This window comes from Candidatus Pelagibacter sp., assembly GCF_052049815.1.
GTDB lineage: Bacteria > Pseudomonadota > Alphaproteobacteria > Pelagibacterales > Pelagibacteraceae > Pelagibacter.
On the sequence record NZ_JBNGZG010000008.1, the window covers coordinates 1 to 57671 of the forward strand.

Here is a 57671-nt window from a genome sequence, read left to right on the forward strand (position 1 = left end):
GAAAAATAATATTGTTCCATTTTTAGTTTTCTTCTTTTTAATATTTATTTTTTTTGTTTTTTACAAAAGTCTTAATCAAACAAATATTTATACGCCAAACGTAAATTTGAATAAAAACATTCCAGAATTTGAGGCAAAAATTTTTAAATCAAATGAAAATTTTTCAAGTAAAGATTTTATGCTTAATGAATATTATTTAATTAATATATGGGCATCATGGTGTGCACCATGTCAATTAGAGCATAAATATTTGTTAGAATTAAATGATATCAATTCACTTAAAATGATTGGAATAAATTATAAAGATCTAAAATTAAATGCTGAAAATTTTCTTGATGATTTAGGCAACCCTTATGATTTAATTCTTAATGATGACAATGGAAAATTATCAATAAATTGGGGTGCTTATGGAGTACCAGAAACTTTTATAGTTTTTAATAATAAGATTGTTAAAAAATATACAGGACCAATAAATGAAATCAATGTTCAGGAAATTAAAAAAATTTTAAGCCAATGAAAAAAATTTTAATTTTTTTATTATTAATAAATATTTCAACTGCACATGGGGAAATACAAAACGATAAGCTAAAAATTGAGATCACAAAAAATCTTAGATGTTTAATTTGTCAGGGACAGTCTGTTTATGATTCTGACTCTGAATTTGCTAATAGCCTGAAGTTAGTTGTTGAAGACAAATTGAAAGAAGGAATGGAAGAAGAGGAAATCTACATTTTTTTAAAAAAAAAATATGGAAACTGGATATTGTATGATCCTGAATTAACAAAAAATACATATATCTTGTGGATTTTACCTTTATTGTTATTTTTTATAGGTGGTGTCATAATATTTAAAAAATTGAAAACTAGAAATTTATGAGCATATTAGCTGTGATGAAAAAAAAAGTAATGACAATTTCTATCTGTGCGTGCTTTGGTTTAATTAATATTGTTAGCGCAGACGATAGTAAAATTGAGACCGATTCAACTAAGTTAAATTTCTATACCGGAATGTTTGATTTTAGTGATGATGGAAAGAAGTCAGAATTATTTGGTGTTCAACATCAAAACGAGGATTTAAATAGAGATACATTTTTAGGAAATTTATCTCCAATTACTGGCGCAATGATGACAGCAGATAGTGCTAGTTATTTTTATACAGGAGTTCAGGCCCAGTACAATCTCGGCAATTTAAATTTTAATCCCAGTTTTGCTCCTGGTTATTATAATGAAGGAGATGGCAAAGATTTAGGACATGCGCTAGAATTTAAAACTGAATTACAATTATCTATGAACTTACCAAAAGAAAGTTTTGTGGGTTTTTCATATAATCATCTATCTAATGCAAGTTTAGGAGACAAAAATCCAGGTGCAAATAGTTATATGTTTAATTTTCTTAAAAAATTTTAGTTTAAGAAATGAATTTAAAAGATTGTCACAATTTTACAGATTTTAGAAAATTAGCAAAAAAAAATCTTCCATCACCAATTTTTCATTACATAGATGGTGGCTCAGACGATGAAGTAACTTTAAGAAGGAATACTGATGCATTTAACGACTGTGATTTAGTACCAAATGTTTTGGCTAGTGTTGGAAAGCCAGATTTATCTACAACTGTTTTTGGAAAAAAAATTGATATGCCAATATTTTTATCACCGACAGCTATGCAAAGATTATACCACCATGAGGGAGATAAAGCTTCTGCGAGAGCTGCAGAAAAATTTGGGACTTTTTATAGTATGTCAACAATGGCAAACACAACAATAGAAGAAATTGCAAATGTATCTAGCGGTCCAAAGTTATTTCAATTGTATGTACATAAAGATACTGGAATTACAGATGATCTTATCGAGAGATGTAAGAGAGCAAATTTTGATGGAATGTGTTTAACTGTTGATACATTAGTAGCAGGTAATAGAGAGAAAGATCATAGAACAGGTTTTACAACACCTCCCAAACTTACATTGCAGAGTTTAATGAGTTTTGCAATGCACCCTAAATGGGTTTTTAATTATTTAACTCATGAAAAATTTTCATTAGCAAATGTTGCAACAAAAACAGATAAGGGAACAAATATTGCTAAGTCTGTGATTGAATATATCAATGAACAATATGATCCAGCAATGAGCTGGAAAGATGCTGAATACTGTGTGAAAAAATGGGGTAAGCCTTTTGCACTTAAGGGAGTTATGTCAGTTGAAGATGCTAAAAGAGCAATAGACATTGGATGCACAGCAATCATGATTTCTAATCATGGTGGAAGACAACTTGATGGATCAAGATCTCCCTTTGATCAAGTAAAAGAAATATCAGATGCAGTAGGAGATAAGTTAGAAATCATATTAGATGGTGGAATTAGGCGTGGCACTCATGTGTTAAAAGCACTTGCAGCTGGGGCAAAAGCGTGTAGTTTTGGTCGGATGTTTTTATTTGCCTTGGGAGCAGCTGGTCAGCCAGGAGTAGAAAAGTTACTTCAAAATATGCACGATGAAATAAATAGAAATATGGTTTTAATGGGTTGTAAAAATTTGAGTGAATTAAATAGAACAAAAATAATATATAGGAGATAAATTATGAAATTAGCTGAAAGTTTAAATAGATTAGGCACTGAAACTGCATTTAGCGTTTTGGCCAGAGCAAAAAAACTTGAAGCACAAGGCAAACCCATGATCCATTTAGGGTTAGGGCAACCTGATTTTAAAACTCCTAAGCATATTGTTGAAGCTGCAAAAAAAGCTTTAGATGATGGTCATCATGGATACGTATTATCAAACGGTATTTTAGAGTGTCGTCAATCCGTAACAAGAAAAATTAAGAGTCTTTATAATCAAGACATAGATCCAGAAAGAATAATTATCATGCCCGGTGGAAAACCTACTATGCATTATGCAATCCAATGTTTTGGTGAACCAGGTGTTGAGATTATTCATCCAACTCCAGCGTTTCCTATTTATGAGTCGATGATTAATTATACTGGATCTACTGCTGTTCCTTATGATTTAACTGAAGACAAAGATTTAAAATTTAGTGCAGATAAAATTCTTTCATTAATCACTGACAAAACAAGATTGTTGATTTTAATTAACCCAAATAATCCTACTGGAAGTTTCGTAGAAAAGTCAGAAATTGATAAGTTAGCAGAGGGATTAAAGAAGCATCCACATGTAACAATTCTTAGTGATGAAATTTACAGCAGACAAATTTTTGATGGTAAAGAAATGCCAACTTTTTTTAATTACCCAGAATTAAGAGATAGACTAATTGTCCTAGAAGGATGGAGTAAAGCTTATTCAATGACAGGTTGGAGATTAGGATGGAGTTTTTGGCCTGAGCATTTAGTTGAACATGTTAATAAACTTTTAATAAACAGTGTTTCTTGTGTAAATGCTGCTGCCCAGTTTGCTGGTATTGCTGCATTAGATGGTCCAGATGACTCAATTCATCACATGATGGAAAAATTTACTCAAAGAAGAAAACTAATTCACGAAGGTTTAAACAGTCTTCCAGGTGTCGAGTGTAGTTTGCCTGGCGGTGCTTTTTATGCATTTCCTAAGGTAATTGGAACAGGTATGAATGGTGAGGAATTTTGTCATAAAGCAATGCATGAAGCAGGTGTAGCAATAGTACCAGGAACTGCTTTTGGTAAAACTTCGGGCGATTATGTCAGATTTAGTTTTGCTGCATCACAAGATAATATTTCTCAAGCAATTGATAATATTAAAAAAATGCTTGGATAAATAAATGGAGTTAGCTTTACCAAAAATTGATCAAAAAACGATAGATAACAAAAGTTCTATTGTTAAAAATTTATGTAAGCTGACAAATCCAGAAAATGTTTTAAGTCATGCAGATGAAATCAAACCATACGAGACGGATGCGCTAGCTGCATACACTCAAACACCTTTAGCAGTTGTGCTACCTGAAAATACTAATGAAGTAAGTGAAATCTTAAAATATTGTCATAAAGAAAATATTAAAGTAATTCCAAGAGGTGCTGGCACAGGATTATCTGGAGGAGCATTACCATTACAAGATGCAGTAATTCTTGGTTTGGGAAAATTTAATAAAATTTTAAATATAGATTTTCCAAATAAATGTGTCGTTACACAACCAGGTGTAACAAATTTAGGAATAACGCATGCTGTTCAACACAAAGGCTTCTATTATGCACCAGATCCTTCTAGTCAATTAGCTTGCTCTATTGGAGGTAATGTTGCTGAAAATTCAGGTGGAGTACACTCACTTAAATATGGAACAACTACAAATAACATTCTTGGTGTTGAAATGGTAATGATGGATGGAACCATCTGTAGATTTGGTGGAAAAGCATTAGATCAAGAAGGTTATGATTTGATGGGATTAATTTGTGGATCCGAGGGTTTATTAGGAGTTGTTACAGAGGTAACAGTAAAGATATTAAAAAAACCACAAGTAGTTAAAGCTGCATTGATTGGTTTTCCTTCAATTAAAGAAGGTGGTGATGCAGCATCAGAAATAATTTCAAGCGGAATTGTTCCGGCAGGTATGGAAATTATGGATAGAGCATTAATTGAAGCAACTGACAACTTTAGTAAAGCAGGATATCCAAGAGATGCAGAACTACTTTTAATTGTAGAGCTTGATGGAACAGAGTCTGAAGTAAATGAGTTATTAAAAAAAGTAAGTGAAATTTCTAAGAAAAATAATTGCTCAAGTTTAAAACTTAGTAAAAATGAACAAGAAAGATTAAAATTTTGGACTGGTAGAAAAGCAGCGTTTCCAGCATGTGGAGCAATGGCTCCAGACTATTATTGTATGGATGGAGTTATACCAAGAGGAAAACTTGCAGAAGCTCTTCTCGAAATAAAAAAACTTTCTGAAAAATATGATTTACCCGTTGCAAACTGTTTTCATGCAGGCGATGGAAACTTACACCCATTAATTATGTTTGATGGCAGTGACAAAAAACAGTTAAGAAAAACAGAGGAATTTGGAGCTGAAATTTTAAAAACTTGCGTAAAATTAGGTGGAGTTATTACTGGAGAACATGGAGTTGGAATAGAAAAAAGAGAACTAATGTGTGAAATGTTTAATAATATAGATATTCAGCAACAACTCGATATTAAAAAATCTTTAGATGAAAAAAATTTATTAAACCCTGGAAAGGTTTATCCAATTCTAAGAAAATGTGCAGAGGAAGGAAGGGTTCATGTCCACACAAGTAAGAACAAATTCCCAGATCTTCCAAGATTCTAATAATACCTATTTTCCAAATGATGAGAATGAAGTTTCTATTCTTGTAAAGGATATTTTTGATAAAAATTCTTCAGCAGAATTAATAGGATCAAATTCAAAAAAGTTTATTGGAAACAAAACACAAGCAGCGAATAAAATTTCATTATCAAAACTATCTGGAATTATCGAATATTATCCAGAAGAACTGTATATCAAAGTTAAAGCAAACACTTTGATAGAAGATATTGAAAGAGAATTAGAGAAAAATGAACAAGAATTAGCATTTGAATTAATTGATTTTGGATTTATTGAAAATGGTAAATCAAATAAAGGGACAATTGGTGGTTATCTTGCCTGTAATTATGCTGGTTCAAGAAGATTTAAAGTAGGAAGTGTTAGAGATCATGTACTTGGTTTTAGAGGAGTGAATGGAAAAGGAGAAATAATTAAATCAGGTGGAACAGTAGTGAAAAATGTTACGGGTTATGATTTATCAAAGCTAGTTGCTGGATCGTTCGGCACTTTGGTTGCTCTTACAGAAATAACCCTTAAGGTTTTACCAAAAAAAAAGATATCAAATACAATTGTTATTGATGTTGATGATCCAAGCAAAGTTTATGATATATTTGATAAAATATCAGATTCTAGTAGCGAAGTTTCTGGTGCCATTTTTATTCCAAGTGAACCAGAAGATACAGATATTGAAAAAAATAAGAATGAAGTTTTTAAATTTAATGATTTAGAAGTTAAGAATTCATTTTTAGCGTTGAGAGTTGAAGGAGATAAAATTTCAGTAGGAGAAAAAATAAAAAGTATAAGTGAAGAGTTAGAATTAGATAAATTTAAAAGTGTAATTTTAGAAAGTTATCAATCAGCTCCATTTTGGAAAAAAGTTAATAACTTAGAATTATTTTCTAAAACAAAAAATAATCTTATACGTTTAGTTATAGAACCTGCGTCAGGTATTGAAATGATGAAACATTTGGGAAGCAAGTTTAAATATTATATTGATTGGTGTGGTGCTTTATTTTGGATTGAGGTTCCATCAAAAAAAAATAACAAAATTAAAGAGATGAAAGAATTAGCTATAAAACTTGGCGGATATTTTACTATTATTAAGCCAGCTCAAGATTATGATTATGAAGAAACTATTTTTACAATAGATAAAACAAGATTGATCATTTCAGAAAAAATAAAACAAAGTTTTGATCCTAAGAGGGTATTTAATCCAGGCAAGATGTATAGAGGAGTATAATGCAAACAAATTTTACAGAACCACAATTAAAAGACTCTGATAATAAATCTACAGAAAAAATATTTAAAAAATGTGTTCACTGCGGAATGTGTAATGCAACATGACCTACACATCAATTGTTAGGTGATGAATTAGATGGTCCAAGAGGTAGAATTTATTTGATTAAAGACATGCTTGAAAATAATAAGCAACCCAATGAGAAAGTGGTTAAGCATATTGATAGATGTCTATCTTGTTACAGTTGCATGACTACATGTCCAGCAGGTGTTAATTATATGCACGTAATAGATCATGGAAAAAAATATATTGAAAAAAATTACAAAAGACCTTTGTTTGATAGACTTATAAGATATTTCTTATCTATTACTCTTCCAAATGTAAAAATTTTTAAATTATCAAGTTATGGTGTGAAACTTATCAAGCCATTTAAATTTTTATTTATGACTCTTATTAAAGATATGATTGAGTTAATGCCAACATCATTTCCAAAAAAAACTTTACCGGTTCAAGAAATTTATAAAGCGAAAGGAAAAAATAAAATTGCTAGAGTTGCTTTATTAACCGGTTGTGTGCAAAAAGAAATTTCTCCACAAATTAACGAAGCAACAATAAGATTATTAAACAGACACGGGGTTGAGGTTATTGTGCCAAAACAAATACATTGCTGTGGTTCGTTAAATCATCATTTGGGCAAAGAAGATGATGCGCATCAAGACTTTAAAAATAATATAAATACTTGGTATGAAGAACACAAGAGAGGCAATTTAGATGCAATTTTATCTAATACTTCAGGGTGTGGAACAACTATGAAAGATTATGGATTTATTTTTAGAGATGATAAAGAATTAAGCAAAAAAGCAAAATTAATATCATCGCTAACCAAAGATGTTTCTGAGTATCTTTTCGAAAGTTTAAAACTTGATATTATAATTAAAGATAAAAAATATAAAGTTGCCTATCATTCTGCTTGCTCAATGCAACATGGTCAAAAAGTTCATGCTCAACCAATTTCATTACTAGAAAAGACTAATAATGAGATTATGGAAATTCCAGAGGGTCATATTTGTTGTGGGTCAGCTGGAACATATAATATTTTACAATCAAAAATTGCCAAACAACTATTAAAGAAAAAAGTTAATAATATAGAGAGTTTAAATCCAGATTTTATTTCAACAGGAAATATAGGTTGTATTACACAAATATCTCATGGTACTAAAGTTCCAATTTTGCATACAATTGAAGTTTTAGATTGGTATACAGGTGGTCCAAAACCAGAGGTTTTAAAATAGGAGAGCTATGAAAAAAATTTTAGTTACAAGAAAATTAATTAGAGAAAGCGAAGATAAAGCTGCAAAATTATTTGATGCAAAATTTAATACTAACGACGAACTATATTCACAATCAAAAATAATTGAAATGAGTGAAGGTTGTGATGGAATTCTGTCATCATTAACTGAAAAGATGGATGCTGATACAATAAATAAACTTCCAGACTCAATAAAAATAATTTCAAATTTTGCAGTTGGTTTTGGAAACATAGATTTAGAAGCTGCTAAAAAAAGAGGAATAGCTGTAACAAATACTCCAGAGGTTTTATCTGATGCAACAGCTGAAATTGGAATATTACTTATTTTAGGAGCATGCAGAAGAGCTTCCGAAGGAATAGAATCTGCTAGAGAAGGTGGCTGGAAATGGTCTGCAGATTATTTAATTGGTAAACAGCTTACAGGTACACGTTTAGGAATTTTAGGCATGGGTCGAATAGGTCAAAAAATTGCAAACATTGCAAGGTCTTTAGGTATGGTGATTCATTACCATAATAGATCAAAGTTGAGTGAGGATAAAGAGCAAGGCGCTGTTTACCACGACAATATCAAGAGTTTGTTTTCTGTATCTGATGTTCTTTCTATTTGTTGTCCAGCTACTAAAGAAACTGAAAATATGATTAATAAAGAAACAGTAGAATATTTTCCAAAAGGTGCAGTTATTACTAACGTTGCAAGAGGTGATATAGTAGATGATGAGGCATTAATTGATGCTTTAAATAGAAGAAAAATTTATGCAGCAGGTTTAGATGTTTATAAAAACGAACCCAATTTAAATCCAGGATATAATAAAATTAAATCTGTATTTATTTTACCTCATCTAGGAAGTGCCACTAAGGATACAAGAATAGCAATGGGTAACTTAGCGATAGACAACCTTGATGAATTTTTCAAGACAGGAAATTGCAAAAATAAAGTAAATTAAACTGGAATGCCAAAACCAGTTTTAACAAAATCAAAAGCTATAATAATTTTTTTAGTTTTTGCTCTTGGTTATTTCATTTCTACGTTACTTAGAGCAATTAATGCAACAATTTCACCAGAATTAGTCTCAGAGTTTAATTTATCTGCAGGAGATTTAGGATTATTAAGTGGAGCATATTTTTTAGGTTTCGCTAGTGTTCAAATTCCATTAGGATACTTATTAGACTCTAAAGGTCCTAAAAAAATTGTTTCTTATTTTTTATTATTAACAATAGTAGGAATAATATTATTTGCTAATGCAAAAAACTTTCAAATATTGTTGTTATCAAGACTATTAATTGGGATCGGAGTAGGAGCATGTTTGATGGGCCCACTGACTGCCTATCGAGTTTGGTTTCAAGACGAGACACAACAAAGATCAAATTCGTGGATGTTGATGGTAGGGGCAATCGGTATGTTATCTTCTAGTTTACCTGTACAGTATTTATTACCAAGTATTGGATGGAGAGGTGTTTTTACAAATTTAGCAATAATAACATTTATTTGTATTGTTTTGATCGTTTTATTTATTCCAAAATGGGAAAATTCAAATTTTGATCAAAACTCAAAGCAAGGGAAGTTGAGTGATATTTGGAATAACGATTTTTTCAAGAGCTTGGTTCCTATGGGCTTTTTTAATTATGGTAGTCTTTTTGCTATTCAAACATTATGGGCTGGACCATGGTTAACAAGAGTTTCAGGATATACACCTGAGGAAAGTGCTAGGGGTTTATTTTTACTTTATTCTAGTTTGTTATTTTCTTTTTTACTTTGGGGTTATTACATACCAAGGTTTTCTAAAAATATTTCTGATGCAGTAAAACTTTTAAGATGGGGAGCTCCATTAAATTTAATTGTTTTAGTTGTAATAATTTTATTAGGTTCTAAAGCAGGAGCAATTCATTGGGCAATTTTTGGTATTAGTTCAATATTTTTATCTTTAACTCAGCCAGCTGTTGGAATGGCATTTCCATTAAATAATGCTGGTAAGGCATTAACATCATTTAATTTGCTTCTTTTTGTTGGAGCTTTTGTTTTACAATGGGTAATAGGTTTGATTATTGATTTAGGTATGAAAATAAATATTTCTGAGGAAAATTCATTTAAAATTGCAATGTCGTTTGTATTATTGACATCGTTTTTTTCTTATCTGTTCTTTTTGTTTAAAAGCAAAAATTAATTCAAGTGTTTATAAACAGTTGTTCTAGATATACCTAGCCTTCTAGCAGTTTTAGATATACTTTGAGTTTGTGCAAAAGTAGATTTTATTAATATGCATTTTTCTCTTTTCATCTTTGCATCTTTGCAATCTTCACAAGCATATGTTTTTATATTTTGAATGATCTGTTTTTTATTCTCACCATTATAATTCTGATTTTTGACAACAAATACTGATGAACCTAAATAGTCAGTAACTTTAATAATTTTATTGTTCAGTATATTGCTAGCTATCGATGAAAATGACTCCGTAAAGATATTATTAAAATCTTGATTCCTAATATCCATTAAACCATGTAACATAATTTTCGCATTAGAGTTTGATCCTACTATTATTCCGTCACCATTAATTGCTAACAAGCCTACGCTGGTAGTGGATAAGTATTCTTGTCTTGGATGGAAATTTAGAATTAATTCACTTTTAAATTGCTCAATAAATAATTTTGTTTCAATACTTCTTGTTGCAAGATTTACTAATGCCAAAGTATGTTGTTCTCTTGACCTTGCATCAGTTGATGCATCAATTATTCCAACTGTTTTTCCTTCATGATTGATTATGGGACTTGCAAAGCATGAAATTTTTTCATGATTAGTAAAAAAATGTTCTTTGCCAGAAACTATAGTTGGTTTCTGTAACGCAACTGCTAGACCAAGACCATTTGTTCCACAAACTTTTTCTGACCATATAGATCCAGGTATTACTGCTTTTCCTACATCCCCATCTAAACATGTTTTGTCGTAAATTGTATCTAAAACTAAGCCTTCATTATCAGAGAAGGCTACCATAAAATTCGTGCCAGCAACTTGAGAATATAAAAGTTCTAATTCTGGAATAATAATTTTTCTTATGCTCTCTTTTTTTTGTCTAATTTCTTCTAATTCTTGAAATGATATTACACTTCTCTTTGGTCGTTTAAATGGATCTAAACCGTTAGAAATACATCTTGCCCAGCTGTCTGAAATTTCAGAGTTCATGTTAGCGGTTAACATTTCTCTTTTTTTTAAGATTGTCTTAAACTCTTTTTCTACCGTTGATAAATTTGGCATGCCCAACATTAAATTTTTTTAATAATTTAAACAACCAACCGTAGGTTGTATATGTTAATTTTCTGAACATCTTTCAATCAGTTTGACTCCTTTAAATTCTCTAAATTTAATAGTCTTCCTACTAGAGGGAGATAAAATATATGAAAGCTCAAGTTTTACATAAATATGACCCAGAGATGAAAGAACAGACCTGGGTAACTAATAAAGAAATGCCTGATCCAAAAATTGAAAAGGCTTCTGATGTAATTGTAAAAATTGGTGCTGCAGGTGTTTGCAGAACTGATCTACATATTATTGAAGGAGTTTGGAAACATATTCAAGATCCTGATGGCGAATTATTACCATGTGTAATGGGTCATGAAAATGCAGGTTGGGTTGAAGATGTTGGTAAAGACGTTACTGATTTTAAAAAAGGTGATCCAGTGATTCTTCACCCATTAATATCGGGAACAGATGGCACATGTTTAGACTGCAGAAGAGGTAATGATATGCATGCTGCTGGAGGTGCATTTCCAGGTTTAAGTATTAAAGAAGGTGGATATTCTGAATTATTAAAAACAAGTGTTAGAAATTTAATCAAACTTCCAAAAGTTTTAGCACCAAAAGATGTTGCGCCTTTTTCAGATGCTGGCTTAACTGCTTACAGAGTAGTAAAGAAAGCTACAAGACATTTGTTGCCAGGTCAAAGCTGTACGATAATTGGAGCTGGTGGTTTAGGACATATTGCAATTCAATGTTTAAAAGCAATGTGTGCTGCAGATATTATTATTGTAGAAAAATCTGAAAAAGCATTGAAACATGCAATGGAACTTGGTGGCGATCACGGAGTTTTAATTGATGGTAATGAAATCGAAAAAGTAAAAGAACTTACAAAAGGAAAAGGTTCTGAAGCTGTAATCGATTTTGTTGGTGAAAAAGGATCTACAGCCATGGGAATTCAAATGACTTCTAATGGTGGTTTTTATTACATTGTTGGATATGGGGAAGAAATTAAATCTCTAGCAGTTGATTTAATTATTTCTGAGAAAACAATTGTAGGTAATTTAGTAGGAACGTGGTCTGAGTTATATGAATTGATGGAATTAGCTGACAGAGGAAAAGTTAAGCTTTCTATGCAAGAATATAAATTAGATGATGCTAACAAAGCACTTCATGACTTAAACGAAGGTAAAGTTAAAGGTCGTGCAGTCTTAGTTCCATAATAATAAAAAGGAGAAGAGATGAAGACAATAAAAACATTCGCAACAGCTCTTTTATCAGGATTAATGGTATTCAGTCCTGTTGCGTACGCTGATAAGTGGAGTGATCAATTTCCACATATCAAAGCGACTGGAGATATTCCTGGAATGTGTTCTTACGAAGAAATGTCTAAAAAGGACTACAGTGGGAAAACTCTAAAAATCAATACACACGCAATTCCAGTAATGGGAGAGCCAACAGCTCTACATGCTGAACAGTTTGAAAAATTAACTGGTGCTAAAGTTGAAGTTACACATACACCTGCAGGTGATTTGTACTCTAAAGCAATGGTTCCATTTCAAGCTGGACAAGCACCTTACGATATTGTGTTTGGATTTTCTAATTTCATTAATGATTGGAAAAGATACTTAGCACCAGTACCCAAAAAGTACATGAATTCACCTGAGATGAAAGATGTAACTAAATCTCATATGGGTGTGTCTTCATGGGATGGTACAATGTATCAATATCCAGTTGATGGTGACAGACACTATTTAAAATATAGAAAAGATGTCATCGATAATCCTGAAATGCAGAAAAAATATAAAGCTGACACTGGTAAAGAACTAAGAGTACCTAGAACTTGGAAAGAGTATGGTGAAATGGCTAAATATTTCAATGATTGGGATTGGGATGGAGACGGTGAAAAAGAATATGGTTCAGCTGAAGTTATGAAAAAAGATGACTTAATGTTTGCCGCTTTTTTCAGCAGATCAGTTGCATATGCTAAAAACCCTAGAACTCCAGGTGGTTTCTTTTTTGATTTAGAAACTATGAAACCAAATATCAATAATCCAGGATTTGTTGAAGCATTAACTGATTGGGTTGAAGCTACTAAATACGTTCCTCCAGGAGGAACTAACTTTGGTCTAGGTGATGAAATTGGATCATTTGGTGGTGGACAAACTTTATTTAGTTTTTCATGGGATGATGCTTTCATCGCTGCAATGCAAGATGATAGTCCTATTAAAAATAAAGTAGGTGCGGCTCCACTTCCAGGTTCAGACAGAGTTTGGAACAGAGTTTCTAATAGCTGGGAAAACCAATTTAACCAAGCTCCATACATCGTTTGGGGTTGGGCAGTAGGTGTTGCGAAGAAAAGCAAAGTAAAAGATATGGCTTTTGATTATCTATGCTTCTTTTCTAATGGTGCAAACCACCAAGCTGATTTAGCAATTGGTAGATTTGGTGTTAACCCATTTAAGAACTCAGACTTTGACCCTAACATTTATATTAATAGCATGGGTTGGGATTCAGAGATCGCTAACAGTTACACTAAAACACTTTTAGATATGGAAAAAAGTAACAACAGAGTTTTCCCTCTAAGAGTTCCAGGTGTATTTGAATTTACAAGTGCTGTAGCTACAGGAACTTCAAAAGCTCTTGCAGGACAATTGTCTCCTCAAGCTGCATTAGATGAAGTTGCTAAAGAGTGGGAAGCAATTGTAAGCAGAGTAGGTAAAAAAGCAGTACAAAAAGCCTATGCTGTTGGTGTCAAAATGGAAGACAACGAACTATAGTTAACTAACTTTATGTGGCCATTAAAATTAATGGCCACATTAAACAAAAATTATATAATCCAATTTTACACATGAACTTTAAGCATAAATACTTTTTTTTGTTTCCTGGTTTATTTGTGCTTATAGGAATTTTAATTTTTCCAATAATATTTGTAGTAAGGTTAAGTTTATCAGGATGGAATAGTTATAATCCTGGATTAGATTTTATTGGTTTAGAAAATTATATAAGATTATTTACAGATGATCCTAGATTTTGGGAATCATTTTTTAGATTAAGTTTTTTATCAGTAACAACTGTAATTCTTCAATATGTGATTGGTTTTGCTTTAGCACATATGGTTTGGAAAGATATAAAATTTAAAAGATTTTTTAGAGTTTTGTTTTTAATTCCGATGATGACCACACCAGTCATCATGACTGTAATATGGAGAACTTTCTTTCACGAGTCGCTTGGACCAGTAAATGATATTTTGTCTAATTTTGGTGTATCACCTAAATGGCTTACAGATCCAGTTATCGCAAAGTTTACGGTAATCATCGTTGAAGTTTGGCAGTGGACTCCATTTATGTTTTTATTATTGTTAGCAGGATTATTATCACTACCAAAAGAACCTTTTTTAGCTGCTGCTATTGACGGTGCTAGTCCAGTGAGAAAATTAATTTATGTAACATTTCCTTTAATGGCTCCAATATCAATAGGCGCAATTATTATTAGATTAATTGAAGCGTCTAAAATTATGGATACAGTTTATGTTTTAACTTCAGGTGGTCCTGGAACTTCAACAGAGACTTCAAGCTTTTATATTTTCATTAAAGGATTAAGGGAATTTCAAATGGGTTATGCAGCTTCAATGTCATTTACATATTTGATTATAATGATCATAAGCTTAACAATCATTGCTAAAGTTTTAACAAAACTGCTATTAAAAGAATAAACGATGAATAAACTTTATATATTTTTAAAATATTTCTTTATAGTTTTTTGGACAATATTTGTAGTAGCACCATTTCTTTGGGCGTTAACAACATCATTTAAAGATTTTCAATCTGTTAATGCGGGAGTAACTTATATTCCTTGGGTTGACTTTGAACCAAATTTAGAAGGTTGGAAAGTTTTAATAAAATCTCCAGCTAAAGGAGGTGTGGACATTGTAGAACCATATTTCAATAGTTTGTTCGTTACATGTACAGCAAGTTTAATTAGTATTATTCTTGGAACTTTGTCAGCTTATGCATTATCAAGATATACATTTAAAGCTGGGTTTGTAAAAAATAATGACATTACATTCTTCTTTATATCTCAAAGAATTATGCCTCCTATTGTTTTATCGATCCCATTCTTTTTATTTTTAAGTTCCATAGATTTGCTTGATAGTCTTTCAGGATTAATTGTTGTTTACATAGTCTTATTAATGCCAATAGCTGTCTGGATCATGGTTGATTTCTTTAATAAGGTTCCAAAAGAAATAGATGAAACTGCATTAATAGATGGATGTAATCCTTATCAAGCATTTTTAAAAGTAGTTCTACCAAATTCAATACCAGGCTTAATAGTTGCTGGTATGTTTTGTATTATTTTTGGTTGGATTGATTTTTTCTTTGCATTTATTTTAACATTTACAGAAGTTCAGTTATTACCAGTTAAAATTGTGGCTTTAAATTCATCAGTAACTCCTTGGTGGAGTTTATCTGCATCAGCATTAGTATCTGTTGCACCTTTAATCATCGTTGCATTTATAGTTGAAAGGTATTTGTCAAAAGGAAATTTATCAGGAGCTATTAAATAATGGATCTGGTTGCTAAAAATTTATCCTATAAACCAACAGATCAGTTTCATTTAAATGATGTATCTTTTAATTTTAAAAATGGAAATCTTTATACAATTTTAGGCAGAACTTTATCCGGTAAAACAACATTACTTAAAACGATAGCTGGTCTACTAACACCAGATAGTGGAGAAATAGATTTTGATGGAAAAGATTTTCTTAAAACGCCTGTATGGGAAAGAAATGTAGCTATGGTTTACCAGCAGTTTATAAATTATCCTCATTTAAATGTTTTTGAAAATGTTGCATTTCCTTTGAAACAAAGAAAAATGGAAACAAATGTAATAAATGAAAAGGTTACAGATGCTCTTAAATCTGTAGGACTGTCTGGTTATGAGAATAGAAAAATTCAAGAACTTTCGGGAGGACAACAACAGAGAGTTTCACTAGCTAGATCATTAGTAAAGAATGCAAAAATTTTATTATTAGACGAACCGCTAGTAAATTTAGATTACAAATTAAGAGAACAATTAAGAGAAGAATTCAAAAACCTATTTTCAAAGGGATTATCAGATGAAACTATTCTGATTTATTCTACAACAGACCCAAGAGAAACTATGGAGTTAAATGGAGAGGTGATTGTATTAGATGAAGGAAAAGTTTTGCAAGTAGGTCCAGCAAAAGAAATTTTTGAAAATCCTAACTCTTTAAAGGTGGCTGAAATTTCAAATGATCCGCCTATGAATATTATTGATGCTGAAATTTTAGAAAGTGAAGTAGGTTTTGAGGGTATATCAATTAGTGCGCCAAAACATTTTAATAATATAAATAATAAAAGTTTTAAAATTGGGCTTAGATCTTCAGATATTATATTAAACGAAAAAGGATATGAGTTTGAAGTTGAGTTAGCTGAAATAAGTGGTTCGGAAACTCTTCTTCATTTAAAAAAAGGTAACACAAAACTAATCATGTCGATTGAAGAAGTAATGAATTTTAAAATTCATGACAAAGTAAAAATAAATTTTAAAATTGAAAAAGCTTATGCGTTTAATTCAAACGGAGATTTAGCTTCTTCACCATTTAGGAGTAAAAATGGCTAAAATAGATTTAAGTAATATTTCTCACTCTTATAATCCAAACGATCCTAATCCGATTTACGCATTAAATCCTTTTTCAATGACGTGGGAAGATGGAAATAGATATGCAATTTTAGGACCATCTGGATGTGGTAAAACAACTATGCTCAATATTGTTTCTGGTCTTGTACGTCCATCAGCAGGAAAAATATTATTTGATAACAAAGATGTTACAGATTTAAAAACAGAAGACAGAAATATAGCACAAGTATTTCAGTTCCCAGTTATTTACAGCACGATGACAGTTTTTGAAAATTTGGCATTTCCTTTAAAATGCAGAGATTTTGCAAAATCTAAAATAGATGAAAGAGTAAACTCAGTTGCAGAAACTTTGAATTTAAATTCTTATTTAGATTTACCAGCAAGAAAATTAACAGCTGATCAAAAACAATTAATATCTTTAGGTAGAGGCCTTGTGCGAGAGGATGTTGCTGCAGTTTTGATGGATGAACCTTTAACAGTAATTGATCCTGATTTGAAATTTAGATTAAGAAGAAATTTAAAAGAGATTAATGAACAGTACAAAACAACTTTAGTTTATGTAACTCATGATCAAAATGAGGCTATGACTTTTGCAGATAATATAATTGTAATGAGCGAAGGTGAGGTTGTACAAACAGGTTCCCCTAAAGATTTATTTGAAAGACCAAACACTACTTTTGTAGGTTATTTTATTGGATCACCTGCAATGAATTTATTCGAGTCGGAGGTTGCATCAGAAACTGAGGTAAAAGTAGGTGATATAAAAATAAAAACAAATACAAATTTATCAAAAGTAAAAAACAAAAATATAAAATTAGGAATTAGATCAGAATTTATTGATTTAGCAGACAAAGAAGGAAATAATACTGTTAAGGCTAAAGTACAAAAGGTTGAAGATTTTGGTAATTTTAAATTACTTACCGCCACAATGAAAAATTTTACAATAAAATCTAAAATTGAAAGAGAAAAACCTATTTCAAATGATGAGGTAAATCTTTATATTCCAGCAGAAAAATGTTGTGTATATGAAGATGAAAAACTTATTTAGAATAATTATTATCATCAAAAGTTTTTTATTTTTATCATTTTCTTTAAATGCTAATGCTCATGAATTTTGGCTAGAACCTGAAAATTTTAATACAGGCTCTGATAGTTCAATCATTCATATAAAAATTGGTACAGAATTCATAGGAACAGAGTTTGGTTTTAAAAAAAAATTTAAAGACAAATTGTATAAAGAAAACAATAAAGAAGGCAGGATAAATCTTGAACAGAAAGATGGTAGTTTTCCAGCTTTTACTTTTAATATTTCTAAAGAATTTAATATTTTTACTTATGTTAATAATTTTACACTTCTTAAATACCGAAGTTTAAAGGGTTTTGAGAATTTTTTAGAAGAGCAAAATCTAACTGCGATTATCAAAAACTATGACCAAAATAAAATTCCAACCGAACATTATAAAAGATTTGCAAAGACAATCTTAAATTTTGATAATTCAAGTTTTTTTGTTGAAAAGCCTACTTTAGATTTTGAAATAATCCTTTTGGGCAAAGTTGATAAAAACTTACTAAAGTTTGGTGTTTTTCATAATGGTAAGTTAGTAAAAAATTGGCCTGTTGAAATATTCAGCAAAAATAAAAACGGCGAAATTTTAACTGAACAATTAAAAACAGATAATGAAGGAAAGTTTAATTTAACTACATTTAAAGAGAGAGTTTATTTAATTAATTCAGTTTTAGTTTTTAAAGCAAAAGATAAGCCCGAATTAAATTTATCTTCCGATTGGATAAGCTATTGGGCAAGTTTAACATTTCAAAATAATTAAAATACACCTTAAAGTTGAATAAAGTTACAATTACCTACTATTGCACACCTATTTTAAATTGATTCTAAAGTCGTATTTTGGTTAGATGCCCGCTGGTTAATTAACTAAAAATAACAAGGAGAAATATGATTAAAGAAAAAAAATCATTGAAGAATTCAACTTCTTCAAGACGTAAGTTCTTTAAGACTGCTGCTAAAGCTGGTGCTGTAGCTGCAGCAACAGTTGCTATGCCAAACATCGCAACTGCTGGTTCTCACGCTAAAGTATTAAAGATGCAAGCTGCATGGCCATCAGGTGCAAACATCTTTTTTGAAATGGCAGGGGACTACTGTAACATGGTTAAAGAAATGTCAGGTGGATCTTTACAGATCGATCTACAACCAGTTGGTGCAGTTGTAAAAACTTCTGAAATCGGACAAGCTGTAAGTTCAGGTGTAGTAGATATGGGTCACTGGGTGACTGCATACTGGTACGGAAAGAATGCAGCAGCTTCTTTATTCGGAACAGGTCCATCATACGGAATGTCATCTCAAGAAGTAATGGGATGGATGGAGTACGGTGGAGGTAGAAAACTGTACGATGAAACTTTAGCAAAAGTAGGTTTCGATTACATCGGTTTCTTCCATATGCCAATGCCTGCTCAGCCTTTTGGTTGGTTCAAAAAGAACGTAACTAAAGTATCTGATGTAAAAGGTATGAAGTACAGAACAGTTGGTCTTGCAACTAACGTTCTTACAGCAATGGGAATGGTAGTTAGACAATTACCAGGTGGTGAAATCCAACCAGCAATGAAAACTGGTTTGATTGAAGCTGCTGAGTTTAACAACCCAACTTCAGACTCTCAGTTTGGTATGCAAGACGTTTCTAAGCATTATCACTTAGGAAGTTTCCACCAATCACAAGAGATGTTTGAAATACCGGTTAACAAAAAAACATACAACAGTTTATCACCTGCACACCAAGCAATATTGAAAAATGCTGCTTACGCTGCAAACAGTGATAACTACTTTAAAGCTCTTGTAAGATACTCAGCTGACTTAGCTAAGTTAATGAACGAGCACAAAGTAAATGTTTACCAAACATCGGACGAGATCCTAGCTGAGCAATTAAAAGGCTGGGATAAAGTAATTGGTGATTTCAATAAGAAAGACCCATTCTTTAAGAAGATCGTTGATTCACAAAAAGCTTACGCTAAGAGAGTAATGAAATACTTACTAATGAATCAGCCGAATTACAAACTTGCGTACGAAAATGAGTTTGGTCCAATTGGAAAAGTTAAGCTGTAGTTAGTTTAATTTAAAATGATTTAAAGGGGGGCTTTTGCCCCCCTTTTTTATTTGATTATTAGTTACAATACATTATTAATTGTCCTTTATGATGAGATCCTACATTAAATTTGCTGACCGATTGAGTGTTTCAATGGGTAAAGCTTTTTCTTGGTGTATTGTGATTTTAATGGGTGGAACTTGTTACGAAGTATTTATGGCTTATGCTTTAAATGCACCCACATTATGGAATTTTGATTTCAGTCTTCAAATGTACGGAGCAATATTTATGATGGCTGGAGCTTACACACTTTGTACAGAAGCGCATGTAAGAGGAGATGTGATTTACAGATTATTTTCACAAAGAACACAAGCATGGATAGATATTGTTTTATACTTTATTTTCTTTTTTCCAGGTGTTCTGGCTCTAGCATTTTATGGTTACGAATACGCTGCTTTAGCTTGGAAAATAAAAGAAACAAGCTGGAATAGCCCAGCACAAATACAAATTTATATGGCAAAATCTTTAATACCTTTGTCTGGCGCTCTTTTATCTATTCAAGGAGTAAGCGAAGTGTTTAGATGCATAATCTGTATTCAAACAGGTTCATGGCCAGAAAGAAATGCCCAGGGTGATGCTGAAGAAACAGAAAAAATTTTAATGAGAACTTCTCAGGAAGGAAACAAAGAAGATGTTATTTAGTTTAACAAATCCAGAGATTGCAATCATGATGATGGGACTGTTTTTATTTGCAGTTCTATTGGGTTTTCCTATTGCTTTTACACTAATGGCTATGGGTCTTGGATTTGGATATTACGCTTATTTTGATCCAACTAAAATGGAACATTTATTTGATAATAGAATATTCCAACTTTTTGTTCAAAACACATACACTGTTATGGATAACAACGTTTTAACAGCGGTCCCCTTATTTTTATTTATGGGTTATCTTGTTGAACGTGCAGGTATTGTAGCAAAATTATTTTTTGCAATCAGATTAGCGTCACACAGGTTACCTGCTTCTATGGCAGTGGCAGCATTAATTACATGTGCTCTGTTTTCAACAGCCACAGGTATTATAGGTGCTGTAGTAACTTTAATGGGATTATTAGCTTGGCCGGCAATGGTTAAAGCTGGTTATGACAAAAAATTTGCATCAGGTATAATTTGCTCTGGTGGATGTCTTGGTATTTTAATTCCACCAAGCATTATGTTAATAGTTTATTCGGTAATTGCTCAATTGTCTCCATTAAGATTATTTGCAGCCGCTATTTTCCCAGGTTTAATGTTAGCTGGGCTTTATATAATATATGCAATCACTAGAGCTTATTTTAATCCTTCAATAGATCCAAAACCAAAAGCTGAGGAAATACCGCCAACAGCAGTAATTATGAAAGAAGTTTTGGTTTCTTTCTTACCATTGTTTTCATTAATCATATTAGTTTTAGGAACTATCTTAGCAGGTATTGCAACTCCTGCAGAAGCAGCAGCGGTAGGTGCATTTGGTTCATTAGTTCTTTCTTATTTCTATAAAACTTTAAAATGGAAAAATTTCAAAGAGTCTGTATTTTTAACAGCAAAAACAACAGCTATGATTATGTGGCTGTTTATTGGATCTTGGACTTTTGCATCAGTATTTTCTTATTTGGGAGGTCATGAAGTTTTTGAACATTTCTTTAAATCTCTTAACTTACAGCCTTGGCAATTCTTAATTATTACTCAGTTGATTATATTTTTATTAGGATGGCCTCTAGAGTGGACAGAAATTTTAATTATTTTTGTGCCTATATTTTTACCATTAGTAGAATTTTTTGGAGTAAATCCATATTTCTTTGCAATGTTAATTGCGTTGAATCTTCAAACTTCATTTTTAACACCACCCATGGCAATGTCAGCATATTACTTAAAGGGTGTGCAGGCAAAAAATGTTGAATTGATGGATATATTTAGAGGAATTATGCCTTTCTTAGCAATTGTTATTTTTGCTATGGTGTTAATGTATATTTTCCCAGGTATTGCTTTATGGTTACCAGAAACTTTATTTGCAAATTAATTCTAAATTAAATGTCAGAGATCATTTCTTTAAGCTTAGAGCAGTTAGCTACTAAAATAAAAGATGCCCAGTTATCATCAGTAGATGTTTGTAAGGCTTTCATAGAAAGAATTGAAAAATATGAGAAAGATATAAAAGCCTGGGCTCATTTTGACAAAAAAGTTTTATTAGAAAAAGCTGAAGAAGCCGATGAACATAGAAGATCAGGAAAACCTTTAGGATCTCTTCACGGAGTACCAGTTGCTGTAAAAGATATTGTTGGAACAATTGATATGCCTACAGAGTGTGGAACAGTTATTAGAAAAGGTAAGTCTTATTCTCAAAATGCTGAAATAATTGATATGTTACATTCAGCAGGTGCATTAGTAATGGGAAAAACTGCAACATCAGAACTTGCTTTTTTAGGACCACCAGCGACAACCAATCCTCATGATAATTCAAGGACACCAGGAGGTTCTTCAAGTGGCTCGGCTGCAGCCGTTGCTTCTTTTATGGCGCCAGTTTCAATTGGATCTCAAACAGGTGGTTCAATAATTAGACCAGCCTCTTATTGTGGTGTCGTTGGTTACAAACCAACTTATGGTTTAATTTCACGTAATGGTGTACTGAGAACTTCTTATAATCTTGACCATATGGGAGTATTTGGAAGATCTGTAGAAGATGTTGCCATGCTTGCAAAGGTACTAATTAAAAAAGACAAATATGATCCTGCAACAATTCATTATTCTGCAGATAATTTTGTAGAGGAGACAAAAAAAGGACCGTTGTTTGAACCAAAATTTATTTTTTATAAAACTGAATATTGGAAATTGATTGATAAAAAATCTAAAGGTGCATTTGAATATTTTATTAAATCATTTCCAAAAAATATTGAGGTGTTTGATACTCCTTCTTATTTTAAAGATATCCATAAATATCATCAAATAATACACGAAACAGACTTAGCAAATAATTTTTCTGTTTATTATAAAAAGTATAAAAAGAAACTTTCAAAATATATGCAAGATGCAATAGCAAATGGAAATAAACATTCTGCTAAAGAATACGCTGAAGCTATAGATTTTATGAAGAGAAGTTATGAGTCTTACCAAGAAGTATTTGAAGATTATCATGGAGTCTTGTCACCATCTAGTCCAGGTGTTGCACCCAAAGGACTTAAGAGTACTGGGACAGCTGAGTTTAATAAAGTTTGGTCTTACATGGGCACACCATGTATATCTCTTCCTTTACTTGAGGGAGAAAATAACTTACCATTAGGAGTTCAAATAATTGGTGATAAATATGATGATCACCGATTTTTAGGAGTAGCAAACTGGTTAGAAAAGGAGTGTAAAGAATAATTATGAATAAAATAACAACCATAATTGGATTATCTTTTGCAATATTTTTTTTAATTGGATTAGCAACTACGCTTACTAGATCAATGATGATTGGTTTTATAGATGTTTTGCCAGTTTATATTCTGATGGGTGTTGCCATCATTATGATGGTTTACGAAGCTTTTTTTGATAAAAAATAAACCTCTATAAATTGAAAGACAGAAACAAAAATTTATTTGGTTATTCCTTACTTTTAATACAACCTATTTTTATGGCGAGTAATCTTGTTGTTGCAAGAGGTGGGGTTGAGTATGTGCCTCCTTTGTCACTCGCTTTTTGGAGATGGGTAACTGTATTTTTAATATTACTTCCATTTACATTTTCAGCTTTAGCTAAAAACATAGAGATTATCAAAAAAGAGTATAAACAGTTATTTTTTTTAGGCGCTATGGGATGTGGTGTGTGTGGTGCATTTCCATTTTTAGCAGGTGAAACTACCACAATAACAAATATGGGGATTATTTATACTTCATCACCAGTTTTTATATTTATAATTTCTTATTTCTTTTTTAATGAAAAAATAAATTTGACAAAATTTGTTGGGCTTGTTTCATGTTTAATCGGTGTGTTTGCTATCATCATAAAAGGTGATGTTAATCTCTTATTAAGTTTGAAATTTACCGTTGGTGATCTTTGGATGTTAGGTGCTGCAATAGGATGGGCGCTTTATTCTATATACTTATTTTATTGGAGAACAGATTTAGCGATCTTTCAAAGATTCACTCTTGTAGCTTTTTTTGGCGCTTTGAGTTTAATGCCATTTTACTTAATTGAGCAATTTATTTTTGAACCTACCTCATTTAATTCTGATTTTTTTGCCTGGGTAATTTTTGCTGCTATATCACCAGGGATTATTGCATTTACTTTGTACACAATGGCTCAAAAAAGATTAGGTGCTTCTATAACTGGTTTTACGTTATATATTTTTACAGTTTATGGTGCTGTTTATGGATATTTTTTATTTAACGAACAATTTGAATTTTATCATTTGATTGGAACTATATTAGTATTTTTTGGAGTATTTTTAGCAAAAAGAAAAAATGAAAAAAAAAATTAAGGATATTTTCTTGTATTTTTTAATTGCGATACCAACAGTATATATTTTGCTTCTACTTTTTCTTTATTTTTATCAAAGAAATTTATTATATCACCCTAATGAAAATAATTATTTTGGCGATAATTTAAAAATAGAAGTAGATAGAATTAAAATAAAAACTTCAGATAATTTGGATCTTAATGCTTGGTATTATGAAAAAGACAAAAACAAATTTAAAACTTTATTATTTTTTCATGGAAATGCTGGGTTATTAGAAAACAGAATTTACAAATTGAATGCACTAGATAAGTTGAATTTAAATATTCTAATAATTGCATGGAGAGGTTTTAGTGGAAATCAAGGAAAACCAAATGAAAAGGGTTTATATGAAGATGGCAAAAGTGCAATTGATTGGTTATTAAATAATGGAGTTAAAGAAAGAAATATAATCCTTTATGGAGAGTCTTTAGGAACTGGTATTGCAACTCATCTTGCACAAAAAAGGGATTTTGCAGGTGTAATTCTAGAAACACCATTTACTTCTATGATAGATGCAGCTAAAACATTTTATCCATATGTTCCAGTAAACATTTTACTTAAAGATAGATATGAAAATAAAAGTAAAATAGTGAATATAAATTCACCGATATTAATTATGCATGGAGAAATAGACAATATAGTTCCATTTCATATGGGAAAAAAATTATTTGAAATAGCTAACGAGCCAAAAACATTTTATTCAACTAAAACAGACAATCATATGATGGAGTATGATGATAAATTAATAAATGAGTTAGATATTTTTATAAAAAGCTTAAATTAATTTATTTAATATTTGTAAATACTTCAGCAAATTTTTCAGAATCAAATATTTGTAGGTCATCCTCTTTTTCACCTAATCCTAAAGCAATTATTGGAAGTTTAAACTTTTTGGATACTGCTATTAGTATCCCACCTTTTGCAGTACCATCTAACTTTGTCATTATCAAACCTGTAACTGGAATAATTTTATTAAATTCCTCCACTTGATTTATTACATTTTGTCCTGAAGTTGCATCTAGAACAAGGATAACCTCATGTGGAGCATCACTTTCCACTTTTTTAACTACATTTGCAATTTTTTTGTATTCTTCCATTAAGTTCTTTTTGTTTTGAAGTCTTCCTGCAGTATCAATAATTATTTGATTAAAATTATTATTTTTTGCTTGCTCAACCGCCTTATAAGCAACTGAAGCAGGATCGGATCCCTGAGAAGATTTTACTATTTCAACATTGATCTTTTTTGCCCAATTATCTAATTGTTCTATTGCGGCAGCTCTAAAAGTATCTGATGCTGCTAATATTACCTTATTATCTTTTTCTTTAAAAATTTTGCTTATTTTTCCAATTGTAGTTGTTTTGCCTACACCATTAACACCTGAGATTAAAATTACATTTAAGTGATCTTTTTTTTCAAAAAAGTTTTGTTTTTCCAAAGGTTGCATCAAGTTGATAATGTATTCTTTTAAAATTAAATTGATTTCAGATGTTACTTCTTTACTAGGATCTATCTTTTTTTTTGAAATTATTTCTTTAATTTCTGATGCTGCAACGGTTCCGACATCAGATGAAATTAAATAGTCTTCAACTTGACTAAGTGTTTCGTCATTAATTTCTTTTTTAATAACTATTTCTTTTAGTCCAGATGAAAAAGCTTCTGCACTTTTTTTAAAACCACTTTTAAACTTTTCAAATATACCCATTAAATTTTAATATTTATTTCTTTAATATCTGAGACAGGACCTTTCATGTGAATACTTTCTTTATCATCAATAAGAATAGATAGTTTTCCACTTGCAAATTCAATATCTGTATTGTTTCCAGTTAATTGATTTATTTTACCAGCATAAGCGGTTGCACAAGCTGCCGTACCACAAGCTTTAGTGAGACCTGCTCCTCTTTCCCAAACATTAACTTTTATATGATCTTTATTAATTTTTTGAGCAATAGTAACATTACATTTTTCTGGAAATAGTTCAGAGTTTTCAATTATTGGACCAATCTTTTTAATTTCAAATTTTGAAATATCTTCAACAAAAAAAATTACATGTGGATTTCCAACATTAACCGCAGTACCGCCTATGAAATCATTTCCATTTTTATCTGATATTTTTATCTGCAAGTTTTTGCTGTTCATATCTTTTGACAAGGGAATTTCATTCCATTTAAGTTTAGGTATACCTATTTCAGTACTCACAAGTCGATCTCCCAAAATTTTTGAAACTAATTCACCTGAAGATGTTGTTAGAACAATTGTTTCTTTTTTATTTTCTTTATTCAAAAATTCAGCAATACATCTTGTCCCGTTACCACAAGCTCCAGAAATACTTCCATCTGAATTATAGAAAATTAGTGATGCATCGGTGTTTTGATTTTTTTTTAAAATAATAAGTTGATCACAGCCAATATAATCACGATCACAAATTTTAGTTATTTGATCATTAGAAAGTTCAATTTCCTCAGATCTAGCGTCTATAATTACAAAATCATTACCTAAACCATCCATTTTGTAAGCTTTAATGTTCATATATCTTATTTAACTTATTTATTGACTTTTTGAACCTCTATTATAATTTGCAGCAGTTTCCGCAAAAACGTTAAATTTGCGGTGTCTTTGGAAACAAAGAGATCGACACTAGTCAGCGAGGGTTCGCCCACTAGTGCGATTACTGCTGTGCGTTATAAATATGTTTGAAAACTTAACAAATAAATTTGAAGAAATTTTTTCTTCACTTAAAAAAGCTCCTTCACTTGATGAGAAACAAGTAGATGAAGGATTAAGAAGTATTAGGCAAGCCTTATTAGAGGCTGATGTTTCTTTAGAAGTTGCAAAACAATTTGTAGAAACCGTCAAACCTAAAGCACTAGGTCAAGAAATTATAAGATCTACATCTCCTGGAGATATGGTTGTTAAGATTGTTTATGACGAATTGGTAAGCTTTCTTGGAGACAGTAACCAAGATTTAAATTTAAGCGCGGTTCCACCAGTGCCTATGATGTTAGTTGGTCTACAAGGATCAGGTAAAACAACGACTACAGCAAAATTAGCAAAATTTATTGAGTTAAATAAGAAGAAAAAAGTAATGATGGTCAGTTTAGATATCTACAGACCAGCTGCTCAAGAACAATTGAAAACTCTTGGAGAACAAAACAATATATTAACTTTACCAATAATTGAGGGTCAACAACCAGCTGATATTTGCAGAAGAGCTATTAGTGCAGCAAGCCTTAATGGGGCAGAAGTTATTTTATTTGATACTGCTGGAAGAACTCAAATAGATCTTCAAATGATGAGTGAGATAAAACAAGTCTCTTGTATTATAAATCCAACTGAAACTATTTTAGTTGCAGATTCACTAACTGGTCAAGTTGCAGCCTCAGTGGCAAAAGAATTTAAGAATACAGTAAATCTTTCTGGAATAATATTGACTAGAGCTGATGGTGATGCAAGAGGTGGTGCTGCTGTTAGTATGAAATTCGTTTCTCAGGTTCCAATAAAGTTTTTAGGTATTGGAGAAAAGATAGATAATTTTGAAGCATTTCATCCTGATCGTATAGCAAATAGAATTTTAGGCATGGGAGATATTGTTTCTCTTGTAGAGAAAGCTGCTCAAGATTTAGGTGAAGAAAATATCAAAAAGGCTGAAGAAAATTTAAAAAAAGGCCAATTCTCAATGGAAGATTATTTATCACAATTAAGACAAATGAAAAAAATGGGAGGTATTGAAGGAATAATGTCTTTTATGCCTGGAGTATCTAAAATGAAATCACAAATGGATGCTGCTGGTGTAGATGAAAGTATTATAACTAAAAATGAAGCTATAATTTTGTCTATGACAAAAAAAGAAAGAGAGAATCCAAAAATTATCAATGGTTCTCGAACTGTCAGAATTGCTAATGGTTCTGGAACTGATCCTGCCACTATCAATAAATTGCTTAAGCAATTTAAAATGATGTCTGAAATGATGAAAAAGATGTCTAAAGGAAATCTGAAAGGAATGTCTGATAAAGGTATTCCACCAGAACTATTTAATCAATTAAAACAATAAAGGAGAATAAATGTTAAAACTTAGATTATCTAGAGGCGGAACTAAAAAAAGACCTGTCTACAAAGTTGTTGTTGCAGACAGTCGTTTCGCAAGAGATGGAAGATTTATTGAAAAAGTAGGATTTTTTAATCCTCTTCTTCCAAAAGAAAAAAAAGAAAGAATTGGTTTAGAGGCCGAAAGAATTAAGTATTGGCTTGGACAAGGTGCTCAACCAACTACTAGAGTTGCAAGAATTTTAGGTGAAAATGAGTTAATGCCTATGCCTGCAAATGGAAATAATCCTCAAAAAGCTGTTCCAAAGAAAGAAAGAAAAAAAGAAGGTGAGTCATCAGAAGCTCCTAAAGCAGACGCAGCTCCAGCAGCAGAAGCTCCTAAAGCAGACGCAGCTCCAGCAGCAGAAGCTCCAAAAGAAGAAGCTCCTAAAGCAGACGCAGCTCCAGCAGCAGAAGCTCCAAAAGAAGAAGCTCCTAAAGCAGACGCAGCTCCAGCAGAGGAAAAAAAATAAACAGTTAGTATTTTATGTTGAGAGCTCAAATATTTACTCTTTACCCAGAGTTTTTTCCAGGCCCTTTATCAAAAGGACTTTATGGAAAAGCAATGTCGAAAAAACTTTGGGATCTTAAAGTTGTGAACATTAGAGATTATGCTACTGACAAACATAAAACTGTTGATGATACTCCTTATGGAGGAGGATCTGGAATGTTGATGAAGCCAGATGTTCTTGCAAAATCAATAGATGAAAACGTTGTTAAAAATGAAAGAATATTTTATCTTTCACCTAAAGGTAAATTATTTGATCAAAACTTTGCTAAAGATCTTTCAAAGGAACAATCAATTTCTTTAATATGTGGACATTTTGAAGGTGTAGATGAGAGGATACTTTCAACAAGAAAAATTGAAGAAATAAGTCTTGGAGATTTTGTTTTATCTGGTGGCGAGACAGCAGCGTATGTAGTTTTAGATAGTATTTTAAGATTATTGCCTGGCGTTCTTGGAAATGATCAATCTACTAATGATGAGAGTTTTGAAAATGGGCTTCTCGAGTATCCGCAGTATACAAAACCACCAATTTGGGAGGAAAAATTAGTACCAGATGTCTTATTATCTGGAGATCACGCTAAAATTAAAGACTGGCGTTTATCTCAATCTGAGGCTATAACACGCGTCCGAAGACCAGATTTGTGGAAAAAATATAACAAGAAAAATTAGACCGAGTATTAGAAAATGAAAACGATTGAAGAAATAAATCAAAGCAAAGTTAAACAAATTCTTTCAGAAAAGAAAATCCCAGCTTTTTACCCAGGTGATGTTGTAAAAGTAGGTGTGAGAATAACTGAAGGTAAAAAAGAAAGAATTCAGTATTTCGAAGGTGTTTGTATTGCAAAAAAAAGTAGAGACATTAATTCTTCATTCACTGTAAGAAAAATATCTTTTGGTGAAGGAGTAGAAAGAACATTTCCATTATATGGTCCAGTAATTGATTCAATAAAAGTAATTAGATCAGGTAAAGTAAGAAGAGCAAAACTATATTATCTAAGAGACAGAACTGGTAAATCAGCAAGAATTGCGGAAAAGATAAGAAAAAATATAGGTATAGATGTTGATACAAAACCAGAAACAGTTACTGAAGAAAATGTTGCTACTCCAGCAGTAGAGCCAGAAGCTCCTATAAAAGAAGCAACTGAAACTGTAAAGGCAGAAACTCCAGCTAAGTCAGAAGCAAAAGAAGCAAGCCCAGCACCTGAAGCAAAAACAGAAAGCACAGAAGAAAAAAAATAATTTTTTCTAAATGGCCTTAACACTTTACGATAAGATTTGGAAAGATCATCTAGTTGATATTCAAGATGATGGAACTGCTTTATTATTTGTTGATAGACATTTAGTTCATGAAGTTACAAGCCCACAAGCTTTTGAAGGCTTAAGAAATTCAAATAGAAAAGTAAGACATCCAGCTTTAACATTAGCTGTTGCAGATCACAATGTTCCTACAACTGATAGGACAAAAGGAATAGCAGACGAAGATTCAAAAATTCAAGTCGAGACATTAGAAAAAAATTGTAAAGAATTTGGAGTACAACTATTTGGTATGGATGATAAGAGACAAGGTATTGTTCATATAATAGGTCCTGAACAAGGTTTTACTCAACCAGGCACTGTAATTGTTTGTGGAGATAGTCATACAGCAACACACGGTGCATTTGGTGCATTAGCTTTTGGTATCGGAACTTCAGAAGTAGAGCATGTTTTAGCAACACAAACCTTAGTTCAAAAAAAAGCAAAAAATTTTAGAATTAATGTAAATGGAAAATTACCTTTAGGAGTAACTTCTAAAGATGTAATTTTACAAATTATTGGAAAAATAGGTACAGCAGGTGGGACAGGCTGTGTAGTTGAGTATGCGGGTAATTTAATAAGTTCTTTGAGTGTTGAGCAAAGAATGACGATTTGCAATATGACTATCGAAGGTGGTGCCAGAGCTGGCTTAATTGCACCAGACCAAAAAATATTTGATTATTTAAATGGAAAACCAATGTCACCAACTGGAGAGAATTGGAATAAAGCAGTTGAGAACTGGGAAAAATTGAAATCTGATGATGGAGCATCTTTTGATAAAGAAATCAATCTTGATGCAAATGAAATTAAACCAATGATCACATGGGGAACTTCACCACAAGACGTCATTACAATAGACGGAAAAATTCCAAACCCAAGCAACGAAAAAGATGAAGATAAGAAAAACTCGATTGAAAGAGCTTTAAAGTACATGGGATTAAAACCAGATATGTCTGCAATAGATATTAAAATAGATAAAGTTTTTATTGGAAGTTGTACGAATGGAAGGATTGAGGATTTAAGAGAAGCAGCAAAAATTTTAAAAGATAAGAAAAAAGCAAGTCATGTTCATGCAATGGTGGTTCCGGGATCTGGATTGGTAAAAGAGCAAGCAGAACAAGAGGGATTGGATAAAATTTTTATAAACTCAGGATTTGAATGGAGAGAACCTGGTTGTTCAATGTGTTTAGCTATGAATGCAGATAAATTAAAACCTGAAGAAAGATGTGCGTCTACTTCAAATAGAAATTTTGAAGGCAGACAAGGCAGAGGAGGAAGAACACATTTAGTTAGTCCAGGCATGGCAGCTGCTGCTGCGATTTCAGGAAATCTTGAAGATGTTAGAAAGTTTGAAAACTAATGCAAAAATTTAATAAATTAAAAAGCATTCCTGCATATTTACCAATTGTAAATATTGATACAGATATGATTATTCCAAAACAGTTCCTAAAGACAATTAAAAGGACAGGACTTGGTAAAAACTTATTTTTTGAAATGAGATATGATGAAAATGGAGAAAAGATAAATGATTTTATCTTAAATAAAGATCCTCATGATAATTCAAAAATATTAATAGCTGGTAAAAACTTTGGATGTGGTTCTTCTAGAGAGCACGCTCCATGGGCATTATTAGATTTTGGAATTACTTGTGTAATTAGTTCAAGCTTTGCTGATATCTTTTATAACAATTGTTTTAAAAACGGAATTCTTCCAATAATTGTAGAGGAAGAAAAAATTAAAGAATTATCAGAGTATTCAAATAGAAAAGAAGAAATTTCGATTAATCTTGAAGAGGAAAAAATAATTTATGGTAACAGTGAGATCAAATTCGAAATTGACCCGTTTAAAAAGAAATGTCTATTAGAAGGTTTGGATGATATTGCTCTATCTTTAAAAAAATCTGAAAAAATAGAATCTTTTGAAAAAAATTTAAAAAATCAAAAACCTTGGATCTTTAATGATTAAAGTTAAAAAAAGAAAAATTCTTCTGCTTGCTGGAGATGGAATTGGCCCTGAAGTTACTGGAGAAGTAAAAAAAATTATAAATTGGTTTAATTCAAAAAAGTCACTTGATTTTGAAATAGATGAAGATTTAGCAGGAGGTTGTTCTTATGATAAACATGGTACTCCCTTGACTGATGAAGTTTTTTATAAAGCTCAAGAAAGTGCTGTAGTTATGTTAGGAGCTGTGGGTGGACCAAAATGGGATAATGTAGAGTTTTCAAAAAAACCCGAAAGAGCATTATTAAAATTAAGAAAAGAATTGAAGCTATTTGCAAACTTAAGACCAGCAATATGTTTCAAACAATTAGTTGATGCATCAACTTTAAAACCAGAAATAGTTTCAGGCTTAGATATCATGATTGTAAGAGAACTTACAGGTGGGATTTACTTTGGAGAACCAAGAGGAATTAAACCAATAGAAAATGGAGAGAGAAAAGGAATTAATACTCACACTTACACAAGTAGCGAAATCACAAGAGTTGCAAGAATTGCCTTCGATCTAGCAAGGAAGAGATCAAATAAAGTTACATCTTGCGAAAAATCAAATGTGATGGAAGCAGGACAACTTTGGAAAGAAGAAGTTCAAACTTTACATGATAATGAATATAAAGATGTTGAGCTTAGTCATATGCTTGCAGATAATTGTGCGATGCAATTACTTAGATACCCAAAACAATTTGATGTAATTGTCACTGATAATTTATTTGGTGATATGCTTTCAGATCAAGCATCAATGTTAACAGGTTCTTTAGGATTATTACCATCAGCATCATTAGGTGCAAAAAATAAAGATGGAGAAATGAGAGCTATGTACGAACCAATTCATGGTTCAGCGCCTGATATTGCTGGAAAAGGAATAGCAAACCCAATTGCAACAATACTAAGTTTTGCAATGGCATTAAGATATTCACTAGACCTAGATAAAGAAGCAGATTCCCTAGAAAATGCAGTTCAAGAAGTACTAAATGACGGATTGAGAACTAAAGATATTTTATCTGAAGGAACTAAGGAAGTTTCTACTTCTCAAATGGGTGACGCGATAATTTCGAAATTGAATTAATTACTTATTTCACTTAAACTTTCTATATGCCAAGTTATACAGCACCAGTTGAAGATATGATGTTTCTTTATGAAAAATTAAGAAACAATAAAAATTATAATGAACTTGAAAAATATAAAGAAGTTAGTTCAGATTTAGTTAGAGATATTTTGGAAGAGGCAGCAAAAATCAACCAAAATATAATTTTACCACTTGCAAAAGCAGGCGATGAAAATCCAACTGTATTAGAAAATGGAGTAGTTAGAACACCTCCTGGATATAAAGAAGCTTATCAAAAATATATAGAAGATGGTTGGACGTCGCTTTCTTGTGATCCAAAATATGGAGGCCAAGGAATGCCAAAAACGGTGAGCGCCTTTTTTGATGAAATGTTATCTTCAGCAAGTTTATCATTTAAACTTTATAGTGAATTAAGTATTGGAGCTTACAATTGTATAAATCATCATGCGTCTGATGAAATGAAAAATAAATATTTACCAAAAATTGTTGAGGGTAAATGGAGTGGGACTATGTGTTTGACAGAACCAGTTTGTGGAACTGATCTTGGTCTTTTAAAAACAAAAGCTGTAGAACAAGATAATGGCACTTATAAAATAAGTGGACAAAAAATTTTTATTACATCAGGAGATCATGACTTAACTGAAAATATAATTCATTTAGTTTTAGCAAGAGTTAGTGATTCACCAGCAGGAACAAAAGGAATAAGTTTATTTTTAGTACCAAAATTTATTGTTAAAGAAGATGGTTCGGTTGGTCAAAGAAATGGAATTTCAACAGGATCTATTGAAAGTAAAATGGGGATTAAAGGCTCTGCTACATGTGTATTAAATTTTGATGAAGCCGAAGGCTATATGATTGGACAGAAGGACAAAGGTTTAAATGCAATGTTTACTATGATGAATTTAGAAAGAATTGTAGTTGGTATCCAAGGATTAGGTATATCTGAGATTGCTTATCAAAATTCGTTAGCATATGCGAAAGAAAGAAAACAAGGAAAAACAAATAATACAAAATCAACAAATGGTGCAGACTTCATTATTGAACATGCTGATATCAGGAGATCTTTATTGAATATGAAATCGATAATCGAGGGAGAGAGAGCTTTATGTTTTTGGTTATCCCAACAAACAGAAGTAAGTTTGTATCACGAAGATAAGAGTATTAAACAAAAAGCCTTAAATTATGTTTCACTTATGACACCAGTTGTAAAATCTTTATTTACCGATTTAGGAATGGAAATAACAAATGATGCAATGCAGATATTTGGTGGATATGGCTATACAAAAGACCAGGGTATCGAGCAACTTTACAGAGACAATAGGATTACTCCAATTTACGAAGGAACAAATTCTGTTCAGGCAGCTGATTTAGTTTTTAGAAAATTAGTAAATAAAAATGGAGATATTATTGATGACTACCTTAAAATGATTGAGGAAGAATGTTCATCATCAGATACAAAAATTAAACCTTTTGTTGAAGATTTAAAAAATTCTCTGACTGATCTTAAAGAATTTACTTCTTGGATAAAAGATAAAATAAAAAATCAAAAAGATGATGCTAGTGCAGCTTGTAATGATTATTTAAAAGCTTTAGGTTATGTTTCAGTTGCATTCGCTTGGATTAAAGTTCTTGAGGTTTCTTTTAGAGACTACGATGAAAATAAGAAATTTCATGAAGAAAAAATTCAAACAGCTCAGTTTTATTTTAATAGAGTTTTACCAAGAGCCGAAAGTCACTTTAAAAGCGTCAAGACTGGAAGTGATTATATAATGAAATTCAACTTTAATTAATATGAACAATTACGAACAAAATTTAAATAAAAATGATGCAAATTTTGTTCCCTTAACTCCTCTGACTTTTTTAGAAAGAGCAAAAGATATTTACCCAAATTATGAAGCCTTGGTTTACGAAAACAGAAGTTATACTTGGAGTGATCTTTATAGAAGGTGCACTAAATTTGCGAGTGCTCTAGAAAAAATAGGTATTGGATTAGGAGATACCGTTTCCGTAATGGCTATGAATACCCCTGAAATTTTTGAAGCTCATTACTCTGTTCCAATGACGGGTGCAATATTAAATACAATAAACGTTAGATTAGATGCTAAGACTGTACAATATATACTTGAGCACAGTGAAGCAAAAGTATTTATTGTAGATAGGCAATTTCATTCTGTAATTTCAAAAGTAATGGAACAATTAAAAAATAAGCCGATAATAATTGATATCCAAGATGATTTTGCAGATCAAAGTTTATTAAAGAAAATTGGGGAACATGAATATGAGGATTTTTTAAATACAGGGGATGACAATTACATTTGGAAAAGACCAAAAGATGAATGGCAAGCTATTTCTTTAAATTACACTTCAGGTACGACCGGAAATCCAAAAGGTGTAGTATATCATCATAGAGGATCATATTTAATGTCAACAGGAAGTGCTGTTGCTTGGAATATGCCAAACAGACTAAGTTTTTTAACAATAGTTCCAATGTTTCATTGTAATGGTTGGGGATATCCGTGGACGATTCCAATGCTAAATGGAAAAACAGTTTGTCTGAGAAACATAGATGTAAAAAAAATCTTTGAATTGATTATAAAACATAAGGTTACTCATTTTGGAGGAGCACCAATAGTGTTAAACATGATAACAGGTGCATCAGAAAAAGATCGAAAAAAATTAGAACACAAAGTTTATGTACTTACAGCTGGAGCTCCACCTCCAAGTATAATATTTAAGAAAATGGAGGCATTGGGTTTTGAGGTGATGCATGTTTATGGTCTTACAGAAACATATGGTCATGTTTCACAATGTGCCTGGAATGATGAGTGGAATTCACTAGACGAAGATAAAAAAAATGAAATTAAAGCAAGACAAGGTGTTAGATACCCAAATACAGAAGATATTAAAGTGATGAATCCAGAAAATATGGAACCAGTGCCACAAGATGGAAAAACTATGGGTGAAATTATGATTAGAGGAAATGTTGTGATGAAGGGATATTTCAAAGATAAAGCAGCCACTGATAAAGCAATGAATGGAGGCTGGTTTCACTCTGGAGATTTGGCTGTAGCTCATCCTGATGGATATATAAAAATTCAAGACAGATCTAAGGATATAATAATTTCAGGAGGTGAAAACATATCATCAATTGAAATTGAAAATACTTTATCTAAGCATCCGGCAGTATCAATTGCAGCAGTTGTTGCAAAGCCTGATGAAAAGTGGGGCGAAGTTCCAGCTGCCTTTATAGAAAAAGTTAAAGATAAAGATGTAACTGATAAAGAATTAATGGATTTTTGTAGAGAAACATTAGCTGGATTTAAAATTCCTAAATACATAGAATTTTGTGAATTGCCAAAAACATCGACTGGAAAAATTCAGAAATTTGAACTGAGAAAAAAATTTTAGGTTAATTCTTGATTTTTGAAATAGAAAATAAAAAAATACATGTATCAGATGCAGGTCAAGGAATAGATCCTAGCAAAGAAACAATTGTTTTTTTACATGGAAGTGGCTTATCACATATAGTCTGGTCATTATCTGAACAATTTTTTTCAAATAAAAATTTTAATGTTTTATCAATTGATCTTCCTGGTCACGGAAATTCTGAAGGGCCATGCTTAAAAACAATAGAAGAAATTGCTGAATGGTTAGAAACTTTTTTTTCAACATTGAAATTAGAAAAAATTAATCTTATTGGACACTCTCAAGGATGCCTAGATATTTTAGAATATGCTTCAAAATATTCTGAGAGATTAAATAAAATTATTTTTGTTGGTGGTTCTTACAAAATGCCTGTTCATCCTGACTTAATCAATCTTGCAGAAAGTGGAGACTCTGATGCTGTTAAGTTAATGATGAAATGGGGATATGAAGGCTCAAAAAAATTTATTGGTGGAAACCCAGTAGAAAGAATAATTCAATCTCCAAGAGATATAAGTGAAATATTGGCTGTAGATTTAAATGCCTGCAATAATTATTCAAATGGATTGAATGCTGCAAAAAAAATTCAAAACCCAACTTTGTTGATTTTTGGTAAATTAGATAAAATGGTAAATCTAGAAAATGGACATAAGTTTGCTGACCATATTAAAAATAGCTCTACACATGTCATAGAAAATTGTGGTCATATGATTATGATTGAAAAAGCCTTTGAAATGAGAGACAAGATCCTAGAATTTTTAAATTAATGAAAAATTACCTAATTGCAAAATCAAGAAGACTTAGAAGCACTCCTTATACTTCTAGAATAGAAAAACAAGGAGTTACAGCTTATACAGTTTATAATCATATGCTATTACCTGCAGCTTTTGGTTCATTGGAAGAATCATGTGATCATTTAAAAAAAGATGTTCAAGTTTGGGATGTTGCAGCTGAAAGACAAGTTGAAATAGTTGGAAAAGATGCAGCAAAACTAGTTCAGCTAATGACTTGTAGAGATTTGTCTAAATCTAAAATTGGTCGTTGTTATTATTGTCCTATAATCGATGAAAATGGGAAAATGGTTAATGATCCCGTAATACTAAAACTTGATGAAAATAGGTTTTGGATATCAATAGCAGACTCCGATGTAATATTTTTTGCAAAAGGTCTTGCTCATGGACATAAATTTGATGTCAACATTTTTGAACCCAATGTAGATATTATTGCAGTACAAGGTCCAAAATCTTTTGCTTTAATGGAAAAGATTTTTGGGAAGAAAATTTTAGATTTAAAATTTTTTGGATTTGATTTTTATGATTTTCAAGGAACGAAACATTTAATAGCAAGATCAGGCTGGTCAAAACAAGGTGGTTTTGAAATATATGTAGAAAACACTTCTTCTGGAGTTCAACTGTATGACAAACTATTTGAGCAGGGAAAAGATTTAAATGTAAAAGCTGGTTGTCCAAATTTAATTGAAAGAATTGAAAGTGGATTATTATCCTATGGAAATGACTTTGATAACAATGACAACCCTTATGAGTGTGGTTTTGAAAAGTACGTAAATCTAGATAACAATATTGAGTTCTTAGGAAAAGAAAAATTAAAGGATATTAAATCAAAAGGAATTGAAAGAAAATTAATGGGTGTAATCTTAGATTTAGAAAAACTTTCAATAACTAAATCACTTGATATTTATGAGAAAGAAAAAAAAATTGGAGATTTAAGGTCTGCATGTTTTTCACCTTATTTCAAAAAAGTAATAGGTATAGCTATGATTAGCGAACCCTTTTGCAAGGCATCACAAACTGTTTACCTTAATATTGATGGTAAAAAAGTTTCTGGAAAAGTTTGTGATTTGCCATTCATCTAGTATAAACCTCAATTATTATGAATATTGCAATTGTAGGAGCTACGGGTAATGTTGGAAGAAAAGTACTTGAGGTGCTTGAGAGAAAAAACTTACCTTTTTCAGAAATCTATTTAGTTGCTTCTCCTAGAAGTGCTGGTTCAAAAATTAACTTCAAAGGTAAAGATATAGTTGTTGAAAATTTAGAAACTTTTGATTTCTCAAAAGCTAAAATAACTTTTTTTGCTGCCGGTGGTAAAATCTCAGAAACTTATGCACCAAAAGCTGCTGAACATAGTTTTGTAATTGATAACTCAAGCTATTTTAGAATGGATCCAGACGTTCCTTTAATAGTGCCCCAAGTAAATGCAGATGATTTAAAAAATATAAAAAAAAATATTATAGCTAATCCAAATTGCTCTACAGCACAATTGGTTTTACCTTTAAAACCAATTCATGACTTATTTAAGATAAAAAGAATAGTTGTTGCAACTTACCAATCTGTATCTGGCGGTGGCAAAGGACCGATGGATGAATTAATTGAACAAACAAAACTATCTTTAGAAAATAAAGAAATTAATTCTAAAAATTTCACAAAACAAATTTCATTTAATCTTATTCCTCATATTGATGTATTTTCTGATGATGGCTACACAAAAGAAGAACTAAAGATGACTAATGAAACTAAAAAAATATTAGATCCTAATATTGAATTATCTGCAACATGTGTGAGAGTGCCAGTATTAGTTTCACATTCTGAAGCAGTAAATTTAGAATTGGAAAAAGATTTTACTATTGATCAAATTAAAGAATGTTTAGAAAATATGGAAGGTTGCAAAGTTATAGATGAAAGAAAAGATGGAGGATATTCAACACCTCTTGAAGCAGCAGGAAAAGACGAAACTTTTATTTCTAGAATTCGTGAAGATAAAACAAAAAAGAATTGCTTAAATATGTGGGTTGTGTCAGACAATTTATTAAGAGGAGCGGCCTTAAATGCAGTGGAAATTGCTGAGACATTAATTAAAAATAATTTTTATGGAAAATAAAAGACCTCTATCTCCCCATATTCAAATTTATAGATGGCATATATCTTCATTGGTTTCTATTTCACATAGAATAACTGGCATCATAAATATCATAGCAATAACATTAATTTGTTTTTTAGCATGTGTTTTAATGTTAGGTGAAGAAAGTTTCAAAATTATTGAAATATTTTTTAATTCTTTTTTTGGAAAATTTATTATCTTAGGAATTACTTGGTCATTCAGTTTTCAAATATTAAGTGAGATAAGACATCTTGTTATGGATTTAGGTTATGGTTTTGAGCTTAAAACTACGAAAATCACAGGTCTTGTGGTGATTGTTGGTTCAGTAATTTTAACAATTTTATTTTATTTAATTGGAAAGAATTTTTTTTAATGATTAGTGCTACAAAAAGATGGTTATTTTTAAAAATCAGTGGAGCACTTTTAGTTCCATTAATGATTTGGTTTATTTTAAATTTTGTAGCAATTTATAATCAAGGTTATTTTGAATTAGTTAATTTTTTTTCAAAAGGAATTTCAGGTTTTATTTTTAGTATTTTCATAATTATAGCTTTTTTCTTCTCAGCTATAAGTATTAGTGAGGTTTTTGAAGACTATATTGGAGATGAAAAAATAAAAAATGTCGCAAACAAGCTTTTATATTTGTCAGCTGTGGTAATTCCTTTAATTACAATTATATTAATAAATAACATATGAGTTCATACGAAATTAAAGATCATCAATATGATGTAGTTGTTTTAGGAGCTGGAGGTTCAGGCCTAAGAGCTGCAGTAGGCCTAAGCGAGGCAGGCCTTAAAACTGCATGTATTTCAAAAGTGTTTCCAACAAGAAGTCATACTTCAGCAGCGCAAGGGGGTATTTCTGCTGCACTAGGAAATATGGGTGAAGATGACTGGAGATGGCATATGTATGATACTGTAAAAGGCGCTGATTGGTTAGGTGATCAAGATAGTATTGAATACTTATGTAAGGAGGCTCCAAAAGCTGTGATTGAGTTAGAAAAGTATGGAGTGCCATTTAGTAGAACAGAGGACGGCAAAATCTATCAAAGACCATTTGGTGGAATGACAAAAAATTATGGTAATGGAATTGTTCAAAGAACATGTGCGGCTGCTGATAGAACAGGACACGCAATTTTGCACACACTATATGGACAAGCACTTAAACATAAAACTGAATTTTTTATTGAATATTTTGCATTAGACCTATTGATGAAAGATGGACAATGCAAAGGACTTATTGCATGGAACTTAAATGACGGAACTATTCATAGATTTAGAGCTCATACAGTAATTATTGCAACAGGTGGATATGGAAAAGTTTATTATTCTGCAACATCAGCTCACACATGTACAGGAGATGGAAATGCAATGGTGTTAAGAGCAGGTCTACCACTTCAAGATATGGAGTTTGTACAATTTCATCCAACAGGTATTTATGGGCATGGAACGTTAATAACAGAAGGTGCAAGAGGTGAAGGAGGTTACCTTACAAATTCTAAAGGTGAAAGATTTATGGAGCGATATGCTCCTAAAGCAAAAGATCTTGCTTCAAGAGATGTTGTAAGTAGATCGATGTCTATCGAAATTAACGAGGGAAGAGGTGTTGGTAAAGATCAAGATCATGTTCACTTAAATTTAAGTCATTTAGATAAAGATATTATAGAAAGTAGACTGCCAGGAATTACTGATGCTGCAAGACTATTTGCAGATGTTGATGTAACTAAGGAACCAATCCCAGTGGTACCAACAGTTCATTATAATATGGGTGGAATACCAACAAACTATAAGGGCGAAGTACTAACTGTTAATGGCTCAGAGAAAACAGTTCCAGGTTTGATGGCAATTGGTGAAGCGGCATGTGTTTCAGTTCACGGTGCTAACAGATTAGGGTCAAACTCTTTAATTGATTTGGTTGTTTTTGGAAGAGCAGCAGCAAAGAGAGCAGCTGAAATAGTTAAGCCAGGCGCACCTCATGAAGAAATTCCAGAGTCAGAAACACAAAAGTGTTTGGATAGATTTGATAAATTAAGAAATGCAGATGGAGATACAGGTACTGCAGAACTAAGATTGGCAATGCAAAAAACAATGCAGTCTAAATGTGCAGTATTTAGAACTGAAAAGAATTTAAAAGAGGGTGTTGATGAAATAAGAAAAACTTATGATGGCTTGGGATCCATCTCAGTAAAAGATAAATCATTAGTATTTAATACAGATTTAGTTGAAACACTTGAGTTTGATAATTTAATTAGACAAGCGGTCACAACAGTTGACTCAGCCTATAATAGAAAAGAGAGCAGAGGTGCTCATGCAAGAGAAGATTACCCTAAAAGAGATGACGAAAAATTTATGCAGCACACACTGATTTGGTGTGATGGTAAAGATACAAAAATTACATATAGACCAGTTCATAAAACAACTTTAACAAATGAAGTACAATATTTTCCACCACAGGAAAGAGTATATTAATGGTCCAGATTAATTTACCAGAAAACTCAAAGGTAAAAAAAGGTAAATATTTTAAAGATAAAACCGGTTCTAAAAATCTAAGGAAAGTAAATGTTTATAGATGGGATCCCTCAACTGGAGAGAATCCTAGAGTAGACACTTATGAGGTCGATATGGATAACTGTCCTTCAAAGGTTTTAGATGTTTTAAATAAGATTAAAAATGAAATTGATCCAACATTGGCTTACAGAAGATCATGTGCTCATGGCGTTTGTGGTTCTTGTGCAATGAATATGGGTGGAAAAAATGGTTTAGCATGCACAACACCTCATGCAGAAATTGATGGTGATATTGATATTTATCCTTTGCCACACCTTAAAGTTAAGAGAGACTTAATTGGTGATTTAGATGATCTTTATAAACAATATCAGTCTATAGAACCGTGGTTACAATCTAATTCAAAATCTGAGACAAAAGAAATTTTTCAATCTCAAAAAGATAGAGAAAAACTCGATGGTGCTTATGAATGTATTATGTGTGCATGTTGTTCTACCTCATGCCCTAGTTATTGGTGGAATGGAGATAAATACTTAGGACCCGCAGTATTACTTCAGGCATACAGGTGGATAGTTGATAGTAGAGATGAAGAAAGAGAGAAAAGACTTAAAAAAGTTGCAGATGAATTAAAATTATATAGATGCCACACAATATTAAACTGTACCAACGCTTGTCCAAAAGGTTTAAATCCAGCTAAGGCTATTGCTGAAATTAAGAAAATGCTAGCTACGGCTAACATATAAGTAATAGACTAATAAAGTTTTTTGCTCTAAAAGATCGTATTCATGAAAATTATTGAACATTTCGTTGGCGGTAAGCTGACCTCTGGTAAATCAGATAGAAAAGGGAAAGTTTTTAATCCTGCAACTGGTGAACAAGAAAAAGAAGTAGTATTAGCATCAAAAGCAGATCTAGATGATGCAGTTAATATTGCTCAAAAAGCATTTGAATCTTGGTCATTAAAACCAGCACTTCAAAGAGCAAGAATAATTTTTAAATTTAAAGAATTAATTGAAAAAAATTCAGATGAACTTGCTGAACTAATTGTTGCTGAACATGGAAAAGTTTATGAGGATGCAAAGGGATCTCTAACAAGAGGATTAGAGGTAGTTGAATTTGCATGTGGAATACCTCATTTACTCAAGGGTGAATTTTCAGAAAATGTTGGAACTAATGTAGACAGTTACTCAATGCGCCAACCTCTTGGCGTAGTTGCTGGTATCACTCCCTTTAATTTTCCAGCAATGGTCCCAATGTGGATGTTTCCAATAGCTATAGCATGTGGAAATACCTTTATATTAAAACCATCAGAAAAAGATCCATCTTGTTCAATAAGGTTAGCAGAATTATTTAAAGAAGCTGGATTGCCTGATGGAGTTTTAAATGTTGTACATGGTGATAAAGAGTCTGTAGATGCAATTTTAACTAACCCAGATATTAAGGCTGTGAGTTTTGTTGGATCTACGCCAATTGCAAAATATATCTATGAAAATTCTGCTAAAAATGAAAAAAGAGTTCAAGCACTTGGAGGTGCAAAAAATCATTTAGTAGTGATGCCAGATTGTGATCTTGATGGAGCTGTTAATGGATTAATGGGAGCTGCATATGGTTCAGCTGGTGAAAGATGTATGGCCCAATCTGTTGCTGTAGCAGTTGGAGATATTGGAGATGAACTTGTATCAAGACTTTCAAAAAAAGCAGAAGCTTTAAAAGTTGGTCCTGGAATGGATAAAACATCTGAAATGGGACCTTTAGTTACAAAAGAACATTTAGCAAAAGTAAAAAGTTATGTTGATCTTGGAGTTGAAGAAGGTGCAAAACTTGTTGTAGATGGTAGAGATTTAAAACTTCAAGGCTATGAAAATGGGTTCTTTATAGGTGGTTGTTTATTTGATCACGTTGATAAAAATATGAGAATTTATAAAGAGGAAATATTTGGTCCAGTATTATCAGTGGTGAGAGTTAAAACTTTTGAGGAAGCAACTCAATTGATAAATGATCATGAATATGGAAATGGCGTTAGTATTTACACAAGAGATGGAGATGCAGGAAGAACATTTGCAAGTAAGATTCAAGTAGGAATGGTTGGTATCAATGTTCCAATTCCTGTACCAATGGCATTTCATAGTTTTGGTGGATGGAAAAGATCTTTATTCGGTGATAGTGCGATGCATGGAATGGAAGGTGTAAAATTTTATACAAAATTAAAGACAGTCACATCAAGATGGCCATCAGGAATTAGGTCAAATGCAGAATTTATAATGCCAACAATGAAATAAAAGGAAGTAGAAATAATGAAAAAAATATCTTTAATAGGAGCAGGACAAATTGGTGGAACTCTAGCACACTTAATTGGAATAAAAGAATTAGTTGATGAAGTTGTTTTATTTGATGTTGCAAGTGGTATAGCCAAAGGCAAAGCTCTAGACATTGCACAATCATCAGCTGTAGACGGTTTCAATGTGAAATTGTCAGGAACAGATGACTATAAAGATATTAAAGACTCTGATGTAGTAATTATAACTGCTGGTGTTCCAAGAAAACCAGGAATGAGCAGAGATGATTTATTAGGAATTAATTTAAAAATAATAAAACAAGTAGCTGAGGGAGTTAAGAATAATGCTCCAAATGCATTTGTTATTTGTATTACAAATCCATTAGACGTGATGGTAATGGCATTTCAAAAATTTTCAGGTCTTCCAGCAAATAAAGTAGTTGGTATGGCTGGAATTTTAGATAGCTCAAGATTTAAATTATTTCTTTCATTAGAATTTAATGTTCCAGTAAGAGAGATAGAAGCAATGGTAATGGGTGGCCATGGAGACACAATGGTGCCTCTTCCTAGATTTACAAAAATTTCAGGAAAACCATTATTGGATTTAGTCAAAGAAGGAAAAATTTCTGAAGAGAGAGTTGAAAGTATTAATCAAAGAACTAGAGATGGTGGCGCTGAAATAGTGAAATTTTTAGAAAAAGGATCTGCTTTTTATGCTCCTGCTGCATCTGGAGTTCAGATGGCCGAAGCCTATTTGAACGATCAAAAGAAACTTTTGCCGTGCGCAGTACATCTGAATGGTGAATACGGAGTGAGTAATGTTTATGCAGGTGTACCAGTTATTATTGGAAAAAATGGGGTAGAAAAAATAGAAGAAATTGATTTAGACGAAAAAGAAAAAAAAGAATTTATGCATTCTGTAGATGCTGTGAAAAAATTATGGGAAGCTGCTTCAGCAATTGATGGTGATCTAGCGAAATAATGAATATTCACGAGCATCAAGCAAAACAAATCTTGGAAAAATATGGAGCACCAGTTCCAAAAGGTGTTTTTGGTTTAAGTGTTAATGAAGCTGTAGAGAAAGCAAAAAATCTTGAAACAAAAAAATACGTATTAAAAGCACAAATTCATGCTGGTGGTAGAGGTAAAGCAGGCGGTGTTAAAATATTAGATAACCTACAAGAGCTTGAAAAAGCTGCCAATGAATTATTTGGAAAAACATTGGTTACACATCAAACTGGTCCAGAAGGAAGAGAAGTAAAAAGATTATATATAGAAGAATCTTCTGAAATAGATAAAGAATTTTATCTTTCATGCTTAGTAGATAGAGCAAGTTCCAAAATTGCTTTTATTTCAAGTGATCAAGGTGGAATGGATATTGAAGAAGTAGCAAGCAAAACTCCTGAAAAAATAATTACAACAAAAGTCGATTTTAACGATGATATTTCAGATAAAGATTGTGAAGAAATTATAAAAATCTTTAATTTAAAAGATAGTGCACAAAATCAAGGAATAAGTTTAATAAAAGCTATCTACAAAATGTTTGTTAACACAGATGCAAACATGGTTGAAATAAATCCTCTCATCTTAACAAAAGACAATAAAATTATTTGTTTAGATGCAAAGGTAAATTTTGACGATAATGCTTTATTTAGACATCCTGAGATTTTAGAACTAAGAGATTTAAATGAAGAAGATCCTACTGAAATAGAGGCAAGTAAACACGAACTAGCTTATATAAAATTAGATGGAAGTATTGGATGTATGGTTAATGGCGCAGGCTTAGCGATGGCTACAATGGATATAATTAAATTATATGGTAAGGAACCTGCAAATTTTTTAGATGTGGGTGGTGGAGCTTCAAAAGAAAAAGTGGCAGCAGCATTTAAAATAATCTTATCTGATAAAAATGTTAAAGGTATTTTGATAAATATTTTTGGTGGAATAATGAGATGTGATGTTCTTGCTCAAGGAGTCGTAGATGCAGCAAAAGAAATAAACATCTCTGTTCCATTAGTTGTAAGATTAGCAGGAACCAATTTCAAAGAAGGTAAAGAAATACTTGATAGCTCTGGCTTAAAAATTATTTCTGCAAACGATCTTGATGATGCTGCAAAAAAAATTGTAGAGGCAATTAGGTAATGTCAGTTTTAGTAAACAAAAATACAAAAGTAATTTGTCAAGGTTTTACAGGCTCACATGGCACTTTCCACTCTGAGCAAGCAATTAAATATGGAACTAATTTAGTTGGTGGAGTTACTCCCAAAAAAGGGGGACAAAAACATTTAGATAGACCAGTATTTAATTCTGTTGCAGAAGCAAAAAGCTCTGTAGGTGCTGATGCTACGATGATATATGTTCCAGCAAAATTTGCTGCTGCAGCGATTATTGAGGCAATAGAAGCTGAAGTTGAATTAATAGTTTGTATTACGGAAGGTATACCAATTCAAGATATGCTAAAGGTAAGACAAATTTTAGATAAATCAAAAAGTAGACTGATAGGTCCTAACTGCCCAGGAATTATTACCCCTGATGAATGTAAAATTGGAATAATGCCAGGTAATATTCATAAAAAAGGATCTGTTGGTATTGTATCAAGATCAGGTACTTTAACTTATGAAGCAGTTGCACAAACGACAGTTAATGGATTAGGTCAGTCAACATGTATTGGTATTGGTGGTGACCCAATTAATGGAACAAACTTTATAGACTGTTTGGATTTATTTTTAAATGACCCAGAGACGCAATCGATTTTAATGATTGGTGAGATTGGTGGGACAGCAGAAGAGGAAGCTGCAGAATTCATCAAAAACCATAAAATTAAGAAACCTATAGTTGGATTTATAGCTGGAATAACAGCTCCTCCTGGTAGAAGAATGGGACATGCAGGTGCAATTATTTCTGGTGGCAAAGGTGGCGCTGAAGATAAAATTAAAAAGATGGAAGAATGTGGAATTACAATGTCTAACTCCCCATCTAAAATTGGAGAAACACTGTTTAATAAATTGTCTAATTGAAAATTAGTTTAACAGGATTATACTAATTTAAAAAATGTCACTTACAAAAAATCTTGAATTTGAAAAAACATCCTTTTTAACAAAAACTAATAGTGCTTTCATTGAGCAGATGTATTTAAGATTCATAAATAATGACCCTGAGCTACCTGATAGTTGGAAAAACTATTTTGATGATTTAGGTGAAGAACTCAATATTGTTGCAAATGAACTTAAAGGACCTACTTGGTCACCTATTCGAAAAGAAATTCAAATTGATTTTCAAGATACCCAAATAAAAAAAAATGAGCAAACTGAAGAAAAAACTTCTACATCGGAAAATCAAACACAAAGTAATATTGATTCAATTAAAGCTGTTGAATTAATTAGAGCTTATAGATTAAGAGGTCATTTATTAGCAAAACTTGATCCCTTAGGATTAAAGCAAACAGAATATTTGGAAGAATTACATCCAGAATTTTATGGATTTAAAAAGAGTGATTATAAAAGAAACATCTTTTTAAATGGTGTTACAAATAAAAAAAATTCAAATATTTCTGAAATACTTCAATTTGTTAATAAAACTTATTGTGGACCGATAGGGTATGAGTACATGCATATTTCCAATCCAGAGGAACGTATCTGGTTAAGAAAAAGAATTGAGGGTGAAAAAAACCCAATAAGCTTTACAAAAAATGGTAAAGAAGCAATTCTAAATAAATTAATCCAAGCCGAAGGGTTTGAAAAATTTTTAGCAAAAAAATATGTTGGAACAAAAAGATTTGGATTAGATGGAGCAGAAAGTTTAATTCCAGCTCTAGAACAAATAATTAAAATTGGTGGTCAATCAGGAGTAAAAGAAGTTAAAATTGGAATGCCTCATAGAGGTAGACTTAATGTTTTGGCAAATGTGCTTCAAAAATCTTATAAAAGAATTTTTAATGAATTTGCCGGTGATATTTTATCATCTAAAGAGTCAGCAGGTGATGTTAAATATCATTTAGGTGCATCATCTGATAGAGAGTTTGATGGTAATTCAGTTCACGTAAGTTTGACTGATAATCCTTCACACTTAGAGGCAGTAAATCCAGTTGTTTTAGGACAAACTAGAGCAAAACAATTTTTTCATGGTGATAAAAAAAGAAATAAAGTAATTCCAATATTACTTCATGGGGATGCAGCTTTTGCTGGTCAAGGAATTGTGGCAGAGTGCTTTGCGATGTCAGGACTTCCAGGTCATAACACTGGGGGCACAATACACATTATAGTAAATAATCAAATTGGATTTACTACAAGCCCAAGGTTTGCACGTTCATCACCATATTCATCTGATGTGGCCAAAATGGTGGAGGCACCAATACTGCATGTTAATGGAGATAATCCTGAGGCAGTAGTTTATGCAACACGAATTGCAACAGAGTTTAGATTAAAATTTAATCGAGATGTTGTTATTGATCTTTGGTGTTATAGAAGATTTGGTCATAACGAAGGAGATGAACCATCTTTTACACAGCCTTTAATGTATAAAAAAATTAGATCTCATCCATCAAGTGTAAAAGTTTATGGAGATCAGTTAATTAGTGAAGGAATGTATTCAGAACAAGAATTAAAAGAAAAAATTGATACATTTAAAAATTTATTAGACGATCAGTTTAAAAGTGCAAAAGACTACAATCCAAAAATAACTTGGTTTGAAGGTACCTGGTCTAGATACAAACCTGCGCCAGGAAAAGACAAACGTGGAATAAGTGGTGTACATATCGAACAATTAAAAGCTATCTCAGATAGAATTAATGTTATACCAAGTGAAGTAAATCCTCATAAAACTATTTCAAAAATTTTTGAACTAAGAAAAAAATCAATTGATGAAGGGATAGGTATTGATTGGGCAACCGCAGAGTCCCTTGCATTTGGCTCTCTACTGCAAGAAGGTTTTCCAGTCAGATTAGTTGGTCAAGATTCTGGAAGAGGAACATTTAGTCAAAGACATTCTGTACTTAGAAATCAAGTTGATAATTCAAGATATATACCTCTAAATAATATTTCAAAAGATCAGAAACAATATGAAGTTGTAGATAGTTTTTTATCTGAATTGGCAGTTTTGGGCTTTGAATATGGATACTCATTAGTAGAACCAAATACATTAACTTTATGGGAGGCTCAATTTGGAGATTTTGCAAATGGAGCACAAGTAATCGTTGATCAATTTATTGCGTCAGGAGAGAGAAAATGGTCTCGAGCATCAGGTATTGTAATGTTATTACCTCACGGTTATGAAGGTCAAGGACCCGAACATTCTTCTGCAAGATTAGAAAGGTACTTACAACTTTGTTCAAATGATAATATGCAAGTTTTAAATTGCACAACACCAGCAAATTATTTTCATGCATTAAGAAGACAAATAAATAGAGATTTCAGAAAACCGCTCATAATAATGACGCCAAAATCTTTATTAAGAAATAAATATTGTGTATCGAATTTAGTAGACTTTACTAGAAAAAATTCCTTTCACAGAGTTTTATGGGATCATGCAATAGATCCTGAAACTACTGGATTCATAAAACTAAAAGAAGCTTCAAAAATGCGTAAAGTTATAATGTGTTCAGGAAAAGTTTATTTTGATCTTTTAGAGGCGAGAGAAAAATTAAAAGTAAACGATGTTGTAATTTACAGAATTGAACAATTATATCCTTTCCCAGCAAAAACATTGGTAAATGAATTAAAGCCATATGCAAATTCTGCTAAATTTTACTGGTGTCAAGAGGAACCAAAAAATATGGGTGCATGGTTTTCAGTTAGAGATTATATTCAATGGACATTAGACAACATTAAGGCTAATAATAACCAAATTTCTTATATTGGAAGAAGCCCAGATGCATCTCCTGCAACTGGATATGCAAAAAGGCATATTGCACAACAACAAGAAATTATTAAAAAAGTATTTGAATAAAATTAAATGAGTGAAAAAATTGTCGTTCCTGTTTTAGGCGAAAGTATTACTGAAGCCACTGTTGCTAAATGGTTAAAAAAAGAGGGTGATCATGTTGAAGCAGACGAACCTATCGTAGAATTAGAAACTGATAAAGTAAATTTAGAAGTGCCTTCACCAATAGATGGTGTTTTAAGTGAAATAGTTTCAAAAGATGGATCAACAGTTGAGGTTGGGGCTCTATTAGGGTCTATTAGTCAAAATGGATCTGCTCCATCTCCAAAACAACCCCAAGTAAAAAAAGAACCAGAAGTTAAAAAAGAAAATAATGTTGTAAATTTAGAAACACCAAAGAAAAAAGAAGTTAAGGTAGAAAAACAAAAAGAAGAAGATGCTCCTTTAAGATTAACAAAAGAAGTTAAAGAACCAAAATCTCCAACAAATTTAAATAATTCTAACCAAGTTTTATCTCCAGCAGTGAGAAAAATGGTTGAAGAAAAAAATATTGATCTAAGTAGAGTTAGAGGCTCTGGAAAAGATGGAAGAGTTTTAAAAGGAGACCTTATTAGCTTGATGGGTGCAAACCCGCCACCTTCTGAAAGAAAAGCTCAATTTGGTGAAGAAGAAAGAATCAAAATGAGCAGACTAAGATTAACTATAGCGAAGAGATTAAAGCAGGCTCAAGAAAATGCAGCATTGTTAACTACATTTAATGAAGTTGATATGACAGGCATAATGGAAATGAGAAAAGAGAATCAAGAAGATTTTCAAAGCAGATATGGAATTAAATTAGGATTTATGTCATTTTTTGTAAAAGCTTGTGTTGCAGCTTTAAAAACATTCCCAGCAGTAAATGCAGAAATTGATGGAGAAGAAATCATTTACAAGAACTATTACAATATTAGTTTTGCTGTTGGAACAGACAAAGGACTTGTAGTGCCAGTTTTAAGAAATGCAGACGAACTATCTTTTGCAGATATCGAGAAAAATATTAAAGTAATTTCTGAAAAAGCTAGAGATGGAAAATTAACGATTGAGGATTTACAAGGCGGTACATTTACAATCAGTAATGGAGGTGTATATGGATCAATGTTATCAACACCAATATTAAATTTGCCTCAATCTGGAGTTCTAGGAATGCACAATATTGTAGAAAGACCTGTAGTTGTTGATGGAGAAATTAAAATAAGACCAATTATGTATCTAGCATTATCTTATGATCACAGAATTATTGATGGAAAAGAATCAGTCTCTTTTTTAAAAATGGTAAAAGAGAACTTAGAAGATCCAAGAAGGTTATTTTTAGATATTTAAATGGCAGAAAAATTTCAAGCAGTTGTTATAGGTGGTGGTCCTGGTGGATATGTTTGTGCAATTAGATTGGCTCAATTAGGTTTAAAAACTGCATGTATAGAATCTAGAGGATCTTTAGGCGGAACATGTCTTAACGTTGGATGCATTCCTTCAAAGAGTTTATTAAATTTATCTGAAGAATTTCATAAAGTTAAATCTTTATCAAACAAAGGTATAGAAGTTGGTGAAGTTAAATTGAATTTAGAGAAAATGATGAAGAGTAAGGATAAAGCAGTAACTGTTCTTACAAAAGGCGTAGAGTTCTTATTAAAAAAAAATAAAGTTTCTTACTTTAAAGGTCATGGAAGTTTTAAGTCACAAAATGAAATTTTAATTAAAGACGAAAAAGGAGATGAAACTTTAATTGAGGCTGAAAAAACTGTCATAGCTACAGGTTCTGTGCCTGTATCGCTTCCAGGAATAGAATTTGATGAGGGTATAATTGTTTCATCTACAGGTGCATTAAAATTAAATAAAGTTCCAAAAAAAATGGTTGTAGTCGGTGGTGGTTATATTGGTTTAGAGATGGGATCAGTCTGGTCAAGACTTGGATCAGAAGTTCATGTTGTAGAATTTTTAGATCACATTACGCCCGGGATGGATAATGAAATTTCAAAAGAATTTATGAAAATATTAAAGAAACAAGGAATTACTTTTCATATGCAACATAAAGTAGAAAAAATTAATAAAAATAATAGCGGCGCTGTTGTTTCTACTACAGATAAAGATGGTAATAAAAAAGATTTTGATTGTGATGTTGTTCTAATTTCTGTGGGCAGAAAAGCAAACACTAATGGATTAAACTTAGATGTTACAGGTGTAGAACTTGATGAAAGAAACAGAGTAAAAACTGATAAAAACTTTCGAACAAATATGAACAATATTTATGCTATAGGTGACGTAATACAAGGACCAATGTTAGCTCACAAAGCTGAAGACGAAGGTATAGCTGTTGCAGAGATTATTGCAGGTCAATCCGGCCATGTTAACTATGATACAATTCCAGGAGTAGTTTATACGACACCAGAAGTCGCTTCTATTGGAAAAACAGAAGAGCAATTAAAAGAAAATAATATTGGTTATAAAATAGGTAAGTTTTCATTTATGGCGAACTCTAGAGCAAAAGCCATTGACGATGCAGAAGGTTTTGTAAAAATTTTAGCTGATGAAAAATCAGATAGAGTTTTGGGTGCTCATATAATTGGACCACACGCTGGTGAGTTAATTGCAGAAATAGGTATAGCAATGGAATTTGGTGCTAGCTCTGAAGATATAGCCAGAACTTGTCATGCACATCCAACTTTTTCAGAAGCTGTGAAAGAAGCTGCGTTGTCTGTAGACAAAAGAGCAATACACTCTTAATTAAAAATATATAAATCATTAACTTTTAATTTAGCTATTATTAGGATATTTTTTTGAATTGCTATGAATAGTGATTTATTCAATAAAATATATAATGAATTAGATCTTTTATGGGAAAAAAATTCAATACTATCAAATTTTGTTGAATTACCTCAGGCTTTAAATTTCAATAATATAAAAAGTAATTACATTAAATCTGCAAAAAAATTTTATAATTGGAAAATAGATACTAAAAAAAATAGCAATATTCATAATTTGATTAGAGAACTTTCTCCAAAAATTAATTGGAAGCAAAATTACAGTAAAAAAGATGTAGGAAAAAAATTTTTGGAAAACTTTTGTTATTTTGAGTTTATTGGTCCCGAAGGTATTTTTATATCAAATGAAATAAGTGTTTATTTTATATTTTTTGATAAAAACACATTTTATACGTGGCACCATCATGAAGCGGAAGAAATATATTTTGTATTAAGTGGTAAGGCGAAATTTGAGAGTTATGGAGATAAATCAGAAATTTTGGGACCAAATCAAGCTAGATTTCACAAAAGTTTTCAACCTCACTCATTAACAACGCAAGAAGATAAATGTTTATCAATTGTGGTATGGAGGAATAAACTTGATTCAGAGGTTTCAGTAGTAAAAATATAGACTTATTATCATAAGAATGAAATTTCCAATTCTTTTACCTAATATTTTCAATCATCCATTTACTTATGAAAGTGATATTAAATTAGATATTGGAGATTATGTAGAGGTTCCATTTGGTAAGTCAAAAATGACAGGTATTGTTTGGAATGAATTTGAAAAAAAGAGTAACAAAAATTTTAAAGTAAAAAAGATTATTAAAAAATTAAATTTACCAAAATTAAATAAAAATTTTATTCAGTTTTTGAATAGTTTTTCTGACTATAATTTAATTCCAAAAGGGATGTCATTAAAATTACTATTATTGAGCAGCAACGCTATAGAAAAAGGAGACCTTAAAAAACTTGAAGAATTTAAAAAGTTACAAAATCCATTAAATTTTGAATTAAATAATGAACAACATAAATCACTCAAAGAAATGAATAAATTAAATGATAGATTTAGAGTTCATGTGTTACAGGGAACAACAGGGTCTGGAAAAACTATTGTTTATTTTTATGCATTAAAAGAAATTTTATCAAATAATAATCAAGGCTTAATATTGTTACCAGAAATTGGATTAACCAATCAGTTTGAAAAAAAATTTTATGAATTTTTTGGTTTTAAACCAGCTATCTGGCATTCAGGAATTTCGAGGAAAAAAAAAGAAACAATTTGGAATGGTATTGTAACAGGAAAGATTAAAGTTGTTATTGGCGCAAGATCATCCATGTTTTTGCCTTTCAAAAATTTAAAGATGATTATTATTGATGAGGAACATGATCAATCATTTAAGCAGGATGAAGGAGTTATTTATCACGCGAGAGATATGGCAATTTTAAGAGCGTCTTATGAAAATATTCCTGTTAACTTAGTTACAGCAGTACCTTCAGTTGAAACTTTTGAAAATATAAAAAAACAAAAATATTCAGTCTCAAAATTAAAAAAAAGATTCAAAGATGCGTCTTTACCAAAATATGAAATAATTAATTTAAATAATACAAAATTAGAAAAACAATCATGGTTATCAAATGAAATTATAAATAGAGTAAATGAACATCTAGATAAGAAAGATCAAATTTTATTCTTTTTAAATCGTAGAGGATTTTCACCTAACGTAATATGTAAAAAATGTTTTAAAAAATTTGAATGTCCTTTTTGTTCAATTAATTTAGTTTATCATAAATCATCAAATAATCTTTTATGTCATTACTGTGGTCACAAAACTTCTTTAAATAGAGATTGTAATGAAGGTGGAAGATGTGATTATTATTTTAGTGGACCTGGAGTTGAAAGAATCTACGAAGAAGTTAAGAAAAAGTTTCCAAAAAGATCTATTGAGATTTTCTCAAGCGATACAATGAATAAAAAAAGTTCTAAAGAAAAATTAGAAAAAATTATTGATAATAAAATTGAAATTTTAATTGGGACACAACTTATTTCAAAGGGTTTTCATTTTCCAAGTCTCAATTGTATAGTTGTAGTTGATATTGATTTTTCTACACAAGGACATGATTTGAGAGGTGCTGAAAAGAATTTACAATTATATCATCAACTTTCTGGGAGAGCTGGTCGAACTGGTAATCCTGCTACTGTATATTTCCAAACTTATAACAAAAATATTAAGATGGTTTCAGATTTAACAAATGAAAATCCAGAAATTTTTTTAGATAAAGAAATTCAAATTAGAAAAACGAATAACTTACCTCCATTTCAAAGATTTATTTCTCTAATATTATCTGGGAATGATCAGACAAAATTAGAAAAAGAGTCTTTTAAACTAAAAGAGTCTCTTCAAAATAAAATTTCAGGAAAAATATTAGGTCCCGTGAATGCTCCAATCTATAAAATCCAAGGGAAATTTAGGATAAGATATTTAATTAGAGGATCTAAAACTATAAAATTACAAAATTCATTATCAGAAATAATCTCAAGATATAAGTTTCCAGCTGGAATAAAACTTTCAGTTGATGTTGATCCAATAACCTTTAATTAATGGCTTAAAAAAAGACTTTTTGACATAATGTGCGACTTGAAGATACGCCGACCATATGTTAATTAGACCGTGTTTTTTAAATAAAATTACTTCATTAATAGGTAAACAAATTGAGTTCGAATAGCGATTTTTCAAATACTTCTTCAAAAAGATATGCTCTAGCTTTGTTTGAGTTATCAGATGAGTCAAAAAAATTAGATGTAATTGAAGAACAAATTAATGCATTTTTACAATTAATTACAGCAAGCAAAGATTTTAATAATTTAATAAAAGATCCAACTACAAACCAAGATGATCTAGTAAAAGTGATCACAAAAATTTCTGATAATTTCAAATTAGATGATTTGATTAAAAACTTTCTAGTATTTTTAGTGAATAAAAGAAGATTTTTTTATGTTGAGCAAATAATGAAAGGTTTTGTTGAAATTTGTTCAGAAAAAAGAGGCGAACTTAAAGCTGAATTAAAATCTGCAAAAGAACTTTCAGATGATGAATTAAACAAAATTACTGATGAGCTAACAAAAAATTTTAGTTCAAAAATAAAATTAAACTATAAACATGACAAAAGTTTAATTGGAGGTTTAATTGTGCAAGTAGGCAGTACAATGGTTGATACTTCCATCAAAAATAAACTACAACAAATCGAAAATAGAATGATAGAGGCATAAATGGAAATAAATCCTTCAGAAGTAACAAAAATATTAAAAGAGCAAATTAAAGATTTCGGAGATAAAGCCGAAGTATCAGAAGTAGGACAAGTTTTATCAGTTGGTGATGGTATTGCTAGAATATACGGACTAGATAATGTTCAGGCTGGAGAAATGGTCGAATTTTCTGATGGTTCAAAAGGAATGGCCTTAAACTTAGAAAGTGAAAATGTTGGTGTTGTAATTTTCGGTGATGATAGAAACGTTAAAGAAGGAGACGTTGTTAAAAGAACTGGAAATATTGTTGATACACCAGTAGGAAAAGAATTATTAGGAAGAGTTGTTGATGGTTTGGGAAATCCAATAGATGGCAAAGGTGCATTTGATAAGAACGTTAAGAAAACTAGAGTTGAAGTAAAAGCACCTGGTATTATTCCAAGAAAATCTGTGAGTGAACCAATGCAAACAGGTTTAAAGTCAATTGACAGTTTGGTGCCAATCGGAAGAGGACAAAGGGAATTAATTATTGGTGACAGACAAACAGGTAAAACTGCAGTTGCAATCGATGCAATTATTAACCAAAAGAAAATTAACGAGTCTGGTGATGAAAAACAAAAATTATATTGTATTTACGTTGCGGTAGGACAGAAGAGATCAACTGTTAGACAGATACAAAAAACTCTAGAAGAAGCTGGTGCAATGGAATACACAACAATCGTTGCTGCCACTGCATCTGACTCAGCTCCATTGCAATTTTTAGCTCCTTATACTGGTTGTGCAATGGGAGAGTTCTTTAGAGATAATGGTATGCATGCTTTAATCATTTATGATGATTTATCTAAACAAGCAGTTGCTTATAGACAAATGTCACTTCTTTTAAGAAGACCTCCAGGAAGGGAAGCTTATCCAGGTGACGTTTTTTATTTGCATAGCAGATTACTAGAACGTGCTGCAAAACTAAGTGATGAACATGGTGGTGGTTCTTTAACAGCTTTACCAATTATTGAAACTCAGGGTGGTGACGTTTCTGCGTTTATTCCAACTAATGTAATCTCAATTACAGATGGTCAGATTTTCTTGGAAACAGAATTATTTAACCAAGGAATTAGACCTGCAATTAACGTTGGATTATCCGTATCAAGGGTTGGATCATCTGCTCAAACAAAGGCCATGAAAAAGGTTTCAGGATCTATGAAACTTGAATTAGCTCAGTATAGAGAGATGGCAGCTTTTGCTCAATTTGGATCTGATCTAGATGCATCTACTCAGCAACTTCTAAATAGAGGATCAAAATTAACAGAGTTACTAAAGCAAAAACAATATTCACCTATGACTGTGGCAGAACAGGTAATTTCAGTATTCTGTGGAGTAAAGGGATATTTAGATGATATTGAACTTAAAGATATCGCAAACTTTGAAACAAAAATTATTGAGAAGTGCAAATCAGATAAACCAGAGATA

General features: G+C 31.5%; 53 protein-coding genes and 1 pseudogene (1 of these 54 running past the window's edge). 51 read left to right on the top strand and 3 right to left on the bottom strand.

Annotated elements, in window-relative coordinates; genetic code table 11:
• The 10 genes and pseudogenes from ACTT9D_RS02510 to ACTT9D_RS02555 form a co-directional block, all read left to right on the top strand.
• On the top strand, positions 1-517 hold a 517-nt coding region (locus tag ACTT9D_RS02510; protein WP_440930298.1), incomplete at its 5' end, for a DsbE family thiol:disulfide interchange protein.
• The gene (locus ACTT9D_RS02515; RefSeq protein WP_440930299.1) at positions 514-876 is read left to right on the top strand and encodes a cytochrome c-type biogenesis protein; all 363 of its coding nucleotides are present in this window, start codon (positions 514-516) and stop codon (positions 874-876) included. The genes ACTT9D_RS02510 and ACTT9D_RS02515, both read left to right, overlap by 4 nt.
• Positions 873-1406: an acyloxyacyl hydrolase gene (locus tag ACTT9D_RS02520; RefSeq protein ID WP_440930300.1), complete on the top strand. Its 534-nt coding sequence runs from the start codon at positions 873-875 to the stop codon at positions 1404-1406. Before ACTT9D_RS02515 ends, ACTT9D_RS02520 begins: the two co-directional genes overlap by 4 nt.
• A gap of 8 nt (positions 1407-1414) precedes the next feature.
• Entirely contained in the window at positions 1415-2566 is a 1152-nt protein-coding gene (locus ACTT9D_RS02525) for an alpha-hydroxy acid oxidase (RefSeq protein ID WP_440930301.1), read from the top strand.
• A 3-nt stretch (positions 2567-2569) separates the two neighbouring features.
• Positions 2570-3733: a pyridoxal phosphate-dependent aminotransferase gene (locus tag ACTT9D_RS02530; RefSeq protein WP_440930302.1), complete on the top strand. Its 1164-nt coding sequence runs from the start codon at positions 2570-2572 to the stop codon at positions 3731-3733.
• Between the two features lie 4 nt (positions 3734-3737).
• Entirely contained in the window at positions 3738-5231 is a 1494-nt protein-coding gene (locus tag ACTT9D_RS02535; protein ID WP_440930303.1) for an FAD-linked oxidase C-terminal domain-containing protein, read from the top strand.
• The gene (locus ACTT9D_RS02540; protein ID WP_440930304.1) at positions 5185-6465 is read left to right on the top strand and encodes an FAD-binding protein; all 1281 of its coding nucleotides are present in this window, start codon (positions 5185-5187) and stop codon (positions 6463-6465) included. The genes ACTT9D_RS02535 and ACTT9D_RS02540 overlap by 47 nt, the downstream gene beginning before the upstream one ends.
• Positions 6465-7754, top strand: a pseudogene (gene glcF / locus ACTT9D_RS02545) (glycolate oxidase subunit GlcF). Before ACTT9D_RS02540 ends, glcF begins: the two are co-directional and overlap by 1 nt.
• Positions 7755-7761: 7 nt before the next feature.
• Entirely contained in the window at positions 7762-8715 is a 954-nt protein-coding gene (locus ACTT9D_RS02550; RefSeq protein WP_440930305.1) for a 2-hydroxyacid dehydrogenase, read from the top strand.
• 6 nt (positions 8716-8721) lie between these two features.
• A complete protein-coding gene (locus tag ACTT9D_RS02555) occupies positions 8722-9933 on the top strand; it encodes an MFS transporter (protein ID WP_440930306.1) in 1212 nt (403 codons plus the stop codon).
• On the opposite strand, the gene ACTT9D_RS02560 is transcribed toward ACTT9D_RS02555, so the two are convergent.
• Entirely contained in the window at positions 9930-11018 is a 1089-nt protein-coding gene (locus tag ACTT9D_RS02560) for a GAF domain-containing protein (protein ID WP_440930307.1), read from the bottom strand. The genes ACTT9D_RS02555 and ACTT9D_RS02560 overlap by 4 nt on opposite strands.
• A 140-nt stretch (positions 11019-11158) precedes the next feature.
• On the opposite strand from ACTT9D_RS02560, the gene ACTT9D_RS02565 reads away from it, so the two are divergent.
• The 14 genes from ACTT9D_RS02565 (at position 11159) to ACTT9D_RS02630 (ending at position 25044) form a co-directional block, all read left to right on the top strand.
• The gene (locus ACTT9D_RS02565) at positions 11159-12220 is read left to right on the top strand and encodes an NAD(P)-dependent alcohol dehydrogenase (protein WP_440930308.1); all 1062 of its coding nucleotides are present in this window, start codon (positions 11159-11161) and stop codon (positions 12218-12220) included.
• Between the two features lie 18 nt (positions 12221-12238).
• The gene (locus tag ACTT9D_RS02570) at positions 12239-13777 is read left to right on the top strand and encodes an extracellular solute-binding protein (protein WP_440930309.1); all 1539 of its coding nucleotides are present in this window, start codon (positions 12239-12241) and stop codon (positions 13775-13777) included.
• A gap of 71 nt (positions 13778-13848) precedes the next feature.
• Positions 13849-14712 (top strand): carbohydrate ABC transporter permease, encoded by an 864-nt coding sequence (locus ACTT9D_RS02575; protein ID WP_440930310.1) that lies wholly within the window; start codon positions 13849-13851, stop codon positions 14710-14712.
• 3 nt (positions 14713-14715) lie between these two features.
• Positions 14716-15564, top strand: coding sequence for a carbohydrate ABC transporter permease (locus ACTT9D_RS02580; protein ID WP_014954021.1), 849 nt, complete (start codon positions 14716-14718; stop codon positions 15562-15564).
• Positions 15564-16643 carry an ABC transporter ATP-binding protein gene (locus ACTT9D_RS02585; protein WP_440930311.1) on the top strand — a complete coding sequence of 360 codons (1080 nt, stop codon included), beginning with the start codon at positions 15564-15566 and terminating at the stop codon, positions 16641-16643. The genes ACTT9D_RS02580 and ACTT9D_RS02585 overlap by 1 nt, the downstream gene beginning before the upstream one ends.
• The gene (locus ACTT9D_RS02590; protein ID WP_440930312.1) at positions 16636-17709 is read left to right on the top strand and encodes an ABC transporter ATP-binding protein; all 1074 of its coding nucleotides are present in this window, start codon (positions 16636-16638) and stop codon (positions 17707-17709) included. Before ACTT9D_RS02585 ends, ACTT9D_RS02590 begins: the two co-directional genes overlap by 8 nt.
• The gene (locus ACTT9D_RS02595) at positions 17693-18487 is read left to right on the top strand and encodes a DUF4198 domain-containing protein (RefSeq protein WP_440930313.1); all 795 of its coding nucleotides are present in this window, start codon (positions 17693-17695) and stop codon (positions 18485-18487) included. Before ACTT9D_RS02590 ends, ACTT9D_RS02595 begins: the two co-directional genes overlap by 17 nt.
• Positions 18488-18612: 125 nt before the next feature.
• The gene (locus ACTT9D_RS02600; protein ID WP_014954025.1) at positions 18613-19773 is read left to right on the top strand and encodes a TRAP transporter substrate-binding protein; all 1161 of its coding nucleotides are present in this window, start codon (positions 18613-18615) and stop codon (positions 19771-19773) included.
• 91 nt (positions 19774-19864) lie between these two features.
• Entirely contained in the window at positions 19865-20455 is a 591-nt protein-coding gene (locus ACTT9D_RS02605) for a TRAP transporter small permease subunit (RefSeq protein ID WP_157720915.1), read from the top strand.
• Positions 20445-21806: a TRAP transporter large permease gene (locus ACTT9D_RS02610; protein WP_440930314.1), complete on the top strand. Its 1362-nt coding sequence runs from the start codon at positions 20445-20447 to the stop codon at positions 21804-21806. Before ACTT9D_RS02605 ends, ACTT9D_RS02610 begins: the two co-directional genes overlap by 11 nt.
• Positions 21807-21817: 11 nt before the next feature.
• The gene (locus ACTT9D_RS02615) at positions 21818-23146 is read left to right on the top strand and encodes an amidase (protein ID WP_440930315.1); all 1329 of its coding nucleotides are present in this window, start codon (positions 21818-21820) and stop codon (positions 23144-23146) included.
• 2 nt (positions 23147-23148) lie between these two features.
• Positions 23149-23325, top strand: a complete 177-nt coding sequence (locus ACTT9D_RS02620) for a hypothetical protein (RefSeq protein WP_440930316.1) — start codon at positions 23149-23151, stop codon at positions 23323-23325.
• Between the two features lie 11 nt (positions 23326-23336).
• Positions 23337-24242 carry a DMT family transporter gene (locus ACTT9D_RS02625; protein ID WP_440930317.1) on the top strand — a complete coding sequence of 302 codons (906 nt, stop codon included), beginning with the start codon at positions 23337-23339 and terminating at the stop codon, positions 24240-24242.
• Positions 24226-25044: an alpha/beta hydrolase gene (locus tag ACTT9D_RS02630; RefSeq protein ID WP_440930318.1), complete on the top strand. Its 819-nt coding sequence runs from the start codon at positions 24226-24228 to the stop codon at positions 25042-25044. Before ACTT9D_RS02625 ends, ACTT9D_RS02630 begins: the two co-directional genes overlap by 17 nt.
• 1 nt (position 25045) lies before the next feature.
• On the opposite strand, the gene ftsY is transcribed toward ACTT9D_RS02630, so the two are convergent.
• Complete coding sequence (gene ftsY / locus ACTT9D_RS02635) at positions 25046-25963, bottom strand: signal recognition particle-docking protein FtsY (protein WP_440930319.1); 918 nt, start codon at positions 25961-25963, stop codon at positions 25046-25048.
• Positions 25963-26787 carry a diaminopimelate epimerase gene (gene dapF / locus ACTT9D_RS02640; RefSeq protein WP_440930320.1) on the bottom strand — a complete coding sequence of 275 codons (825 nt, stop codon included), beginning with the start codon at positions 26785-26787 and terminating at the stop codon, positions 25963-25965. The genes ftsY and dapF overlap by 1 nt, the downstream gene beginning before the upstream one ends.
• A gap of 160 nt (positions 26788-26947) precedes the next feature.
• Between dapF and ffh the strand changes: the two genes are divergently transcribed.
• The 27 genes from ffh to atpA form a co-directional block, all read left to right on the top strand.
• Positions 26948-28309 carry a signal recognition particle protein gene (ffh, locus tag ACTT9D_RS02645; protein ID WP_440930321.1) on the top strand — a complete coding sequence of 454 codons (1362 nt, stop codon included), beginning with the start codon at positions 26948-26950 and terminating at the stop codon, positions 28307-28309.
• A 10-nt stretch (positions 28310-28319) separates the two neighbouring features.
• Positions 28320-28814 (top strand): 30S ribosomal protein S16, encoded by a 495-nt coding sequence (gene rpsP / locus ACTT9D_RS02650; protein WP_440930322.1) that lies wholly within the window; start codon positions 28320-28322, stop codon positions 28812-28814.
• 14 nt (positions 28815-28828) lie between these two features.
• Positions 28829-29518 carry a tRNA (guanosine(37)-N1)-methyltransferase TrmD gene (gene trmD / locus ACTT9D_RS02655; RefSeq protein WP_440930323.1) on the top strand — a complete coding sequence of 230 codons (690 nt, stop codon included), beginning with the start codon at positions 28829-28831 and terminating at the stop codon, positions 29516-29518.
• A gap of 15 nt (positions 29519-29533) precedes the next feature.
• Positions 29534-30088 carry a 50S ribosomal protein L19 gene (gene rplS / locus ACTT9D_RS02660; RefSeq protein ID WP_440930324.1) on the top strand — a complete coding sequence of 185 codons (555 nt, stop codon included), beginning with the start codon at positions 29534-29536 and terminating at the stop codon, positions 30086-30088.
• Between the two features lie 10 nt (positions 30089-30098).
• The gene (gene leuC / locus ACTT9D_RS02665) at positions 30099-31502 is read left to right on the top strand and encodes a 3-isopropylmalate dehydratase large subunit (RefSeq protein WP_440930325.1); all 1404 of its coding nucleotides are present in this window, start codon (positions 30099-30101) and stop codon (positions 31500-31502) included.
• Positions 31502-32107, top strand: a complete 606-nt coding sequence (gene leuD / locus ACTT9D_RS02670; RefSeq protein ID WP_440930326.1) for a 3-isopropylmalate dehydratase small subunit — start codon at positions 31502-31504, stop codon at positions 32105-32107. The genes leuC and leuD overlap by 1 nt, the downstream gene beginning before the upstream one ends.
• Positions 32100-33206: a 3-isopropylmalate dehydrogenase gene (gene leuB / locus ACTT9D_RS02675; protein WP_014952611.1), complete on the top strand. Its 1107-nt coding sequence runs from the start codon at positions 32100-32102 to the stop codon at positions 33204-33206. Before leuD ends, leuB begins: the two co-directional genes overlap by 8 nt.
• A 26-nt stretch (positions 33207-33232) precedes the next feature.
• Positions 33233-34996: an acyl-CoA dehydrogenase C-terminal domain-containing protein gene (locus ACTT9D_RS02680; RefSeq protein ID WP_440930327.1), complete on the top strand. Its 1764-nt coding sequence runs from the start codon at positions 33233-33235 to the stop codon at positions 34994-34996.
• Position 34997: 1 nt separating this feature from the next.
• The gene (locus ACTT9D_RS02685; RefSeq protein ID WP_440930328.1) at positions 34998-36614 is read left to right on the top strand and encodes a long-chain-fatty-acid--CoA ligase; all 1617 of its coding nucleotides are present in this window, start codon (positions 34998-35000) and stop codon (positions 36612-36614) included.
• Positions 36615-36622: 8 nt separating this feature from the next.
• Complete coding sequence (locus ACTT9D_RS02690) at positions 36623-37396, top strand: alpha/beta fold hydrolase (RefSeq protein WP_440930329.1); 774 nt, start codon at positions 36623-36625, stop codon at positions 37394-37396.
• Entirely contained in the window at positions 37396-38502 is a 1107-nt protein-coding gene (locus tag ACTT9D_RS02695) for a dimethylsulfoniopropionate demethylase (RefSeq protein ID WP_440930330.1), read from the top strand. Before ACTT9D_RS02690 ends, ACTT9D_RS02695 begins: the two co-directional genes overlap by 1 nt.
• 17 nt (positions 38503-38519) lie before the next feature.
• The gene (locus tag ACTT9D_RS02700; protein WP_440930331.1) at positions 38520-39527 is read left to right on the top strand and encodes an aspartate-semialdehyde dehydrogenase; all 1008 of its coding nucleotides are present in this window, start codon (positions 38520-38522) and stop codon (positions 39525-39527) included.
• Positions 39517-39900, top strand: coding sequence for a succinate dehydrogenase, cytochrome b556 subunit (sdhC, locus tag ACTT9D_RS02705; RefSeq protein ID WP_440930332.1), 384 nt, complete (start codon positions 39517-39519; stop codon positions 39898-39900). The genes ACTT9D_RS02700 and sdhC overlap by 11 nt, the downstream gene beginning before the upstream one ends.
• Positions 39900-40223 carry a succinate dehydrogenase, hydrophobic membrane anchor protein gene (gene sdhD / locus ACTT9D_RS02710; protein ID WP_440930333.1) on the top strand — a complete coding sequence of 108 codons (324 nt, stop codon included), beginning with the start codon at positions 39900-39902 and terminating at the stop codon, positions 40221-40223. Before sdhC ends, sdhD begins: the two co-directional genes overlap by 1 nt.
• Positions 40220-41995: a succinate dehydrogenase flavoprotein subunit gene (gene sdhA / locus ACTT9D_RS02715; protein WP_440930334.1), complete on the top strand. Its 1776-nt coding sequence runs from the start codon at positions 40220-40222 to the stop codon at positions 41993-41995. The genes sdhD and sdhA overlap by 4 nt, the downstream gene beginning before the upstream one ends.
• Positions 41995-42774: a succinate dehydrogenase iron-sulfur subunit gene (locus ACTT9D_RS02720; RefSeq protein ID WP_014952620.1), complete on the top strand. Its 780-nt coding sequence runs from the start codon at positions 41995-41997 to the stop codon at positions 42772-42774. The genes sdhA and ACTT9D_RS02720 overlap by 1 nt, the downstream gene beginning before the upstream one ends.
• A 42-nt stretch (positions 42775-42816) precedes the next feature.
• Entirely contained in the window at positions 42817-44310 is a 1494-nt protein-coding gene (locus ACTT9D_RS02725) for a CoA-acylating methylmalonate-semialdehyde dehydrogenase (protein ID WP_440930335.1), read from the top strand.
• A 15-nt stretch (positions 44311-44325) separates the two neighbouring features.
• Positions 44326-45288 carry a malate dehydrogenase gene (mdh, locus tag ACTT9D_RS02730; protein ID WP_440930336.1) on the top strand — a complete coding sequence of 321 codons (963 nt, stop codon included), beginning with the start codon at positions 44326-44328 and terminating at the stop codon, positions 45286-45288.
• Positions 45288-46448: an ADP-forming succinate--CoA ligase subunit beta gene (sucC, locus tag ACTT9D_RS02735; protein WP_440930337.1), complete on the top strand. Its 1161-nt coding sequence runs from the start codon at positions 45288-45290 to the stop codon at positions 46446-46448. Before mdh ends, sucC begins: the two co-directional genes overlap by 1 nt.
• Entirely contained in the window at positions 46448-47323 is an 876-nt protein-coding gene (gene sucD / locus ACTT9D_RS02740; RefSeq protein ID WP_440930338.1) for a succinate--CoA ligase subunit alpha, read from the top strand. The genes sucC and sucD overlap by 1 nt, the downstream gene beginning before the upstream one ends.
• A gap of 34 nt (positions 47324-47357) precedes the next feature.
• Positions 47358-50249 (top strand): 2-oxoglutarate dehydrogenase E1 component, encoded by a 2892-nt coding sequence (locus ACTT9D_RS02745; protein ID WP_440930339.1) that lies wholly within the window; start codon positions 47358-47360, stop codon positions 50247-50249.
• 6 nt (positions 50250-50255) lie between these two features.
• Positions 50256-51542, top strand: coding sequence for a 2-oxoglutarate dehydrogenase complex dihydrolipoyllysine-residue succinyltransferase (gene odhB / locus ACTT9D_RS02750; RefSeq protein WP_440930340.1), 1287 nt, complete (start codon positions 50256-50258; stop codon positions 51540-51542).
• Positions 51543-52943, top strand: a complete 1401-nt coding sequence (gene lpdA, locus ACTT9D_RS02755) for a dihydrolipoyl dehydrogenase (RefSeq protein ID WP_440930341.1) — start codon at positions 51543-51545, stop codon at positions 52941-52943.
• Between the two features lie 63 nt (positions 52944-53006).
• Complete coding sequence (locus tag ACTT9D_RS02760) at positions 53007-53591, top strand: dimethylsulfonioproprionate lyase family protein (protein WP_440930342.1); 585 nt, start codon at positions 53007-53009, stop codon at positions 53589-53591.
• A gap of 16 nt (positions 53592-53607) precedes the next feature.
• A complete protein-coding gene (gene priA, locus ACTT9D_RS02765; protein ID WP_440930343.1) occupies positions 53608-55563 on the top strand; it encodes a replication restart helicase PriA in 1956 nt (651 codons plus the stop codon).
• Between the two features lie 110 nt (positions 55564-55673).
• A complete protein-coding gene (gene atpH, locus ACTT9D_RS02770; protein ID WP_440930344.1) occupies positions 55674-56231 on the top strand; it encodes an ATP synthase F1 subunit delta in 558 nt (185 codons plus the stop codon).
• Positions 56232-57671: the 5' portion of a F0F1 ATP synthase subunit alpha gene (atpA, locus tag ACTT9D_RS02775; RefSeq protein WP_014952631.1), read on the top strand. 93 nt of this gene lie beyond the right edge of the window; the window shows 1440 of its 1533 coding nt (coding positions 1-1440); it begins with the start codon at positions 56232-56234; the stop codon falls past the right edge of the window. It begins immediately after the preceding gene.

Excerpts from the sequence above, each read along its gene's own strand:
- ACTT9D_RS02700 (WP_440930331.1), top strand. The coding sequence starts at position 38,520 with ATGAATATTGCAATTGTAGGAGCTACGGGTAATGTTGGAAGAAAAGTA.
- ACTT9D_RS02560 (WP_440930307.1), bottom strand. The coding sequence starts at position 11,018 with ATGCCAAATTTATCAACGGTAGAAAAAGAGTTTAAGACAATCTTAAAA.
- ACTT9D_RS02555 (WP_440930306.1), top strand. The coding sequence starts at position 8,722 with ATGCCAAAACCAGTTTTAACAAAATCAAAAGCTATAATAATTTTTTTA.
- dapF (WP_440930320.1), bottom strand. The coding sequence starts at position 26,787 with ATGAACATTAAAGCTTACAAAATGGATGGTTTAGGTAATGATTTTGTA.
- ACTT9D_RS02680 (WP_440930327.1), top strand. The coding sequence starts at position 33,233 with ATGCCAAGTTATACAGCACCAGTTGAAGATATGATGTTTCTTTATGAA.
- ACTT9D_RS02760 (WP_440930342.1), top strand. The coding sequence starts at position 53,007 with ATGAATAGTGATTTATTCAATAAAATATATAATGAATTAGATCTTTTA.
- ACTT9D_RS02550 (WP_440930305.1), top strand. The coding sequence starts at position 7,762 with ATGAAAAAAATTTTAGTTACAAGAAAATTAATTAGAGAAAGCGAAGAT.
- lpdA (WP_440930341.1), top strand. The coding sequence starts at position 51,543 with ATGGCAGAAAAATTTCAAGCAGTTGTTATAGGTGGTGGTCCTGGTGGA.
- ACTT9D_RS02610 (WP_440930314.1), top strand. The coding sequence starts at position 20,445 with ATGTTATTTAGTTTAACAAATCCAGAGATTGCAATCATGATGATGGGA.
- ACTT9D_RS02615 (WP_440930315.1), top strand. The coding sequence starts at position 21,818 with ATGTCAGAGATCATTTCTTTAAGCTTAGAGCAGTTAGCTACTAAAATA.
- ACTT9D_RS02520 (WP_440930300.1), top strand. The coding sequence starts at position 873 with ATGAGCATATTAGCTGTGATGAAAAAAAAAGTAATGACAATTTCTATC.
- leuD (WP_440930326.1), top strand. The coding sequence starts at position 31,502 with ATGCAAAAATTTAATAAATTAAAAAGCATTCCTGCATATTTACCAATT.
- rplS (WP_440930324.1), top strand. The coding sequence starts at position 29,534 with ATGAAAACGATTGAAGAAATAAATCAAAGCAAAGTTAAACAAATTCTT.
- ACTT9D_RS02620 (WP_440930316.1), top strand. The coding sequence starts at position 23,149 with ATGAATAAAATAACAACCATAATTGGATTATCTTTTGCAATATTTTTT.
- ACTT9D_RS02695 (WP_440930330.1), top strand. The coding sequence starts at position 37,396 with ATGAAAAATTACCTAATTGCAAAATCAAGAAGACTTAGAAGCACTCCT.
- ACTT9D_RS02745 (WP_440930339.1), top strand. The coding sequence starts at position 47,358 with ATGTCACTTACAAAAAATCTTGAATTTGAAAAAACATCCTTTTTAACA.
- ACTT9D_RS02515 (WP_440930299.1), top strand. The coding sequence starts at position 514 with ATGAAAAAAATTTTAATTTTTTTATTATTAATAAATATTTCAACTGCA.
- ACTT9D_RS02595 (WP_440930313.1), top strand. The coding sequence starts at position 17,693 with ATGAAAAACTTATTTAGAATAATTATTATCATCAAAAGTTTTTTATTT.
- odhB (WP_440930340.1), top strand. The coding sequence starts at position 50,256 with ATGAGTGAAAAAATTGTCGTTCCTGTTTTAGGCGAAAGTATTACTGAA.
- ACTT9D_RS02535 (WP_440930303.1), top strand. The coding sequence starts at position 3,738 with ATGGAGTTAGCTTTACCAAAAATTGATCAAAAAACGATAGATAACAAA.
- sdhA (WP_440930334.1), top strand. The coding sequence starts at position 40,220 with ATGAGTTCATACGAAATTAAAGATCATCAATATGATGTAGTTGTTTTA.
- ACTT9D_RS02570 (WP_440930309.1), top strand. The coding sequence starts at position 12,239 with ATGAAGACAATAAAAACATTCGCAACAGCTCTTTTATCAGGATTAATG.
- ACTT9D_RS02590 (WP_440930312.1), top strand. The coding sequence starts at position 16,636 with ATGGCTAAAATAGATTTAAGTAATATTTCTCACTCTTATAATCCAAAC.
- ACTT9D_RS02600 (WP_014954025.1), top strand. The coding sequence starts at position 18,613 with ATGATTAAAGAAAAAAAATCATTGAAGAATTCAACTTCTTCAAGACGT.
- sdhC (WP_440930332.1), top strand. The coding sequence starts at position 39,517 with ATGGAAAATAAAAGACCTCTATCTCCCCATATTCAAATTTATAGATGG.
- sucC (WP_440930337.1), top strand. The coding sequence starts at position 45,288 with ATGAATATTCACGAGCATCAAGCAAAACAAATCTTGGAAAAATATGGA.
- ACTT9D_RS02525 (WP_440930301.1), top strand. The coding sequence starts at position 1,415 with ATGAATTTAAAAGATTGTCACAATTTTACAGATTTTAGAAAATTAGCA.
- ACTT9D_RS02540 (WP_440930304.1), top strand. The coding sequence starts at position 5,185 with ATGTCCACACAAGTAAGAACAAATTCCCAGATCTTCCAAGATTCTAAT.
- ACTT9D_RS02585 (WP_440930311.1), top strand. The coding sequence starts at position 15,564 with ATGGATCTGGTTGCTAAAAATTTATCCTATAAACCAACAGATCAGTTT.
- leuB (WP_014952611.1), top strand. The coding sequence starts at position 32,100 with ATGATTAAAGTTAAAAAAAGAAAAATTCTTCTGCTTGCTGGAGATGGA.
- ACTT9D_RS02580 (WP_014954021.1), top strand. The coding sequence starts at position 14,716 with ATGAATAAACTTTATATATTTTTAAAATATTTCTTTATAGTTTTTTGG.
- ACTT9D_RS02630 (WP_440930318.1), top strand. The coding sequence starts at position 24,226 with ATGAAAAAAAAAATTAAGGATATTTTCTTGTATTTTTTAATTGCGATA.
- sucD (WP_440930338.1), top strand. The coding sequence starts at position 46,448 with ATGTCAGTTTTAGTAAACAAAAATACAAAAGTAATTTGTCAAGGTTTT.
- trmD (WP_440930323.1), top strand. The coding sequence starts at position 28,829 with ATGTTGAGAGCTCAAATATTTACTCTTTACCCAGAGTTTTTTCCAGGC.
- ACTT9D_RS02720 (WP_014952620.1), top strand. The coding sequence starts at position 41,995 with ATGGTCCAGATTAATTTACCAGAAAACTCAAAGGTAAAAAAAGGTAAA.
- rpsP (WP_440930322.1), top strand. The coding sequence starts at position 28,320 with ATGTTAAAACTTAGATTATCTAGAGGCGGAACTAAAAAAAGACCTGTC.
- ACTT9D_RS02685 (WP_440930328.1), top strand. The coding sequence starts at position 34,998 with ATGAACAATTACGAACAAAATTTAAATAAAAATGATGCAAATTTTGTT.
- ACTT9D_RS02575 (WP_440930310.1), top strand. The coding sequence starts at position 13,849 with ATGAACTTTAAGCATAAATACTTTTTTTTGTTTCCTGGTTTATTTGTG.
- ftsY (WP_440930319.1), bottom strand. The coding sequence starts at position 25,963 with ATGGGTATATTTGAAAAGTTTAAAAGTGGTTTTAAAAAAAGTGCAGAA.
- ffh (WP_440930321.1), top strand. The coding sequence starts at position 26,948 with ATGTTTGAAAACTTAACAAATAAATTTGAAGAAATTTTTTCTTCACTT.
- priA (WP_440930343.1), top strand. The coding sequence starts at position 53,608 with ATGAAATTTCCAATTCTTTTACCTAATATTTTCAATCATCCATTTACT.
- leuC (WP_440930325.1), top strand. The coding sequence starts at position 30,099 with ATGGCCTTAACACTTTACGATAAGATTTGGAAAGATCATCTAGTTGAT.
- sdhD (WP_440930333.1), top strand. The coding sequence starts at position 39,900 with ATGATTAGTGCTACAAAAAGATGGTTATTTTTAAAAATCAGTGGAGCA.
- ACTT9D_RS02565 (WP_440930308.1), top strand. The coding sequence starts at position 11,159 with ATGAAAGCTCAAGTTTTACATAAATATGACCCAGAGATGAAAGAACAG.
- ACTT9D_RS02605 (WP_157720915.1), top strand. The coding sequence starts at position 19,865 with ATGAGATCCTACATTAAATTTGCTGACCGATTGAGTGTTTCAATGGGT.
- mdh (WP_440930336.1), top strand. The coding sequence starts at position 44,326 with ATGAAAAAAATATCTTTAATAGGAGCAGGACAAATTGGTGGAACTCTA.
- ACTT9D_RS02725 (WP_440930335.1), top strand. The coding sequence starts at position 42,817 with ATGAAAATTATTGAACATTTCGTTGGCGGTAAGCTGACCTCTGGTAAA.
- ACTT9D_RS02530 (WP_440930302.1), top strand. The coding sequence starts at position 2,570 with ATGAAATTAGCTGAAAGTTTAAATAGATTAGGCACTGAAACTGCATTT.